Source organism: Sphingomonas sp. BL-S-30 (genome assembly GCF_055521475.1).
Genome location: NZ_CM145481.1, coordinates 1,699,385 through 1,755,397, shown reverse-complemented (window position 1 = coordinate 1,755,397; position 56,013 = coordinate 1,699,385). Strand labels below are relative to the sequence as shown.

54 protein-coding genes and 2 tRNA genes (2 of these 56 only partly in view) are annotated in these 56,013 nt (G+C 65.2%); 27 read left to right on the top strand and 29 right to left on the bottom strand.

Going from position 1 to position 56,013, the window contains the following annotated elements; genetic code table 11:
* Positions 1-339: the 5' portion of an SDR family NAD(P)-dependent oxidoreductase gene (locus ACZ1I5_RS08075; RefSeq protein WP_465173181.1), read on the bottom strand. It extends 396 nt beyond the left edge of the window; only the first 339 of its 735 coding nucleotides appear in the window; its start codon is at positions 337-339; its stop codon lies beyond the left edge, outside the window.
* Positions 340-518: 179 nt separating this feature from the next.
* On the opposite strand from ACZ1I5_RS08075, the gene ACZ1I5_RS08070 reads away from it, so the two are divergent.
* Positions 519-1,415, top strand: coding sequence for a LysR family transcriptional regulator (locus ACZ1I5_RS08070; protein ID WP_465173180.1), 897 nt, complete (start codon positions 519-521; stop codon positions 1,413-1,415).
* Positions 1,416-1,552: 137 nt separating this feature from the next.
* On the top strand, positions 1,553-2,533 hold the full coding sequence (locus ACZ1I5_RS08065; RefSeq protein WP_465173179.1) for a DUF808 domain-containing protein: 981 nt from the start codon (positions 1,553-1,555) through the stop codon (positions 2,531-2,533).
* Here ACZ1I5_RS08065 and ACZ1I5_RS08060 read toward each other — a convergent pair.
* The 9 genes from ACZ1I5_RS08060 to ACZ1I5_RS08020 form a co-directional block, all read right to left on the bottom strand.
* A complete protein-coding gene (locus ACZ1I5_RS08060; RefSeq protein WP_465173178.1) occupies positions 2,515-3,129 on the bottom strand; it encodes a ParB-like protein in 615 nt (204 codons plus the stop codon). The two genes, ACZ1I5_RS08065 and ACZ1I5_RS08060, sit on opposite strands and share 19 nt — an antisense overlap.
* Positions 3,113-4,762 (bottom strand): SulP family inorganic anion transporter, encoded by a 1,650-nt coding sequence (locus tag ACZ1I5_RS08055; protein ID WP_465173177.1) that lies wholly within the window; start codon positions 4,760-4,762, stop codon positions 3,113-3,115. The genes ACZ1I5_RS08060 and ACZ1I5_RS08055 overlap by 17 nt, the downstream gene beginning before the upstream one ends.
* A gap of 53 nt (positions 4,763-4,815) precedes the next feature.
* Positions 4,816-4,892: transfer RNA gene (locus ACZ1I5_RS08050), tRNA-Pro, on the bottom strand.
* 49 nt (positions 4,893-4,941) lie between these two features.
* Positions 4,942-5,685 (bottom strand): SDR family oxidoreductase, encoded by a 744-nt coding sequence (locus tag ACZ1I5_RS08045; protein WP_465173176.1) that lies wholly within the window; start codon positions 5,683-5,685, stop codon positions 4,942-4,944.
* A gap of 287 nt (positions 5,686-5,972) precedes the next feature.
* Positions 5,973-7,118, bottom strand: coding sequence for a hypothetical protein (locus ACZ1I5_RS08040; RefSeq protein WP_465173175.1), 1,146 nt, complete (start codon positions 7,116-7,118; stop codon positions 5,973-5,975).
* The gene (locus ACZ1I5_RS08035) at positions 7,115-7,993 is read right to left on the bottom strand and encodes a DUF4437 domain-containing protein (RefSeq protein ID WP_465173174.1); all 879 of its coding nucleotides are present in this window, start codon (positions 7,991-7,993) and stop codon (positions 7,115-7,117) included. Before ACZ1I5_RS08035 ends, ACZ1I5_RS08040 begins: the two co-directional genes overlap by 4 nt.
* 106 nt (positions 7,994-8,099) lie before the next feature.
* Positions 8,100-9,161, bottom strand: a complete 1,062-nt coding sequence (locus ACZ1I5_RS08030) for a DUF4437 domain-containing protein (RefSeq protein WP_465173173.1) — start codon at positions 9,159-9,161, stop codon at positions 8,100-8,102.
* A gap of 47 nt (positions 9,162-9,208) precedes the next feature.
* A complete protein-coding gene (locus ACZ1I5_RS08025; RefSeq protein ID WP_465173923.1) occupies positions 9,209-11,449 on the bottom strand; it encodes a TonB-dependent receptor in 2,241 nt (746 codons plus the stop codon).
* 251 nt (positions 11,450-11,700) lie between these two features.
* Complete coding sequence (locus tag ACZ1I5_RS08020) at positions 11,701-13,017, bottom strand: MFS transporter (protein ID WP_465173172.1); 1,317 nt, start codon at positions 13,015-13,017, stop codon at positions 11,701-11,703.
* 216 nt (positions 13,018-13,233) lie between these two features.
* On the opposite strand from ACZ1I5_RS08020, the gene ACZ1I5_RS08015 reads away from it, so the two are divergent.
* A complete protein-coding gene (locus ACZ1I5_RS08015; protein ID WP_465173171.1) occupies positions 13,234-14,007 on the top strand; it encodes a GntR family transcriptional regulator in 774 nt (257 codons plus the stop codon).
* Positions 14,008-14,149: 142 nt separating this feature from the next.
* Here the strand turns inward: ACZ1I5_RS08015 and ACZ1I5_RS08010 are convergent.
* A tRNA-Ile gene (locus tag ACZ1I5_RS08010) sits at positions 14,150-14,226 on the bottom strand.
* 78 nt (positions 14,227-14,304) lie between these two features.
* Entirely contained in the window at positions 14,305-16,041 is a 1,737-nt protein-coding gene (locus ACZ1I5_RS08005) for an ATP-binding protein (protein WP_465173170.1), read from the bottom strand.
* Positions 16,042-16,265: 224 nt separating this feature from the next.
* On the opposite strand from ACZ1I5_RS08005, the gene ACZ1I5_RS08000 reads away from it, so the two are divergent.
* On the top strand, positions 16,266-16,733 hold the full coding sequence (locus ACZ1I5_RS08000) for an Lrp/AsnC family transcriptional regulator (RefSeq protein ID WP_372853614.1): 468 nt from the start codon (positions 16,266-16,268) through the stop codon (positions 16,731-16,733).
* A gap of 56 nt (positions 16,734-16,789) precedes the next feature.
* Here the strand turns inward: ACZ1I5_RS08000 and ACZ1I5_RS07995 are convergent, their stop codons facing one another.
* On the bottom strand, positions 16,790-18,082 hold the full coding sequence (locus ACZ1I5_RS07995; RefSeq protein WP_465173169.1) for a tetratricopeptide repeat protein: 1,293 nt from the start codon (positions 18,080-18,082) through the stop codon (positions 16,790-16,792).
* Positions 18,083-18,135: 53 nt separating this feature from the next.
* Positions 18,136-19,389, bottom strand: coding sequence for a tetratricopeptide repeat protein (locus ACZ1I5_RS07990; protein WP_465173168.1), 1,254 nt, complete (start codon positions 19,387-19,389; stop codon positions 18,136-18,138).
* A 193-nt stretch (positions 19,390-19,582) separates the two neighbouring features.
* Between ACZ1I5_RS07990 and yaaA the strand changes: the two genes are divergently transcribed.
* From yaaA to ACZ1I5_RS07955, 7 genes are all read left to right on the top strand, one after another.
* Positions 19,583-20,335, top strand: a complete 753-nt coding sequence (gene yaaA / locus ACZ1I5_RS07985) for a peroxide stress protein YaaA (RefSeq protein WP_465173167.1) — start codon at positions 19,583-19,585, stop codon at positions 20,333-20,335.
* Positions 20,332-21,018: an SDR family NAD(P)-dependent oxidoreductase gene (locus ACZ1I5_RS07980; protein WP_465173166.1), complete on the top strand. Its 687-nt coding sequence runs from the start codon at positions 20,332-20,334 to the stop codon at positions 21,016-21,018. Before yaaA ends, ACZ1I5_RS07980 begins: the two co-directional genes overlap by 4 nt.
* 109 nt (positions 21,019-21,127) lie before the next feature.
* Complete coding sequence (gene gyrA / locus ACZ1I5_RS07975) at positions 21,128-23,902, top strand: DNA gyrase subunit A (protein WP_465173165.1); 2,775 nt, start codon at positions 21,128-21,130, stop codon at positions 23,900-23,902.
* Positions 23,903-23,973: 71 nt separating this feature from the next.
* Positions 23,974-24,153 carry an antitoxin gene (locus ACZ1I5_RS07970; RefSeq protein ID WP_465173164.1) on the top strand — a complete coding sequence of 60 codons (180 nt, stop codon included), beginning with the start codon at positions 23,974-23,976 and terminating at the stop codon, positions 24,151-24,153.
* Positions 24,141-24,425 carry a type II toxin-antitoxin system RelE/ParE family toxin gene (locus tag ACZ1I5_RS07965; protein WP_465173163.1) on the top strand — a complete coding sequence of 95 codons (285 nt, stop codon included), beginning with the start codon at positions 24,141-24,143 and terminating at the stop codon, positions 24,423-24,425. Before ACZ1I5_RS07970 ends, ACZ1I5_RS07965 begins: the two co-directional genes overlap by 13 nt.
* A gap of 60 nt (positions 24,426-24,485) precedes the next feature.
* Entirely contained in the window at positions 24,486-24,830 is a 345-nt protein-coding gene (locus tag ACZ1I5_RS07960; protein ID WP_465173162.1) for a DUF952 domain-containing protein, read from the top strand.
* Between the two features lie 31 nt (positions 24,831-24,861).
* Positions 24,862-25,533: a GNAT family N-acetyltransferase gene (locus tag ACZ1I5_RS07955; protein ID WP_465173161.1), complete on the top strand. Its 672-nt coding sequence runs from the start codon at positions 24,862-24,864 to the stop codon at positions 25,531-25,533.
* 9 nt (positions 25,534-25,542) lie between these two features.
* Here ACZ1I5_RS07955 and ACZ1I5_RS07950 read toward each other — a convergent pair whose 3' ends face one another.
* Genes ACZ1I5_RS07950 through ACZ1I5_RS07940 form a run of 3 tightly spaced genes read right to left on the bottom strand, consistent with a single transcriptional unit; the run spans position 25,543 to position 27,019 of the window.
* A complete protein-coding gene (locus ACZ1I5_RS07950; RefSeq protein ID WP_465173160.1) occupies positions 25,543-25,929 on the bottom strand; it encodes a VOC family protein in 387 nt (128 codons plus the stop codon).
* Positions 25,930-25,947: 18 nt separating this feature from the next.
* A complete protein-coding gene (locus tag ACZ1I5_RS07945) occupies positions 25,948-26,379 on the bottom strand; it encodes a DUF488 domain-containing protein (protein ID WP_465173159.1) in 432 nt (143 codons plus the stop codon).
* Positions 26,354-27,019, bottom strand: coding sequence for a lysoplasmalogenase family protein (locus ACZ1I5_RS07940; RefSeq protein ID WP_465173158.1), 666 nt, complete (start codon positions 27,017-27,019; stop codon positions 26,354-26,356). Before ACZ1I5_RS07940 ends, ACZ1I5_RS07945 begins: the two co-directional genes overlap by 26 nt.
* Positions 27,020-27,669: 650 nt before the next feature.
* Here ACZ1I5_RS07940 and ACZ1I5_RS07935 point away from each other — a divergent pair.
* The 7 genes from ACZ1I5_RS07935 to trmFO all read left to right on the top strand — a co-directional run bounded on the left by ACZ1I5_RS07935 (position 27,670) and on the right by trmFO (position 33,467).
* On the top strand, positions 27,670-28,218 hold the full coding sequence (locus tag ACZ1I5_RS07935; protein WP_465173157.1) for a GbsR/MarR family transcriptional regulator: 549 nt from the start codon (positions 27,670-27,672) through the stop codon (positions 28,216-28,218).
* Between the two features lie 321 nt (positions 28,219-28,539).
* Entirely contained in the window at positions 28,540-28,920 is a 381-nt protein-coding gene (locus tag ACZ1I5_RS07930) for a hypothetical protein (protein ID WP_465173156.1), read from the top strand.
* Positions 28,917-29,438 (top strand): hypothetical protein, encoded by a 522-nt coding sequence (locus ACZ1I5_RS07925; RefSeq protein WP_465173155.1) that lies wholly within the window; start codon positions 28,917-28,919, stop codon positions 29,436-29,438. Before ACZ1I5_RS07930 ends, ACZ1I5_RS07925 begins: the two co-directional genes overlap by 4 nt.
* Before the next feature lie 2 nt (positions 29,439-29,440).
* Positions 29,441-30,277, top strand: coding sequence for a helix-turn-helix domain-containing protein (locus tag ACZ1I5_RS07920; protein WP_465173154.1), 837 nt, complete (start codon positions 29,441-29,443; stop codon positions 30,275-30,277).
* A 155-nt stretch (positions 30,278-30,432) separates the two neighbouring features.
* Positions 30,433-31,032: a 2OG-Fe(II) oxygenase family protein gene (locus ACZ1I5_RS07915; protein ID WP_465173153.1), complete on the top strand. Its 600-nt coding sequence runs from the start codon at positions 30,433-30,435 to the stop codon at positions 31,030-31,032.
* Between the two features lie 634 nt (positions 31,033-31,666).
* On the top strand, positions 31,667-32,161 hold the full coding sequence (locus ACZ1I5_RS07910; protein ID WP_465173152.1) for a hypothetical protein: 495 nt from the start codon (positions 31,667-31,669) through the stop codon (positions 32,159-32,161).
* Positions 32,151-33,467, top strand: coding sequence for a methylenetetrahydrofolate--tRNA-(uracil(54)-C(5))-methyltransferase (FADH(2)-oxidizing) TrmFO (trmFO, locus tag ACZ1I5_RS07905; RefSeq protein ID WP_465173151.1), 1,317 nt, complete (start codon positions 32,151-32,153; stop codon positions 33,465-33,467). Before ACZ1I5_RS07910 ends, trmFO begins: the two co-directional genes overlap by 11 nt.
* 289 nt (positions 33,468-33,756) lie before the next feature.
* Here the strand turns inward: trmFO and ACZ1I5_RS07900 are convergent, their stop codons facing one another.
* Both ACZ1I5_RS07900 and ACZ1I5_RS07895 read right to left on the bottom strand, forming a co-directional pair.
* Positions 33,757-34,221 (bottom strand): EF-hand domain-containing protein, encoded by a 465-nt coding sequence (locus ACZ1I5_RS07900; RefSeq protein ID WP_465173150.1) that lies wholly within the window; start codon positions 34,219-34,221, stop codon positions 33,757-33,759.
* Between the two features lie 41 nt (positions 34,222-34,262).
* Positions 34,263-34,940 carry a squalene/phytoene synthase family protein gene (locus tag ACZ1I5_RS07895; RefSeq protein ID WP_465173149.1) on the bottom strand — a complete coding sequence of 226 codons (678 nt, stop codon included), beginning with the start codon at positions 34,938-34,940 and terminating at the stop codon, positions 34,263-34,265.
* Positions 34,941-35,109: 169 nt separating this feature from the next.
* Here ACZ1I5_RS07895 and ACZ1I5_RS07890 point away from each other — a divergent pair, with 169 nt between their 5' ends.
* The 3 genes from ACZ1I5_RS07890 (at position 35,110) to ACZ1I5_RS07880 (ending at position 38,326) form a co-directional block, all read left to right on the top strand.
* Positions 35,110-35,781: a TadE/TadG family type IV pilus assembly protein gene (locus tag ACZ1I5_RS07890; protein ID WP_465173148.1), complete on the top strand. Its 672-nt coding sequence runs from the start codon at positions 35,110-35,112 to the stop codon at positions 35,779-35,781.
* A complete protein-coding gene (locus ACZ1I5_RS07885; protein WP_465173147.1) occupies positions 35,754-36,449 on the top strand; it encodes a TadE/TadG family type IV pilus assembly protein in 696 nt (231 codons plus the stop codon). The genes ACZ1I5_RS07890 and ACZ1I5_RS07885 overlap by 28 nt, the downstream gene beginning before the upstream one ends.
* A 95-nt stretch (positions 36,450-36,544) precedes the next feature.
* A complete protein-coding gene (locus ACZ1I5_RS07880) occupies positions 36,545-38,326 on the top strand; it encodes a pilus assembly protein TadG-related protein (RefSeq protein ID WP_465173146.1) in 1,782 nt (593 codons plus the stop codon).
* Positions 38,327-38,387: 61 nt separating this feature from the next.
* Here the strand turns inward: ACZ1I5_RS07880 and ACZ1I5_RS07875 are convergent, their stop codons facing one another.
* Positions 38,388-39,788: a pyruvate dehydrogenase complex E1 component subunit beta gene (locus ACZ1I5_RS07875; protein WP_465173145.1), complete on the bottom strand. Its 1,401-nt coding sequence runs from the start codon at positions 39,786-39,788 to the stop codon at positions 38,388-38,390.
* Positions 39,788-40,831: a pyruvate dehydrogenase (acetyl-transferring) E1 component subunit alpha gene (gene pdhA, locus ACZ1I5_RS07870; RefSeq protein ID WP_465173144.1), complete on the bottom strand. Its 1,044-nt coding sequence runs from the start codon at positions 40,829-40,831 to the stop codon at positions 39,788-39,790. The genes ACZ1I5_RS07875 and pdhA overlap by 1 nt, the downstream gene beginning before the upstream one ends.
* A 150-nt stretch (positions 40,832-40,981) precedes the next feature.
* Between pdhA and ACZ1I5_RS07865 the strand changes: the two genes are divergently transcribed.
* From ACZ1I5_RS07865 to ACZ1I5_RS07855, 3 genes are all read left to right on the top strand, one after another.
* A complete protein-coding gene (locus ACZ1I5_RS07865; RefSeq protein WP_465173143.1) occupies positions 40,982-42,265 on the top strand; it encodes an MFS transporter in 1,284 nt (427 codons plus the stop codon).
* A complete protein-coding gene (cysK, locus tag ACZ1I5_RS07860) occupies positions 42,262-43,182 on the top strand; it encodes a cysteine synthase A (protein ID WP_465173142.1) in 921 nt (306 codons plus the stop codon). The genes ACZ1I5_RS07865 and cysK overlap by 4 nt, the downstream gene beginning before the upstream one ends.
* A 240-nt stretch (positions 43,183-43,422) precedes the next feature.
* Positions 43,423-44,775 carry a cell wall hydrolase gene (locus ACZ1I5_RS07855; RefSeq protein ID WP_465173141.1) on the top strand — a complete coding sequence of 451 codons (1,353 nt, stop codon included), beginning with the start codon at positions 43,423-43,425 and terminating at the stop codon, positions 44,773-44,775.
* A gap of 144 nt (positions 44,776-44,919) precedes the next feature.
* On the opposite strand, the gene ACZ1I5_RS07850 is transcribed toward ACZ1I5_RS07855, so the two are convergent.
* From ACZ1I5_RS07850 to hisI, 4 genes are read right to left on the bottom strand one after another with little or no spacing between them, the layout of a single operon-like run.
* On the bottom strand, positions 44,920-46,722 hold the full coding sequence (locus tag ACZ1I5_RS07850) for an acyl-CoA dehydrogenase C-terminal domain-containing protein (RefSeq protein WP_465173140.1): 1,803 nt from the start codon (positions 46,720-46,722) through the stop codon (positions 44,920-44,922).
* 4 nt (positions 46,723-46,726) lie between these two features.
* On the bottom strand, positions 46,727-47,155 hold the full coding sequence (locus tag ACZ1I5_RS07845; protein WP_465173139.1) for a MerR family transcriptional regulator: 429 nt from the start codon (positions 47,153-47,155) through the stop codon (positions 46,727-46,729).
* 38 nt (positions 47,156-47,193) lie between these two features.
* Positions 47,194-47,706, bottom strand: a complete 513-nt coding sequence (locus ACZ1I5_RS07840; RefSeq protein WP_465173138.1) for a hypothetical protein — start codon at positions 47,704-47,706, stop codon at positions 47,194-47,196.
* Positions 47,703-48,065 (bottom strand): phosphoribosyl-AMP cyclohydrolase, encoded by a 363-nt coding sequence (gene hisI, locus ACZ1I5_RS07835; RefSeq protein WP_465173137.1) that lies wholly within the window; start codon positions 48,063-48,065, stop codon positions 47,703-47,705. Before hisI ends, ACZ1I5_RS07840 begins: the two co-directional genes overlap by 4 nt.
* Before the next feature lie 131 nt (positions 48,066-48,196).
* Between hisI and purF the strand changes: the two genes are divergently transcribed.
* Entirely contained in the window at positions 48,197-49,654 is a 1,458-nt protein-coding gene (purF, locus tag ACZ1I5_RS07830) for an amidophosphoribosyltransferase (protein WP_465173136.1), read from the top strand.
* Positions 49,655-49,757: 103 nt separating this feature from the next.
* Positions 49,758-50,468: an SDR family NAD(P)-dependent oxidoreductase gene (locus ACZ1I5_RS07825; protein WP_465173135.1), complete on the top strand. Its 711-nt coding sequence runs from the start codon at positions 49,758-49,760 to the stop codon at positions 50,466-50,468.
* A 95-nt stretch (positions 50,469-50,563) separates the two neighbouring features.
* On the opposite strand, the gene ACZ1I5_RS07820 is transcribed toward ACZ1I5_RS07825, so the two are convergent.
* The 4 genes from ACZ1I5_RS07820 to ACZ1I5_RS07805 all read right to left on the bottom strand — a co-directional run bounded on the left by ACZ1I5_RS07820 (position 50,564) and on the right by ACZ1I5_RS07805 (position 55,817).
* Positions 50,564-51,817 carry a dicarboxylate/amino acid:cation symporter gene (locus tag ACZ1I5_RS07820; protein ID WP_465173134.1) on the bottom strand — a complete coding sequence of 418 codons (1,254 nt, stop codon included), beginning with the start codon at positions 51,815-51,817 and terminating at the stop codon, positions 50,564-50,566.
* 149 nt (positions 51,818-51,966) lie between these two features.
* Positions 51,967-53,124: a serine hydrolase domain-containing protein gene (locus tag ACZ1I5_RS07815; RefSeq protein ID WP_465173133.1), complete on the bottom strand. Its 1,158-nt coding sequence runs from the start codon at positions 53,122-53,124 to the stop codon at positions 51,967-51,969.
* Between the two features lies 1 nt (position 53,125).
* Positions 53,126-54,397 carry a class I SAM-dependent methyltransferase gene (locus ACZ1I5_RS07810; RefSeq protein WP_465173132.1) on the bottom strand — a complete coding sequence of 424 codons (1,272 nt, stop codon included), beginning with the start codon at positions 54,395-54,397 and terminating at the stop codon, positions 53,126-53,128.
* A gap of 46 nt (positions 54,398-54,443) precedes the next feature.
* Positions 54,444-55,817 carry a cryptochrome/photolyase family protein gene (locus ACZ1I5_RS07805; RefSeq protein WP_465173131.1) on the bottom strand — a complete coding sequence of 458 codons (1,374 nt, stop codon included), beginning with the start codon at positions 55,815-55,817 and terminating at the stop codon, positions 54,444-54,446.
* A gap of 143 nt (positions 55,818-55,960) precedes the next feature.
* On the opposite strand from ACZ1I5_RS07805, the gene ACZ1I5_RS07800 reads away from it, so the two are divergent.
* On the top strand, positions 55,961-56,013 hold the beginning of the coding sequence (locus tag ACZ1I5_RS07800; RefSeq protein ID WP_465173130.1) for a cupin domain-containing protein. It continues 1,120 nt past the right edge of the window; 53 of the gene's 1,173 nt are visible here — the first part of the coding sequence; the start codon lies at positions 55,961-55,963; its stop codon lies off the right edge, out of view.

The window sequence follows — 56,013 nt, the reverse complement described above, 5'->3', positions numbered from 1 at the left end:
CTTCACATTGGTGTCGAAGGTTTCGTCGATGTGCTCGGCGGTGATCTTGCCGAGCGCAAGCTGGCTTCCCGCCCCGGCATTGGCAAAGACGATGTCGAGGGTTCCGCGCTCGGCCTTCACCGCCGCGTAAAGCCGGTCGAGGTCGGCCAGCTCGGAGACCGAGCCCTTCACCGCACGGGCATCGGGCCCGAGCGCGGCGATAGCGGCGTCGAGCGCTTCCCGCCGACGGCCGAAGATGAAGACGAAGGCGCCCTCCTCGATGAAGCGCTTTGCAGCGGCAAGGCCGATGCCGGTAGCGCCACCCGTGATCACGGCGGTCTTTCCATTCAGTCTGTTCATGTCGTGTATCCCTGGCTGGAGCGTTTGGGAACGCTCCCGAGAACCACCAGATGGGGCCGCCGGCGTCAGGCGTTCAGTGCAAAAACGCGCACATCGGTGGTGCGAAATTCATCCGGCTGGATGGGCTCTCGCCAACAACGACAGTTGATTGGGCGCACTCCGCGGTGCAGGATCGCACCATGATCGACTGGGATGACGTTCGCTACTTTCTCGCCGTCGCACGTGGGGGCTCGGTGCGGGCTGCCGCCGCGCGCCTGGGCGTGAACCACTCGACCGTGCTGCGACGCATCGCCCAGCTCGAGGAACGCCTCGGGGCACAGATGTTCGAAAAACTGCCTGCGGGCTATCGCCTGACCGCCGCGGGCGAGGAGGTTCTCGAGCTCGCGAACCAGATGGAAGCGTCGTCGCACCAGCTGGAGACGCGAATCTTCGGCCGCGACCAGAGCGTGCGCGGGCTTTTGCGGGTGACGCTGGCGCCGCCCCTCGCCACTCACCTGCTCATGCCGGACTTCTCCGATTTCGCGCGCCTGCACCCGGACATCGAGATGGAAATCCTGTCGTCCGGCGAGCTGGCAAATCTGACCAACCGCGAGGCCGACGTGGCGATCCGCGTCGTCTATGACCGCAAGACCCTGCCGCTCAATCTTCACGGCCTGAAGGGGCCGGAGCTGTTCGGCGCCGTCTATATCTCGCGCGATCGACTGGCCGCCTGGCGTGCGGGCGCGCCCGATTCCATGCGGTGGATCGTCATCAGCATGCACGGCATTCCGGACTGGGCCAGCGAGGGGGAGGTTCGCACCGCCGGGGTTCCGTTCAGGGTCACGGATGCCGAGGCGCAACTCGCCGCGGCGCGGCAGGGGCTCGGCATCACGACATTGCCGTGCTTCGTCGGAGATGCCGATCCGCTATTGGTGCGGGTACCAGGCACCGACCTGCACCAATATGGAGCGGTTTGGCTTCTCACGCAGGGGGAGACGCGCAAGACGAAGCGCGTGCGGCTCTTCACGGAGTTCGTATCCCGCAGGCTTGCCGCCTACGCGCCGCTTCTCGCCGGGCTGGCCATGTCGCGCGACTGACCCCCGGGCCGCGGCCGACCACGCCAGCCCGGCTCCTGCGAGGATCTGCCGAATTTCCACATCGCGGCGGCCCGATCCACTGGCGCTTCGCGTCGAATGCGATACCAACGGCCCGCACCATAGCTGAAAGAGATCGAATGCCCGGAGGCCTTGTAGCGCTGCTCGACGATATCGCGATGATCGCGAAGCTGGCCGCGGCCTCGGTGGACGATGTCGCCGGCGCGGCAGGCCGGGCGGGCGTGAAGGCAGCGGGCGTGGTGATCGACGATACCGCGGTCACGCCGCGTTATGTCGTCGGCCTGACGCCCGACCGCGAGTTGCCGATCATCGCCAAGATCGCGATCGGATCGCTGCGCAACAAGCTGTTGTTCCTGCTGCCAGCCGCCCTTCTGCTGAGCAGCTTCGCGCCCTGGGCGATCACGCCGCTGCTGATGATCGGCGGCGCCTATCTCTGCTTCGAGGCGACCGAGAAGATCTTCGAGATGATCGTCGGCGAACATCACGCCGACGAAGTCGCCGAGATCCACGATCCGGCCGAGCTGGAAAAGCGCCAGGTCGGCGGCGCGATCCGCACCGATTTCATCCTGTCGGCCGAGATCATGGTCATTGCCCTGTCCGACATCCCCGAACAGTCGGTGGTGATGCAAGGCGTGGTGCTGGCCGCCGTCGGCATCGCCATCACTGTCGGCGTCTATGGCGTGGTCGGACTGATCGTGAAGATGGACGATATCGGCCTGCACCTGGCCCAGCGCAGATCGGCCGGCGTCCGCGCCCTCGGCCGTGGGCTGGTCAAGGCGATGCCCTTGCTGCTTGAGGGCCTGTCGACGCTCGGCGTCGCGGCGATGGCCTGGGTCGGCGGCGGGTTCATCGTGCATGGGCTGGAGGAATTCGGCCTGGGCGTGATCTCGCACGGGCTGCACGATGCGGCTGAGGCAGTCGGCCACGCCTCGCCGGTGGCGCAGGGGCTGGTCGAATGGCTGGTCGGCGCGCTCGGATCGGCGGTGGTCGGCATGATCGTCGGCGGCGTCATCGTCGCGGTGCTTCACCTGATTCCGCGCAAGGGTGGCCACGCCCCAAAGGCCCATGGCGCCGCCGTCGATCAGAAGGTCCCGCAATAACCCGGCAGGTGCCTCGCCTCCTCGCCATGCGCGATCTCGAGGGCCTTGTTCACTGCCTTTTCGAACCTGTCCGCCACCCTTTTCGCCGAAATCCGTCCACGGAGAAAATCGGCCCAAAGGAATTCGGCATAGGGCGTGTCGGTCTTGGCATAGCCGCCGGCCTGCCGCACTGCCCCGGCCAGGGAGCGGTACGGGTCGTCGACGAGCTTGCCCAGCGAACGCGGCATGTCGGCGACGTCGCACCTTCGGCCCTTCGCGTCATAGGGGTGGAGCCAGTTGCGATTGTCCATGAAGGTGAGGAATTCCGCCTTGCGCAGATGGCCCAGCCTGGCGACCACGCTGACCAGCACATGCTCGACCCCTTCGTCGTGCAGCGCGCGCGCCAGGTGATGATGATCGATCAGCCATGGAACCTGCTTCGGCCCCAGCACCACCGGGATCATGTGACTTCCGAGGAAATCGGGGCCATCCGCGGCGACATGCCCCTGCCATTGCCGTCTTTTGCGGTCCACCTCGATCATGCCGACCGTCATCTGGGTCGGGCGCAGCGCGGCGAGCGGAACGGGCTGCAGCCGTGGCTCAAGCAGGTTGTACATCGTCGTTCCCTTTTCCCGCCTTCACCGCGCGCACCGCGTCCGCCACACTGAACGACGCACCCTTCGCCAGGCGATCGAACCCGGCCGCCACCAGCACGTCGCGAACGCGATCATGCGCCCGCGCAAGCTGCAGGGACAGGCCTTTCGCCGCCAGCAGCTTCTCGAACTCGGCGATCGCCTCCAGCGCGGTGCTGTCGAGATCGTCGCTCTCCTCCAGGCTCAGCACGACATGGGTGTCACCGCTTCTTGCCAGCGCCTTCGCCGCGATGGTGCCGAGCGACTGTTCGGCATTGGCGAAGAAAAGCGGCGCATTGGGTCGAAAGATCACCATGCCCTCCACGCCCCTGGCGTCGAGATGGCGCGCCCGGTCGACGAAATCGTGGCCGCCATCGAGATAGCCGAGTTCGCTCACCACGGGATGGGCGAGCCGGTTGAGCAGCGCCCCGATCGACAGGGCGACCGCGATCAGCATGCCGTCGAGCACCCCGAACAGGATCACGCCGCACGCCGCGGCAAGCGCGATCCATTGGTCGCGGTCGATCATGAACAACCGCGTGAGCGGCGCGGGCGACAGGGCGTGCGCCAGTGCCGCGACCACCACCGCCGCCAGCAACGGCTGCGGCAGGGCCTCGATCGTCGGGCCGGCCAGCCATGCCGCCGCCGCGAGGGCGATCAGCGCGGTGATCGCGGCGAGCCGGTTCGTCGCGCCGGCGGACTCGGTGGCCGACGCCGCGGAGAAGCCGGCCCCGACCGGCATGCCCTGGGCCAGCGCGGACAACAGGTTCGCGCCGGCCAGCGCACTGAATTCGCGATTGGCGGACAGCGTGTCGCCATGGCGCAGCGCGAGCGTTCGCACGGTGCCCCAGCTTTCGGCGAACAGGATCAGCGTCAGCGGGGCAGCGAGTTGCGCGAGGCGCGACCAGCGCGCAAAACTGAAATCCGGCATCGTCCAGGCAGACAGATGGAAATCGATCGGCCCGACCGATGCCACGCCCAGCGCCGGCAGGTCGATCATCCGCGACGCCGCGACGCCCAGCACCAGGGCGATCAGCGCGGCGGGAAGACGAGTGGTCGCGCGCAGGCCGAGCAGCAGTGCCAACGCGACCGCCCCGATCGTGAGGCTGGCGAGGTTCGTCCGGCCGAGATTCGCCGCGATGTCGGCCAGCAGGGCCAGCGTGGAGGACGAGGCGAGCTTCAGCCCGAGCAGATGCGGCACCTGGCGGATGATGATGTTGATCGCCAGGCCGAAGGCGAAACCGCGCAGCACCGGGCGGGCGATGAACGCCGACAGGCTGCCGAGACGAAACAGGGCGATCAGCGCGAACAATGCGCCGACGATCGCGGCCATCGCCATCGCCATCGCGCCGCGCTCGGCCGGACTGCCCGGCAACGTCGCCAGCGCGGCGGCGAGAATGGCCGCCGAGGAGGAGGTCGGCGCGACGATCGCGAAGCGGCTGCGGCCGAGCACCGCATAAGCCGCGCCGCCCGCGAGCGCGGCGAGGATGGCCCGCCCGGGCGTGAACCCCGCGATGCCCGCATAGGCGACGGCCTCGGGCAGCATCAGCCCGGCCACGGAAAGACCGGCCACGACATTCATGCCGGTCTGCGCAGGGATGCCGAGGATCGTCTTCACGCCGCCATCCTAACGGCGCGCGGAGCGACGCAGCAATCCATTCCGGGGAAGAATGGTCGGGGAGACAGGATTCGAACCTGCGACATCCTGCTCCCAAAGCAGGCGCGCTACCGGACTGCGCCACTCCCCGACGGACGGGTCGCTTAGGCTGGACCGGGGTGCGACGCAAGGCCGCTCGGTCATCCCCGGCCGAACAGGGGCATATTGGTCGCCATGATCGTCATGAAGGGAATGTTCGCGTCGAGCGGCAGCGCCGCCATATGGACGACCGCACGAGCGACATGGCCGACGTCCATCCTTGGCTCGGCACGGATGCTGCCATCGGGCTGCGGCACGCCCTGCCCCATCGCCGCGCTCATATCGGTCACCGCATTGCCGATATCGATCTGCCCGGCCGCGATGCCCCAGGCGCGGCCATCGAGCGCGATCGACTTGGTCAGGCCGGTCATGGCGTGCTTGCTCGCCGTATAGGGTGCGGAATGGGGTCGCGGCCGGTCGGCCGAGATCGATCCGTTGTTGATGATCCGCCCGCCCTGCGGCGTCTGGCGCTTCATCGCCCGCATCGCCGCACGGGCGCACAGGAAGCTGCCGAGGATGTTGACGTCGAGCAGCGACCGGATCGCCTCGACGTCCAGTTCGTCGAGCGGTACCGGCGGCGCCAAAATGCCGGCATTGTTGAACAACAGGTCGATCCGGCCGAATTCGGCAATCGCCGCGTCGAACAGCGCGTCCACCGACGCTGCATCGGCCACGTCGCACGGCACCGCGAGCATCGACCCGCCACCCAGCGCCGCGGTTTCGACAAGGGCCTCGTGCCGCCGCCCGGCGAGCACGACGCGCCACCCGGCCTCGCCCAGGGCAAGCGCCACGGCGCGGCCGATACCGCTTCCGGCGCCCGTCACGATCGCGACCCGATTGTCCATAGATACTCCCCGACTGGCTGAACGCCCTCGCGAGAAATCGGTGGGCCCGGCCCCTCCTAAAATAAAGAGCTATATTTTGACAAACGAAGGGAAATTTCCTTCGTTTTTCGGCGACACCTCAACCGATAGCTCCACGCTTTTGGGGCATCGGCGCAAGCGAGATCGCAGCAAGTCGCCAGCAGGGCGCGCCAAACGTCCTTGGGCATACCTCTGACGGCGCGCCACGGTCGCTGATCGCAAAAAAGGGCCGCCGAAGCGGCCCCTGAGGCTGGTCAAGAACCCGGAATCTAGTCGTGCGGCTCGTAGCGCGGCACGTCGTAATCATATTTCCGCCACGCGCCGCCCATATATTGAATGCCGGTCTTGTAGCTGCAATCGGTGACATAGGTCGCCCATAGCCGGGTGCCGGTGCGGACCAGCGTCCAGCCCCAATTCGCTTCGCCGTTACCGGCCTTCAGATTACCGTCGCCATCGCGTTCGCCGGGAGGCGCCTGGGCAACGGTGCCGTGCGCGACGCCAGCGGCGCGCCAGAAATAGCCCCGCGTGCCGTGCTTGTAGGACGAGATGCCGCCTTCCACGCACTCGCCGCCATAGACGGCGCGCGTCGGTCCACGCTCATCGGATGTGGCGACCCGCGTGCCCTCGGGAATGTAATATTCCTCGAAGCTGGGATGAATCTCGGCGCCGCCGCCGAAGATGCCGGGCTTGCTGCTGGGGGGAGCGGGAATGCTGTAGACGAAGGTCATCCACGTCATCTCGCCGGTGTCCGGGTCCTTGCGGATAAGACTGTGGAGATAACCGGGGAAGTTTCCACCGGTGCGATAGGCCGGGAACGGCTCATCGACATACCAGGCATTCTTGTAACGGTTCCAGTCGCGAACTCGTGCGTAGGTGCGTGCGCCCGCTTTGCCGGTGCTGGAGGCGACGAACTTCGGCGGCCCCTTGAACCATTGCAGCAGCACGGCGCCCTGGCGAGACTTGACTGGACCGCGCAGCATGCCCGCAGGCATGTAGCTATAGGAATATTTGCTGAGCTTCTCGATCGACGGCCCTTCGCCGATGCTGAGATCGCCATCGAGAACGATGATCTCGTTATCAACTTCGTCATAGCCCATGGGCTGGCTCCAGCCAGCGGGGACATAGGTGATCTGCGCGACCGCATCCATGCTCGGCGACTGACTCAGCAGCCGCCGCTGCAGGCCGGAGGGGAAACCCGGAGGCGCGAATGGCTCCCACTTCACGAACTCGATATTGGGCACGTTCTGCATCAGGCCAGGTCGGCCTTCGACCTCATAGCCCTTGTCGGGAACCGGGAAGGGCGGGCCCTGCTTGACGGTGGGCGGTCCGAATTGCTGGGCGAATGCGGGCGCGGCGAAGATCGCAAGGCCCAGCACCAGCGCCACCGGCAGGTGGACTTTGGCTTGCACGCTCATTGTGCACCTCCCTTGGCGGGCGCGGACGGCTCTGCGCACGTATTGCGATAGGTCTCCCAATGGCCGGGGCCGGTGCGGTACAGCCATACGGCAAAGGTGTCCGAATAGAGGCTGAGGCCGCCATGGGCGACGCCGGCAGGCCGGAAGAAATAGCCGTTCGGTGCGTAGGTGCCGGCCACCTGGCCCTGCGGCAGGCATTCCGCGACCGTCATGTCGCCCGCGAGCAAATACCCTTCCTGCCAGCTCTTGCTGGAGGACCAGAGCGGCAGCTTGCCTTCTCCGCTCATCACCGGATAGCCCCCCGGCGTCATCACGATCCAGGTCTTCTGCCCGGTTTTGGCATCGAGGTGCAACAGCCGCACCTGCACCGGCGAGTTTTCCATGACCGGCTCGTCGCGGAACTTGGGCAGGCTGCTCGGCTCCTTGATCGCCACGTCGTTATAGAGCAGCCCGTCAACGGCGCTGGCGGTGTCGGTGCCGGCGCGCGACTTGGCGCTGGCGACGTAATCGGGGGCACCGCTCCAGAACATCAGGACAGTCGCGCCTTCCGCGGTGCCGAAGCTATGGGCATAGCCCGCCGGGTAATAGGCATAGGCGTAGCGCCCCATCGGCTTGTCCGAAATGCTGATACCGCCTTCGACGACGAACATTTCGAGGTCCGCCGAATGATAGCCAGGCGGCTGCTTCCAGCCGGCCGGGAGCTTGGCGAGGATTGTCCGCGCGCCGGTCTTCTCGTCGAAGCTAAGCTGCTTGAACTCGGCGCCCGCAAGACCCGGAAAGGTGAGCGGACGCAGGTGCAAGGTGCTTGGCTGGACGAAACCGACGAACTCGCTCGAACGGTCGCGCGATTCCGGTATCCGGATGTCCTGTGCCAATGCTGTCGAATTCAGCAGCAACGCGCCACCCAGCGTAAGGCATGATAGGAGTCGATTGCTTATTGGCATTGGTAGCTCCCAAATTGTTGGATCATTTGACGCTAAGCTATTCGTGTACCTTGTACCGCGGCACGTTATAGTCGTACTTCTTCCAGCTGCCGTTCTTGTACTCGAGGCCGGTCTTGTACGTGCAGTCGGTCACATAGGTCGCCCATAGGGGCGTACCGGTCCGGACGATCGAGATGGTATAGCCCGGGGCATCGGCGCTGCGGCTCAGATGTCCGCCATGCGCCACGCCGCCGGGGCGCCACCAATAGGTATTGTTGCCGTAGACGGCCGGGGTTTCGCCCTGCGCCAGGCATTCGCCGATGACCGTGTCGTTGTCCTTCTCGAGGAAGAAATATTCCTCGAAACTGGGATGCACTTCATAACCGCCGCCGAAATTGCTGGGCTTGCCGCTGGGCGGGGCGGGAATGCTCGCGCCGAACGTTATCCACGTCATTTCACCGGTGTCAGGATCCTTGCGAAGCAGCTTGTGCAGCGCCCCCGGAAAATTGCCGCCGGTGCGATAGTCCGGAAACGGCTTGCCGATATGCCAGGCCGCGTCGAACTGATTCCAGTCGCGAATGCGGGCATAGGCGCGCGCGCCCTTCTTGCTGGTTCCTGACGCAACGAACCTCGGTGCGCCTTTCCACCATTGCAGAAGCACGGCGCCCTGCCGCGACGTGACCGGCCCATGCCCCACGCCTGCCGGCATATAGCTGTAAGAGTATCTCGTGAGCTTCTCGTCGCCGATGCTCAGATCGCCATCGAGCACGACAATCTCGTTATCGACGTCATCATAGCCCGCCGGCTGGGTCCATCCCGCGGGAACATAGGTGATCTGCGCCACTGCTCCCATGCTCGGCGACTTGCTCAGGAGCCGCCGTTGCAAGCCCGCCGGGATACCGGGGGCCGCGAACGGCTCCCAGGAAATCAGATTTGGGTCATAGTGCAGGACGAACCCGGAGCCGGGATCCCCCGGCCGCCCTTCCACGGCATATCCGTCATCAGGCACCGGAAACGGTGGCGCCTGCTCGACTGATGGCGGACCGAAGGATTGGGCAAAAGCCGGGGTCGCGAGACAAGTGGAGCAGGCCGAAAGGGCGGCTGCCAGATACAGCTTCATGCAACGCGAAAACGCTTCGCATGACCCGTCCGCTCGGCCCGCGTCCCTCATTTGAAGGAGAAGCCGAGGCGGAACATGATCTGGCGGGGTTCCGCGACATACCCCACGACAGAGGGCTTGACCGCATTGGAACTCAGCAGGCCGGCGCTCAAATAATGTTTGTTCGCCAGGTTGCGTCCCTCGACAGAGGCCGTCCAGACGCCATCGTCACTGCGCCAGCCGATCGACGCATTGAACAGATCCAGCGTCCGCGTCTGCACCAGTTCCGGCTGATTGGAGATATTGTTGTAGACCTTCGACGTGTGGTCCCAATTGCCGTTGAGCGACAGCGCTCCGGGCAAGCCGTCCAGCGTCGGCGTGAACCGAAAGCCCAGGCTTACCTTCGCCTTGGGCAGGCCCTTGATCTCGTTGTTCGTGCAGTCGGTATAGACGCCGAACTGGTTCGCGCAGGTGAAGGACTTGGTATATTTGCCGTCGTTGAAGGCCATGTTGCCATATAGGTTCAGGCTGTCGACCACCTGCCAGCTCGGCTCCAGCTCGAGACCCCAGACCCGTGCGGCACCGGCGTTGAGCGTTGCCAGGAACGTCGAGTTGGGAATGATCGTCGTCAGCTGGAGGTCGCTGTAATTGGCGAGATAGGCGGTCGCGTTGATCCGGAATCGGTACTCCGGCAGGTTGATCTTGACGCCGAGCTCATAGCTGTCGACCCACTCGGCACCATAAGGCGTCGGCACCAGCGCCGCGGTGATCGGATCGCGCGAGTTGAATCCGCCGCTTCGCGTACCCTTGGTCCAGGAAAGATAGGTGAACAGGTCGCTGTTGATCTCCCAGTTCAGGCCCAGCTTGGGCGTCAGCGAGGAGAAGGTCGACTTGCCAACCTGCGAACCGGCCACGGACCCGACCGTCAGCGCGAAGTAATCGGTGGTCTCGCGAGTATAACGGAGCCCACCGAGAACGCTGAACCCGCCGCCGAGAGTATAGGTCGCCTGCGCAAACACTGCTGGCGCCTCGACCTTGTTGGACGCGTCGTCGGTCTGGCTGCCGCTGCGCGCACCCTGCTGCGTGCCCTTTTCGGTGAAGTAATACAGCCCGGCGACAGCCTTGAGGCGCTCGCCCGTGTAGATCAGGTTCAGTTCCTGCGTAAACCAGGTGCTCTTGAGTTGCACCTGGTCCGAATTCGCGACAACCAGCTTCCCGCCATTTGCCGCAATTTTCGCCGCTGACAGCGAGGTGTCATTGCCCAGGCTTTCCTGCCTCAGCTCACCATAGCCGCTGATCGAACCCAGTTCGAGTTCGTCCGTGAGGGAATAGGTGGCGTTGAGCGTCGCGCCCTTCTGAAGAATCTTCTGATCAAAGTTCGCGACCAGTTCGTTGATCGTCAGATCGCGGTTGGGCACCGCATACGGGTCCACCACGCCGCTCGGCGTGATCAGCGGGATCGGGACAATGCTGTCGGAATGATCCTGCATGGCATAGGCCGAAAACTCGAATGTCAGCTTTTCCGTCGGCTCGAACAGGATTTTGAGGCGCTCAGCGCTGCGTTCCAGATCGCCGACGCGCTGACCGGTCGGCAGATTGTAAACGAACCCGTCGCGCTTGCGGTAAAGACCGCTCAGCGAGAAGGCGAGCTTGTCCTCGATGATCGGGCCGCTGATATAGGCCTTCCCTTCGAGCGCCTGATAATTGCCCGCGGCGACCTGTCCTGCGCCGGTCCAGTGATAGGTCGGGCGCTTGGTCACCAGCTTGATGGCGCCCCCCGAGGTGTTACGCCCGTAGAGCGTGCCCTGCGGACCGCGAAGGAACTCGACGCGCTCGATGTCGAAGAAATCGAAGAAGGCGCCGTTGGGACGCGGCTGGATGACGTTATCGATATAGACGCCGACGGTGCCGTTGGCACGGATGCCGCCGGTCTCGGTGCCCGCGCCGCGGACCACGATCTTCATCTGGGACGACCCGGCCGTCGCCTGCGAAAGCGTGATGCCTGGAACCTGGTTGGCGAGGTCGCGGACGTCGCGGGTCTGCCGCTCCGTCAGCAGTTCCGCACTGAGGGCAGTCACCGAAATCGGCGTGGTCCGCACCGTGCCCCCGTAACGCTCGGCGGTGACGACGATTTCGCCGTTGTTGTCGCCGTTGCTGTCGGGCGAAGCATCCTGGACCGCCGTTTCGTCCACCGGCTTTTCAGTGGTCGCAGGTGCCGTCTGCGCCCAGGCGGGCGTTGCCAGGATTGCGGAGCTCAACAAGGTGGCGAGAAAGATTTTACGCGATGTCAGTCTGTATGCGAGCGTCATGATCAACCCCCTTTTTCCGGCCCGAAGCGAGCCAGCCCGTCCTCCGCCGCGCTTTTTGAGCGCCTTGTCGAGGTCTGATCAGGCGTTGTGAAAAAGCCCGTTCCCCAGCCCCATTTGTTATGCATCCATATCAAATCACGAGTCGCCGGGGTCCGCAAGCGATTTGTTATACATATATGGTAATTGGGTGACTGAAAGTGTCACAACCGTCACGGCCCGAGCAAGATTCCGCCAGGCGGCGGATGAATCGGTCAGGCAAGATCCGCCCTGTGGCGGACGAACGCAGCCAGTATCCCCGACAGCGCGAGCGGGATCGCGAAGCACAGGAACACCACCCATAGCGGCAGTTGCTGGCCGAGCAGGAAACCGCCCATCAACGGGCCGATCACCGATCCGCCGCGGCCAATGCCGATCGCCCAGCCGATGCCCGAACTGCGCACCTCGGAGGGGTACATCTGCGCCGCCAGCGTATAGAAGCCGCTGAAGCCGCCCTGCACCGTCAGGCCCATGCCGATCGCCACGATCAAGACCAGCATGAGCGGCATCGGAATGCTGAAGATAACGAGCAACACAGCGCCGAACAGCATGTAGGTGCGGATCAGCCAGCTGATATCGCGCCTGGTCGCCAGCCAGCCGATGCTCGTCGTGCCGATGATCCCGCCGACATTGAAGACCGATCCGGCCCAAAGCGAATTGGCGGCGCTCAACCCGGCCTCGGTAGCCAGTTTGGGGATCCAGCTCGTCACGAAATACAGCACCAGAAAGCCGAGAAAGGTCGATAGCCACAGCGTGACCGTCGATTTCCACAGGCCATTGGCGAACAGATGGCCAAGCTTCGGCGCGGCGCTCCGGCTACGCGGCGGCGGCAGGCGGTCGAGCGGCATCAGGTCGAGACGACGACGCAACTTGTTGATCTCGGCAAGCGCGCCGGCCGGCTGGCGGTTCATCAAAAAGTCCAGCGATTCCGGCAGCAGGAAGAAGGCGACCGGCAGGATCAGCGCGCTTACCACGCCGGCGCCAAGCAAGGTCGGCTGCCACCCAAACTGCGGAATAGCCCAGATCGCCGCCAGCCCGGTGAACACCGCCCCGACGGGATACCCCGCCTGGAACGCACCGATCGCGATGCTCCGTCTGCCAGCTGGCGCATATTCGCTGGCCAGGGTCGCGACGCTGGCGAGCAGCGTGCCGATGCCGATGCCGGTCACCAGTCGGAAACCGACGAATGCAGGGACAGCGCTGACGAGGCCGGTCCCGAATGCGCCAATCGTGATCAGCACCAGCGCCCCAAGCACGATCGGGCGGCGGCCGATGCCATCGGCCAGCGGCGCAATCAGCACGCAGCCGATCATCATGCCGACCAGCCCGGCGCTGAAGATCATGCCGAGCGCCTCGAAGCTGACGCCCCAATCCTTGGCCATCGCCGGGGCGACATAGGAAATGATCAGCACGTCCATGCCGTCGAGCGCGTTGATCACGGTGCAAATCGCGACCACGATGATCTGCAACCTGGTCCAACCGACCAGACCGGTCGAGGGCGCGTCGAATTCGCCTGGTATGCCTGCCGCCATTGCCACCCCCTGAGTCCGTGGAACGATATTACGCAGGTGTGACAGAGCGGCAAGGTATTTGTTATAATGTTATAACTTTTAATCAAATCACCACCACTTATGTGCTATGCGCTTCCCTCGGGTGGAATTCTCAAGTTATACGGACGACCCCGGCCTTCGACCGGCGGGTCGGCCCGGTCGTCAGGACTGGAGCTGCATCGTGCGGAGAGGGATTGGATGATCGGCGTCAATCGGGAAATATCCAGCGTCGATCGCAAGACGGCCGTACCGCTTTATCATCAGATCTTCCTGCAACTGCGCGACGACATAGTTTCGGGCGCACGCGCCTTTGGCTCGTCGGTGCCGACCGAGCAGGAATTGTCGGAAAGCTTCGGTGTTTCCCGGATCACCGCGCGGCGCGCGCTGGACGAACTGGCGCTGCAGCACCTGGTCGAGCGCAAGCGCCGGGTGGGAACCCGCGTGATCTACAATCTGCCGGTCCGTCCGATCGTGGCCGATATCGGCAAGGCCGTCGATTCGCTGGTAACGTTCGGGCGCAAGACGAAGGTCACCGTTCTCGAAATTACGCGCGAGGAAGTGCATGACCCGGTCGCGTCGCTGCTCGGGGTAAAGCCGGGCACCCGTGTTGTCCGCGCCGTGCGTTTGCGCTGGCTCGACGGCGAACCACTAGGCTGCACGATCGCCCATGTCCCCGAGAATCTCGGCTTCATGATCACCGAGAAGAGCCTGAAGGAAATCCCTATCGTCAGCCTCGTCCAGCAATCCGGCCGTAAGTTCGGCGGCGCGGCGCAGACGATCGCCGCGGTGTCGGCCGATTCGGCGATGGCAGCTGCGCTCAAGATCGATTCGATGGCACCGCTGCTGCGCATCACCCGAGCCTTTCACGATGAGGATGGCGGCCCGATGCTGCTGACCCAGGCCTATTACCGCGCCGATCGGTACCAGATGCGCTTCGATCTCCAGTCGAGCACGATCCAGGCGGAGGTCTGACTCTTTCTTTTTGCCGGCCCGCCGCAAAAACCATCGCGCGGCACTTCGAGGGCGGCGCCGGATCGATGAACCCATGGCGGCCCCGGAATCGATTGAGCAAAATGGTTTTCCGACACCCTCTCGAAGAGATGAACGGTAGCTTTGGTGGGCCCGGCAGGACTTGAACCCGCAACCTACCCGTTATGAGCGGGCAGCTCTAACCAGTTGAGCTACAGGCCCCACCAAGCCGCTCGTTAGCGGAGGGCGTGCTTGGGTGGCAAGGCCGCCGCGCCGATGAAGGCGCGGATTGACTTGCGATCAGCTAGAAGAAACCCGTCCTGCGCGATCGCCGGGCGCCGCAGGCAGCCGCAACGTCAAAATCTTGTCGCCAATGGTCAGGGTGCCACGCAACTCGATCGCGAGATTGCAGGCCAGCCGCAGCGCAAAGCCAGTGCCGAGCAGCGGCGCGCCCTCGCGGTCGTTATCGATTTCCGCGTCGATCGTCAGCAGCTCGTCACCGGCATAGTCGGCAAGCGCCCCCGGCCGATCGAACACGACCGCGACCACCGCATCGGCATCGCGCATCGCAGCGATGCCGATCCGCTCGCCCTGCCCGCTCGACGCCACCAGCGTCGCGGCGAGCCGGGAGATCAGCCGCCCAACCGCGCGGTCATCGCCGGCAAGGGCGAGGTCGCTGTCGCCGAGATGGAGATCGATCGTCGTGCCGCGCAGCGCCGCCAGCGGCTGGAGTTCGCCCACGACGCGCTCGAGCAACGGCACCAGCGGCACCTCGCCCGGGCGCAGATCGAGCGCCCTGGCGTCGATCCGCGCGGCCATGTCGATATCGTCGATCGCGGTCAGTAGCCTGCTCGCAAGGGCCCTTATCTCGGCCGCATGCGCGCGATAGGCCTCGGATACGGGACCAAGTGTCTGCGATTCGATCATTTCCGCAAAGCCCGCGATGGCGCTGGTCGGCGTGCGCAATTCATGGACGAGCTGGCGCAGCGCATCGGAAGCGGGGTTGGGATCCGGATAGCGCTCGGCCGTCTCGTCGGGGCGCGGACGGCGCGCGGTGCAGCGATAGCCGGTAAAGCGTCCGCTTTCGTGGTCGAACACCGGGATGCCGGTGATCCGCCATGGCCCGGCAGCTTCCGAGTCGCCGCCGATGACGAGCCGCGCATCGGTAAAGCCCGTGCGCTGGCGGAATGCGCCCGCAGCGGCCCCGTCCACCTGCGATTGGCCCTGGATCGCCATCGGATTCAGCGACAGGCCGATCAGCGGCGCGCGGGCGGCGCCTTCGATCCAGCGGACCACGCCCGCCGCGTCGGTCTCGAACCGGAAACCCTGCGCGCGCACCGAGCCGGGCGCGAACAGGTCGGTCTCGACCGGCAGACGAATCGGCGTGACGGGCGTCTGCTCGCGCCGCTGTCGATAGGCGTCGATACGGGCAACCATCTCGGCGATCTGGAACGTGCCGCTCGCCGCTTCCTTGGGTGCCGGCAGATAGGCGAACTCGATCACATCGGCGCCAGGTTCCGGCGCATCCGCAGCGTCCTTCGCTTCAGCCTCGTCATGGGCAGGCACTTCGGTGACGACCGGCAGACCAGGCGCGATGCTGGCGAATGAAAGCGGCGATTCGCCAACGGGCTCGGCGACCGGCTGATGCGGAACGGCCTCCCATGCGGAATCGACGCTGCCGAAGCTCTCCAGCAGACCCGCCAAGGCCGGCGACAGGTCGCCGCGATAGCGCAGGACCGCGCGCGCGTCGGGCGCCATGGCCGGCAGCATCGCAATCCATTCGTCGTCGCGCAGCCTTGCGCTGCGGAGCAATGGCGCGGCAATGGTCGGCTCGTCTTCGACGAAGAGATGGACGAGCGCGGCGGGCGGGTCTGCACCCTCCGCGCCCCGTGCGCTCGCCGCGCGAACAGAGGGCGGCACGAGCGGGCGAATCGCCTTGAGTCGTTCGATCACGCCAGTCTCGGGCGCGATGCGGCGGCGGGCGATCAGATCGACCAGCTGCCGCCAGCCCGATTGCGCGCCGAGCGAGCTTGACATGTCCGCCGAAAGAACCGTTTCGAGGCTGTCGTCGAAGCGCAAAGATCGAATTCCCACCGGTCGCGAGGGCCGCGCCGCGGGACGTGCTTAGACGCCCGGCATGGCCGGCGAAACACCTGTTTTTGGCGCGTAGCAATGTGGGACAATTGCGTTCGCCCGCAATTATCTTATGCTGAACGCCGGCCGCTCGCCACAAAGACAGAGCCGGCGGGGAGCTTTGCGTAATGGCGTTTGATTCGATCGACCGGCGGATTCTGGGATTGCTGCAGGATGATGGCCGGATGACGAATGTCGATCTGGCGGAACGAGTCGGTTTGACCGCCCCACCCTGCCTGCGCCGGGTCCGCACGCTGGAGGAAGCCGGCGCGATTCGCGGCTATCATGCCGAGCTCGACGCGGCCACCCTGGGCTATCCGATCACCGTTTTCGCGATGGTCAGCCTGCGCAGCCAGGCCGAGCATGATCTCGCTGCGTTCGAGGACCATGTCGCACAGATTCCCGAGATCCGCGAATGCCATATGCTGAACGGCGAGATCGACTTCATCCTCAAGATCGTGGCGACTGACCTGAAGAGCTTTCAGGAGATCCTCACCACGCATCTGACGCCGGCGCCGAACGTGGCGAGCGTGAAGACCTCGCTGACGATCCGCACCGCCAAGGCGCTGCCCGGCATCCCGGTGCGGCAGGACTGACGCGAAAAGGGGCGGCCACGCCGCCCCTTCCCGACCGCACCATCCGCCGGCCACCGCTATACGGCGGGTGGAGTATCCAGCCAGATCTTCCACAGCGTCGCCGTGTCGCTGTCGGGCGCGGTGGCGACCGTCGCCAGATCAGCGCGCGCGCGCTCCTTGTCGCCGGCGAGCGCCAGCGCGATCCCGCGGTGAAGGCGCACATCGTCAGCATCCTTGACGCTCTTTGCCAGCGCGAGATCGTACATCTCGACCGCCTTGGCATAGGCGCCCCTGCCGATGCTCATATTGCCGAGCTGTGCCGCCAGCTCGCCATTTGCCGCCTTGCGCGCGGCGGCTTCGGTCGGGCCAGCCGCCGGCGCCGCCTTGCCCTTGGCGGGCACGGTGCCGAGCAGGCGGATGCTCTCCGGGTCCTTGGGCGGGATCGCGCCCGAGGCGAGCCCTTCCTGGATCACCGATTTCGCTTCGTCCTTCAGGCCGAGATTGTTCGCCCGCCGGGCATATTCCAGATATTCCTTCTGGCCGGCCAGGCTCTTGGTCGCGCGCATCAGGCGGAACAGGTCGACGAACCGGGTGTCGCGATCCTTGCGCTCGGCCGCGCTCAGCTTGGTCTCGTCCTCGTCCTTGAAGCCGTTGATCGCGATCGCGTCATGCCAGTTCGCCTTGGTGCCATAGGCAGCGAGCCATTTGCCGGTCCAGGCCGCCGTCTCCGGCGCCTTTTTCAGCCGGAGTCGCTGCGTCGTGAAGCGATACCAGCTTTCCGGCGGCTTCTTGCCTGCCGCGAGCTGGGCAGCGATCAGCGCATCGACTTCGGCCGCGCCAGCGGAAACCTGCCCGCCTTCCATGTTCGCGCGCACGATCTGCAGGTTCAGTTCGTCGTCGCGCAGGCCATTCTCGCGCGCCTGACGATAGAATTGCACCGCTTTGGCATAATCCTTCCGCGCATAGGCGAAATCGCCGAGCGTGTAGTTGTACCGCGCCGCGTCGTCCTTCGACGTGCGCGGATCGGCGATCAGTTCGGTCAGCGGCTTGACCATCGCCGTCTGGGTCTGGACCGTCACCGGCGATGCGCTGAGCAGCCTCACCCGGAGGGTCCGCCCGACAAAGCGCTCGCTGTCATTGCTCGCGCTCCGCTCGATCGTCGAGATCGCGCCTTCGGCACCCGCCAGGTCATTGGCCTTCAGCGCCAGCGTCGCCGCCGCCGCCGAATCCCGCACCTGCTTGGACAGGACGAAGCTCGCCGGACCGTCGGACGCCGGCTGTTCCTTCTTGCCCGCAGCGGTCGCCGCGAACGGGATTGCGGCACTCGCCGTCAGCAGCGCCGCCAGCGCCATCGTCGAAATCGTCTTCATTACTGATACTCTCCAAAACCGGCGCTGGCGGTCGCGCTCTTAGCTCCTGTGAATCACGCCAGCGGCGGCGAGTCCAGCCAGATCGTCCACAGATGCGCGATCTGGCTCAGCGGCGCGGTGGCGACCTTGGCGAAAGCGGCCTTGGCTTCGTCCTTGCGGCCGAGATTGGCGAGCGCCATGCCGAGATGCATGTTCACCGTGCTCGCATCGGCACCGGCCTGACCGGCGGCCGCCGTGTAGCTTTCCACGGCCTTCGCATAATCGCCCGCGGCATAATAAATGTCGCCGGCGACGCTCGGCTTGGATTTGCCCGCGGCGCTTGCCGCCGACACTTCGGACTTTATCGCTGTCTGAGCCGCCGTATAGACGCGCGCGATATCGGCATCGCCCGCCGGGATCTTGCCGGCCGCGCGGCCCTCATCGATCACCGCGGCCGATTCCCATGGCAGGCCCGAATCCAGCGCTGCCTGCACATAGCCATAATAATCGTTCGGATCGCTCAACACCTTGGTGCTGCGCATCGTGCGGTACAGGTCGAGCTTCTGCGCCTTGGTGAACTTGGTGTTGGTCGGATCGGTCACCTTGCGGAAATTGCCGACCGCGGTGCGCCAGGTGGCGACCTTCGGATAGGCCTTGAGCTGACGCACGAGCCAGTCTTCGGCGGTCGGAACGTCGCGCGCGGCATAGCTGTTGCTCACGGCATAGGCGTACCAGGATTCAGGCGCCGTCCGGCCAGCCGCCGTCTCGGCGGCGACGGCCTTGTCGAGCTCCGCGATCGCGTCCTTTGTCCGGTTGGTCGAGCCGTAAGCCTGGGCCAGCGATACCGAGAGGTCCGACTTGGCATAGCCGAGTTCGCGCGCCTTCAGCAGGAAGGGAATGGCCTGCTCGTTCTGCTTCGCGTCGATCGCGATCGTGCCGCGCACGAAATTATAGGCGGGAAGATCGGCCGGCGGAGTCTTCGGGTTCACGATCAGCGCATCGAGCGCGGTGGCCAGCGTGGCGTTATCCTTCTTCTCGCTTGCGATGTTCAGCCGGAAGATATTGGCGAAATACCGGTCGTCGTCCGTCGTCGCGAGCGGATCGGCGATGGCGAGCTTGGCTTCGGCGGTGGCATAATCCTTGGCATCGAGCGCCTTCTTGACCTCCTGCGCGGCCTTGCCGAAGGCCGGGCTCGCGGACAGCTTGGGCACGCCCGCCTCCGCCTTGTCGTCCTTCTTGTTCTTCTGCGCGGTTGCGGGCGCGGCAACCATGGCGGTGGCACCAAGCGACAGCATCAGGGCCAGGGCGACGTTCGGAAGCAACTTCATCAAGAAAAACTCCTAAGCGGATGGACGTCCGGTCAATTCGCAGACGCCTCTAATGTGGGGGGCACCATGGTTCAAGCGCACGGATTACCCGTTTGGTTCGCATTCAGGCGCTGAACGCTGCTTTAACGCACCGGATCCCCTGGGCGACACGGCACCTTTGACTCGCGCGCGCCGCACCGACTAGGCGCAGCGGGTGATCGCCCTGCTCTCCCCCGCCAAGACTCTCGACTATGAACGGCCCTTGCCGCCGGTCGAGGCCACCGTGCCGCGTTTCGCCGCCGAGGCGAGCTCCCTCGCCGCATCGGCCGCCCATCTCAGCCAGAAGCGCCTGGCCGAGCTGATGCAAATCTCGAAGAAGCTCGCCAAGCTCAACGCCGACCGCTTCGCCGGATTCGACGCCCAGCCGGAGCGCCCGGCGCTCTACGCCTTTGCCGGCGACGTCTATCTCGGCTTCGAGGCGCGCACGCTCGACGAATCGGGCGTCGCCTTCGCGCAGGATCATGTGCGTATGCTGTCTGGTCTCTACGGCCTGCTCCGTCCGCTCGATGCGATGCGGCCCTATCGACTCGAAATGGGCACGCACTGGGCGCCGCGCCGCAAGAGCCTCTATGCCTGGTGGGGCGATCGCATCGCCCAGGCCTTGCGCGACGATGTCGCGGCGGAAGGGTCGGGCGTGGTGCTCAACCTCGCCAGCCAGGAATATTTCCACGCCGTCGCCGACAAGCTCGCCGGCCTGCGCGTCGTCCATGTCGATTTCCGCGAACCCGGCCCCGATGGTCCGCGCTTCGTCAGTTTCCACGCGAAAAAGGCGCGCGGGATGATGGCGCGCTGGCTGTGCGAGCACCGCATCACCGACATCGACTCGATGAAGGGCTTCGACAGCGCCGGCTATCGCTTCGATGCCGCCGCGAGCGCGCCCGACAGCTGGCGCTTCGTCCGCGCATGAGCAGCGCGGTCGTGTTCGGCGCGTCGGGCGGCATCGGCGGCGCACTCCGCGACGCGATCGAGGACGAAGGCGCCTTCGATACCGTCCACGCCTTTTCCCGCAGCGCGACCGGCACCGACCTGACCGACGAAGCGAGCATCGCCGCCGCGGCCGCCATCGTCGCCAAAGGCCCCGCCCCGACTCTCGTCATCGTCGCGACCGGCCTGTTGCACGAAAAGGGACAAGGCCCGGAAAAGGCCATGCAGGAACTCGATCCGGCCTGGCTCGCCCGCAACTTCGCGGTGAACGCGATCGGCCCGACGTTGGTCGCCAAGCATGTCCTGCCGCTGATGCCGCGCACCGGCCGCACCGTCTTCGCGGTCCTGTCGGCGCGGATCGGCAGCATCGCCGACAACAGGCTCGGCGGCTGGTACGGCTATCGCGCATCGAAAGCGGCGCTCAACATGATGGTCCGCACCCTCGCCATCGAGGAGAAGCGCCGCAACGACCGCTCGATCGTCGTCGCGCTGCATCCGGGCACCGTCGACACCGATCTGTCGCGCCCGTTCCGCGGCAATGCCGCGCCCGGCACCCTGTTCGATCCGGCCCGGGCCGCGATGCAGTTGCTGGATGTGATCGACGGCCTGAAGGCACCCGACAGCGGAAAGCATCTGGCCTGGGATGGCGCGGAAATCGCGCCGTAGCGTCCCTCGCGTACGCGCGCACGCGTGACGCACGCGCGTGACAAAGGCGGCAGGCTGGGCTAGACCGTCATCGAACAGACATACACACCATTTCCGAAAGCCTTGAAACTTGACCGACGAGACACTCCTCGCCGACCCTTCCGATATTTCACCGATCTCGATCGTCGACGAGATGCGTTCGAGCTATCTCGATTACGCGATGAGCGTGATCGTCAGCCGCGCGCTGCCGGATGTGCGCGACGGGCTGAAACCGGTGCATCGCCGCATCCTCTTCGCCAGCCAGGAAGGCGGCTTCGTCCCGGGCCGGCCGTATCGCAAATGCGCCAAGATCGTCGGCGACGTGATGGGCAATTACCATCCGCACGGCGACAGCTCGATCTACATGGCGCTCGCCCGCCTCGCCCAGGATTGGGCGATGCGCGTGATGCTGATGGACGGCCAGGGCAATTTCGGATCGATGGATCCGGATATGCCCGCGTCGATGCGCTACACCGAGGCGCGGCTGACCAAGGCGGCGATGGCCCTGCTCGAGGATATCGAGAAGGACACCGTCGATTTCGCGCCCAACTATGACGGCTCGCGCGAGGAGCCGACCGTGCTCCCGGCGCGCTTCCCCAACATCCTGGTCAACGGCGCCGGCGGCATCGCCGTCGGCATGGCGACCAACATCCCGCCGCACAATCTCGGCGAAGTGGTCGATGCCTGCCTTGCCTATATCGAGCGCTCGCTCGACGGCGGCGACGCGATCACGATCGACGAGCTGATGGAGATCGTGCCCGGTCCGGATTTCCCGACTGGCGGCATCATCCTCGGCCGCGCCGGCTGCAAGGGCGCCTATCATGAGGGCCGCGGCTCGATCATGGTGCGCTCGCGCCACGTCGTGGAGGAAGGCCGCAACGACAAGCGCTCGATCGTGCTCACCGAAATCCCGTACCAGACCGGCAAGAACGCTCTGGTCGAAAAGATCGCCGAGGCCGCCAAGGACAAGCGGATCGAAGGCATCAGCGACATCCGCGACGAATCCAATCGTCACGGCGTGCGCATCGTCATCGACCTGAAGCGCGACGCGACGGCCGAGGTCGTGCTCAACCAGCTCTGGCGCCACACGCCCGCCCAGTCGAGCTTCCCGGCCAACATGCTCGCGATCCGCGGCGGCCGGCCCGAAACGCTCAACCTGCGCGACATCATCGAGGCTTTCGTCAAGTTCCGCGAGGAGGTCATCACCCGCCGCTCGAAGTTCGAGCTGGCCAAGGCGCGCGAGCGCGCGCACATCTTGCTAGGCCTGGTCGTCGCGACGACCAATCTCGACGAGATGGTCAAGATCATCCGCGGTTCGTCCAGCCCGCCGGTCGCGCGCGCCGCATTGATGGCGCGCGAATGGCCGATCGCCGAGATTCTGCCCTATATCAAGCTGGTCGAAGCGGTCGAAAAAGAGGTCGAGGGCGACACCTATCGCCTGTCCGACATCCAGGTCCGCGCGATCCTCGACCTGCGCCTGCACCGCCTCACCGCGCTCGGCCGCGACGAGATCGGCGAGGAGCTGAAGACGCTCGCCGAATCGATCACCGAACTGCTCGCGATCCTGGGCGACCGGGTGAAGCTCTACGGCGTGATGAAGGACGAACTCGCCGCCGTGCGCCTCGCCTTCGCCACCCCGCGCAAGACCGAGATCGCCGCCGCCGCCGACGGCATCGACGACGAGGACCTGATCGAGCGCGAGGACATGGTCGTCACCGTGACCATGCAGGGCTATATCAAGCGCACCACGCTCGACACCTTCCGTGCCCAGCGCCGCGGCGGCAAGGGCCGTGCCGGCATGGCGACCAAGGACGAGGATATCGTCACCGAGCTGTTCGTCACCTCGACGCACACGCCGGTGCTGTTCTTCTCCACGCTCGGCAAGGTGTACCGCATGAAGGTCTGGCGCCTGCCCGAGGGCGGCGCCGCCACCCGCGGCCGCCCCATGATCAACCTGTTGCCCCTCGCCGAGGGCGAGACGATCTCGACCGTGCTGGCGCTGCCGGAAGACGAGGCGGAGTGGGGCAAGCTCCACGTCATGTTCGCCACCGCCAAGGGCAATGTGCGCCGCAACTCGATGGACGCGTTCACCAACGTGCCGTCGAACGGCAAGATCGCGATGAAGTTCGAAGGCGAGGACGAGGACGACCGGCTGATCGGCGTCGCGCTGCTGGACGAAGCCGATGATGTCCTGATGGCCACGCGCCAGGGCAAGGCGATCCGCTTTGCGGGCGACGAGGTGCGCGAGTTCCAGAGCCGCAACTCGACGGGTGTACGCGGCATCAGGCTGGCCGCGGGCGACGAGGTCATGTCGCTCTCGATCCTGCACAAGGTGGGTGTCCGCGATCAGGACGAACGTGACGATTATCTCCGCCACGCCCCCTGGAAGAATACCGAGGTTGCCGACCGCGCGCCGCGCCTGATGGACGACGCCCGCTTCGAAGAGCTGATGAGCCGCGAGCAATTCATCCTCACTGTCTGCTCGAACGGATACGGCAAGCTGTCGAGCGCCTTCGAATATCGCCGCACCGGTCGCGGCGGCCAGGGCATCACGAACATCGACAACATCGCCCGCAACGGCCCCGTCGTGGCAAGCTTCCCCGCCTCCAAGGGCCATCAGCTGATGCTGGTGACCGATCAGGCCAAGCTGATCCGCATGTCGCTCGGCGACCTGCGCGTCATCGGCCGCGGCTCGGCCGGCGTGAAGCTGTTCGATGTCGGCAAGGACGAACATGTCGTCTCCGCCGCCCGCATCGAGGAAACCGAGGAAGAGGCCGAGGTCGATCTGTCCGACGGCCCGGTCGCCGGCGCGCCGACGCCCGACGGTGACACGAGCGAGGATCTGGCCGACGGCGGCGAGGCCTGATGGGGTGACGTCCGCCGCGCATTGCGGCGGGCCGCCTCGCAAGACCGGTCTGGTCATGCTATATTTGGCCTATGAAGGCTGAACGCGCGATATTCGAGCAGACGGATCCTGATGCCGAGGCGGCAGCCGACGCGCGGGCGGACGCCGATATCAAGGTGGGGCGTACCGTCGATCACGCGGAGGTGGTCGCATGGTTGGCCAAATGGGGCACCCCTGAAGAGACGCCCGCGCCGCCCGAATGGCTCGCATAGTCTGGACGCGGGAAGCGCTCGCCAACCTCGAGCTGATCCGCTCCTACATTCACCAATTCGATCCACAGGCAGCGCGACGCATGGCGCGTCGCCTGATCGAGGCGGGCGACAGCCTGCAGACCTATCCGCATCGCGGTCGCCCGGCGTCGGGAGGAAGGCGGGAACTGGTCACGATCCAGCCCTATGTCATTCGGTATCTGGTTGACGGCGACCGGGTCTTTATCGTGGGAATTCGCCACAGCGCGCAGCTTCAAGACGACCAGGAAGCTTGACCGTTGTATGCGCGGTCCCTCGGGTGACTCACAATCCGTTAGTTTTGGAGAGGGAATCGCATGACGTCGTTAACCGCCTACAAGGTCCTGACCGCCGATCAGATGGCCGTGCTCGAAACCGGCAGCTTCGCCGGCGCGCCGATCGACCTGGCCGATGGTTATATCCACCTCTCCACCGCCCGGCAGCTCGACGAGACGGTCGACAAACATTTCGCCGGTCAGGCCGATCTCCACATCGCCGCGGTCGATCTCGAGGCGCAGGGCGAGACGCTGAAATGGGAGCCATCACGCGGCGGCCAGCTGTTTCCGCACATCTATGGCCCGCTGCTGCTGGAAACGGTGATCGCCTATGGCCCGATGGAACGGGACGACCAGGGCAAGGTCAGGCTGCCCGTCGCCGGCTGAACGCGACGGTTGCGATGTTCCTTTCGGCATCATGGCGCTCGTGCACGAGATGAAGGACCATTCGGCACTTTCCCCGGTCGATCCGTTGCTGGTGAAGGCCTGGCTGACGGCGCGATCGCTGGCGCGCGGCCTGCCCCCGCCGGTCGAGGATCATGGCGGCTGGCGGGTCGACACCAACCTCCCGGCCGAAACACAGCGCTTCGTCTTTGCGCAGGCCGGCGAGCCGATGCGGGCGCTGGCGGAATCGATCGTCGCGCCCCTGATTTTCCTCAAGCTCTGCGGACCGGCCGCGGCAATGCGCCCGCTGCTGCCCGCGCGGTGGCATATCCAGGGCGGCGGCTATCTGATGACCTGCGAGAAGCAGCCGAATGCGCCGGCACGGCCCGGACCGGGATATCGCGTGGACGTGTCCTGCACCGGCGCCGTGACTGCCGTGCGGATCGTTACCGATGACGGCGCGCTGGCAGCGAGCGGCTTTGCCGCGGAGGCAGGCGGCCTGTTCGTCTATGACCGCATCGCGACTGAACCGGCGCACCGCCGTCGGGGGCTTGGCAGCGCGGTGATGACGACCCTGGGCGCGGCACGGCGCCAAACCGGGTCGAAACAGGTGCTGGTCGCCACTGAAGACGGCAAGGCACTTTATTCCATGCTCGGTTGGGCCGTCCGCTCGCCCTATACGAGCGCGTTCATTCCGGCCCCCTGACGCCGCCGCCTATTCCGGCCGGTGGCAGACCGCCTCGACATTGATGCCGTCGGGGTCGAACACGAACGCACCGTAATAATTGGGGTGATAATGCGCTCGGATGCCCGGCGCGCCATTGTCCCGTCCGCCACTCGCCATCGCCGCTTCGTAGAAGGCGTCCACCTCGGCACGACTGTCAGCGGTGAAGGCGACATGCATACCCGCGCCCCGCGGCCCGCCATTGCCGACCCAGAAAGACGGCTTGCCCTGCTTGCCCAGCCCGAGCCCGTGATAGCCGCCGCTCTCCTCGGGCGTCACCTCCATCATCAGCCCGATCCCGAGCGGCGCGAGCGCTGCCTCGTAGAAGCGGCGGGAAGCATCGAAGTCCGACGCGGCGATGCCCATATGATCGATCATCGATTGTCCTTTCAGGGTTCAGGCGAACAAGTCCACGATTTCGGCGTCTCCGCCCACCGCGTCGAGCAGCAAGGTGCGGTGGCATACACAGGGATCACGCTCGAAACACAACAGGGCGCTCGGCTTCTCCGCGGCCAGATCCAGCATCTGCGCCGCCTGGGCCTGCGCTTCGGGCAGTTCGAGCTGCCCGGCATAGACTTCTTCCAGCGTCGCCCGGTCGCCCTTCTTCGCGGCATCCCGGCCCCGCTTCGGCGTGCCGAGTTGCTTGAGATGGACATAGCCGATCCCCGCTTCCAGCAGCGAGGCCGCGAGCGACGATTTGGAGAAACCCGGCCGCCGCGACAGCGGCAGCGCACGCACGTCGATCACCCGCTCCACCCCCGCCCCTTTCAGCGTAGCGAGGAAGTCGGCCATGGTCGTGCCTTCATAGCCGATGGTGAAGATCTTCATTCCGCTTCCTCGCTTCGAGGGTCCTGAGCACGCCGTACGCAATCAACGTCTGGCCGCCCAGATAGAGCGGCCAGATCGTCAGGACCGGCAGGATCGAGTCCTTCAACGGCCCGAGCTCAGCGAAGATCAGCAGGTCCGACGCAGCGAACATCAGGGCGCCGGCCGCGACCAGCGTCCGCGGGAAACGGCTGTACCAGGCAGCACCCGCCATCCCGCCCAGCCCGGTCGCATAGACCGTCGCGCCGGCATCGCGGGTAATGGCGAAGGCAGCGGCCGGTACCGCCACGGCAATCGCGATGGCCACCGCGCCGCCCTCCTTCCGACGGTTGGAGAGATAGAGCAGGATCGAGACGAGATGCCCCGCCAGAAAGGCCGCCCCGCCGACCACGATGCCGGAGGTTTCCAGCACCACATCGCCCAGCGTTCCCAGCGCCAGCAGCGCGGTGAGCAGCCAGCCATTGCGCTCGCGCGCGGCGAGACCGGCGCACAGCGTCAGCAGCCCGACACACACGCCCTTCCAGGCCACGAACAGCGCGCCGGACAGCCCCATATGGCTCGCCGCCCAGAAGGTCGCGCCCGCAAGGATCGCGGCCGGGAAGAGCCAGAAGTTCGGGAAGGGCGGTGTTCTGGTCTCGGTCATCGCAACGGTATCGCGCTCCGCGAGGGATCGCGCAATCCGTCCTCATGCGGGCAGATGGCAGACTGCCTCGACATTGATCCCGTCGGGATCGAACACGAACGCCGCATAATAATGCGGATGATAGTGCGCCCTGATGCCCGGCGCGCCCGGCACCGGGCCCGGTTGAGGCCCCTCAAACCCGCCTTGTGTGTCAGGCCGTGCAGGAATGGTCGCGCGGAGGCGCTGAGGGCATTGGCATGGTGGTCGCGTCATCATCGCGCATTCACAGGGCTCGCGATTTTGCGATGACGGTGCGACCGACCGGACACTCTCCGCGCCTCAGCGCCTCCGCGCGAACACCCCTTTTCTCGCCCCAGCGACCGGCCGGCAGCTGATTGCACGATCCGTTCGCCCAACTCTCCAGGAAGATTTTTCACGCGAAGACGCGAAGGCGCGAAGAGAGCGGCTCCACCATCTGTGCCAGCTTCCCCTTCTTCTCCTTCGCGTCTTCGCGTGAAACAATCGCCCATTCCCGCACGACGCCGCCCCGCATTCTCCACCGTACATCGATCCGCACCACAACGAAACCCACCGTTCGGAGACATGGTGGACACCCCCTTGACGCCCTCCTCGATATCTAATATTTCTGTCTTTACAGAAAAGAGAAATACATGACCCTCACCGATTATCCCGACGTCAAGGCCTTCATCCTCCATTGGGGGGAGATGGGCACGCAATGGGGCGTCAACCGGTCGGTCGCGCAGATCCATGCCCTGCTCTATCTGTCCGACAGGCCGATCGATGCCGAGGCAATCGTCGAGGCGCTTGGCCTCGCCCGGTCCAACGTCTCGACCGGCCTCAAGGAACTCCAGGGCTATGGCATCGTCCGCCGCGTCCATGTCGAGGGCGACCGGCGCGACCATTTCGTCGCGGAAACCGATCTGTGGGAAATGCTGATGCGCATCACCGCCGAGCGCAAGCGCCGCGAGATCGACCCCACGCTGGCCCTGCTCGCCGAGCTGTCCGAGCGCATGAAGAACGACAAGGCCGCGCCCGCTCATGTCCGCGAGCGGGTCACGCGGATGCATGAATTCATCTCGACCCTGGGCGGCTGGTACGACCAGGTCCGCACCCTGCCGAAACCGACCTTGGTCACCTTGATGAAACTCGGCAGCAAGGTCGCCCGCTTCATCCCTGGGGCGAAGGCCAAAGCGGATTAGGTCGATGGGCGGTCGGCACGTCACCCGCCCCGTCAGAAGAATTTTTCACGCGAAGCCGCGAAGACGCGGAGGAAATAGGCGAATGGCAGCGCGATTCAAACCTGCGAGACGTGCTCCTCGGCCCGAAGCCGGATTGCTCCCGCCCGACACGATTTCTCTTCGCGTCTCCGCGGCTTCGCGTGAATCAAATCGTCCACCAGCCCCGTTTGAAACCTCGCTTTCGATCACCTCCAACACCCGCCACTGAGGACTAAAAATCGTCGCAGAAGGGCAATTTCACGCCACTCTATTTCTCAAATTACAGAAAGAAAGGAAATAACCATGGTCGAGACCGTCTACATCCTATATCTCGCGATCACGCTGGCGATCACCATCTGGGTCGCGCGGACTCTGTCCGGCAACGGCGTCGTGTTCCTCATCCAGTGCTTCGGCCAGAACGAGACGCTGGCGCGTTCGACCAACCATCTGCTCGTGGTCGGCTTCTACCTCGTCAATATCGGCTTCATCACCCTCACCCTCAGCCTCGGCCAGGAACCGACCACCATCACCGGCGCAATGCGCTTCCTCAGCGGAAAGGTCGGCCTCGCGGTGATCGTGCTGGGCGCCATGCACTTCTTCAACATGGGCGCGATCGCGCAGTTCGGCCGCAAGGTGAATGGCTGGCTCGATGATCGCGACCACCGCCGGACGGTCGTCGCATGACCCGCGCGCAGGAAGAGCGGGCGGCATACGCACCGATCGACTGGTCGAGCATCACGCTGGCCTCGGTGGCTGCCGGACCGCTCTTCCTGCTGGGCATCGGCATCGGCCTGTTGGCTGATGATCCCGGGGCGGCGCGCACCATCGACCTGACCGGATCGATGATCCTCGGAGTACCCGTAATCATGCCGCTGACGGCAGTGTTCGGCGCGATCGTCGCGCTGCCGCTCAATCTCCTCGGTGCCTCGCTCATGACCTGGCTGGGCAATCGTAACGAGGCGGCGCAACTGCCGATGATGTGGGGATTGACCGGTGCCCTCGCCTGCGCTTTTTCCGTCGCGGCCGCCGGTGCCGAACCAGTCGGTGGGCACGCGGCCGTTCTTGTCGCCTTCACGTTCACCGGCGCCTGCTGCGCGCTGATCTGCCGCCGCCGGATCAAATGGGACGCTGAGCCGCAGCGGCACGAAACTATGTCGCACCGTCCGAACCCGGCTATCGTGCGCCAAAAGCGGGAGGACTAGCCTTGGCCACGCACGCGACAGACGCCTACCCGCCCGTCGGCATGCTGCTGCGCGAATGGCGCGCGGCGCGGCGGATGAGCCAGCTCGACCTCTCGCTGGAGGCGGGCATCTCGACCCGGCACCTGAGCTGCATCGAGACCGGCAAGGCCAAGGCCAGCCGCGAGACGATCTCGCGGCTCGCCGACACGCTCGCCATGCCGCTGCGCGAACGCAATGTCCTGCTCCGCGCGGCGGGCTATGCGGCGATGCACCCCGAACGCGATCTCGCCGCGCCCGCGCTCGACCGGGTCCGCCAGGCCGTCGAGCTGATCATCGCGCACCAGGAACCCTACCCCGCCTTCGTGATCAGCCGGCACTGGGACGTGCTGATGACCAACGCGGCGGCAGTCCGCCTCAACAATCTGCTCACCGGCGGACGCCAGAGTCCCCACGCCAATCTGCTCCACCAGCTGTTCGACCCCGCCGATTTCCGCTCGGTCATCGTCAACTGGCCCGAAGTGGCCGGCCGCTTCATCCGCCACCTGCACGACGATCTCGCCGTCAACCCGACCGATCGCCGGACCCGGCAGCTGCTCGACGAAATCTTCCACTATCCCGGCGTGCCGCAACGCTGGCGGCTGCGCGACCTCGGCGAGGAGCCCGCGCCGATCATCACCTTCACCTTCGCCAGCCCACGCGGCGAGCTCCGATTCTTCGAAACCTTCACGACCTTCGCCGCACCCCACGACGTGACGCTCGACGAAATCCGGATCGACTGCACCTTCCCCGCCGACGAGCATACTGCCCGGGTCTGTGCCGAGCTTGCGGAGGAGGAGAAGGCGACCGCGCCTGGAACGTGAGTTCATGATCGGGAATGGTCTTCGTCAAACGGATGCGACTGCAAGGCATCCTGGGGGCCGCTTCCTGCTCGCGAGACGTTCTGTCGATGCGCGCTTGTCAAGCAGCCGCTCAAGCTCGGGTTGCGCACGGACAAGGTCGGTCGCAAGACCTTCCCATGAATTGGCCGCCCCATTTTATATTGGATCTCAACAACCAGAATGCGCTGCCGCAAGATTGGGCGGCGCAGGTTCATGCCGCGACTGAGGCGCCCGAGCGCCTGATTGTCCGATCCGGCGCCGACATTGCCCCAGGCGACGAGAAATTCTCGATCCTCGGAGGCGCGGACGTGCGTGCGCGGTTCGATTGGCTCTGGCGTCTGTATCTCGGCCCAATCCGCACTTTCGTCGCTGATCGTTTCGGCCGCCCGGTTTATCCTGCCAACCGCATCAGTTCGGCGATTACCCTGAATATATTGGAGGGCGTTGGCGCGGAGAGCGATTGGCATACCGACGCGAACGCAGTGACCGGCGTGTTCTATGCCGCCGTGCCTGTGGGCGCCGGGGGCGAACTGGAGTTTCGCCACCCGGGGTGTCCGATCGCGCAAATCCACCCCTGCGCAGGTACGTTCATCTGCTTCCCTGGCTCGATCGAGCACCGCGTCGTGCCGCTTCGCTCTCCAGAACCGAGACTCGCGTTCGCGATGTTATTTTACGACAATGCCATAGACCAGCCATTCGCCAGCCTCGACGACCGCCACGAATTGAGCGTCGCATAAGGATTCGGCAGGGTGGCGACGTGCTCAATTGGTGGCGATAGCTTGACTGGAGCGGAACCGGGAATTGCCTATGATGCGTCTCTCTCGCACGGGAACAGTCGCCATCGCAGCGGCATTCTTTATCGCAGGTATCGCAATCGGGTTTGTAATCCCGCGCCCTGCTCCGGTTGCTCCGCTTAGTGCCGCCGGGCAGGACCGCCTCGGTCATGCCACCTCCCCACCAATCGCGAGAAACGTCTATTCTCCGGATATCCGACACGATGAATATGTTCTCGGGGAGCAACGCAAGGTTGTGGAAATGCTTGAGCGGCAATGTCGGGCGACCAGGAAAAACTGCGAGCTAGCCGGAGCTGCTCGCCAAGCGCTGACCAGAAATTTGAGATAGAGGCTCCATTCGCTGCCTGATCGAGGACGCCCCCGTCGGGGTTATCCGCGGCCGTACTGAGCCGCCTATTACGGCGCGAAACCGCCGTCGCTCGCCAGCTGGATCAACGGCCGGGAACGCAGAGGCTGCGCCTGAAAACCAGATCCCGCCTGCCGACCCTTCCGGATTTCCGATGAACCTTTCGTAGATTTACGGTGCAGATCGCCCCGAACTATCGGCCCTCCATGAAGCGCATGGTAGCGACACCGCATGCGCAGCACGTCCTCGATCCTCGCCGGCACCGTCGCGGCTTCGTTGCTGGCCGGTCCACTGTTCCTGTTATCCTGCATCGCCTCCCTCATGGCCCAGTATCCGGCAGAAATACCTACTCTTGACGCGTGCGATGTCGGCTTGATTATTCTCCTGTTGGCGGCATCGATCCCGATAGGTTTCTTCCTTGCCGGCCTGCCCATCTTCTTCGGCGCGACGGTGATGTCCTGGCTGGGGTGGCGCGCACCGGAGTCGCGCTCGCACGCGGTGTGGGCCGCCGCCGGCGCCGCGTTCGCCACGGTGCTTTCGATCCCCTTCATTGCCTGGCTGGCCGGGGGCTCAAGGGGAGACACGCTCGGTTGGATCCTGTCTTTCACGACCCCTGGGATTATCTGTGCTCTTGTCTGCCGGCACCTGACGGCCTGGCCGGACGAAAATTGGGGCCGCTGGCCCATCGCCGGACACGCTGCTATCTGCCCGCGCCATGACTCATGACATCCATATCATCGGCGGCGGCCTCGCCGGTTCCGAAGCTGCGTGGCAGCTTGCCGAGGCCGGCTTCAAGGTGAAGCTCTCCGAAATGCGCGGTTCGGGCGAGATGACGCCTGCCCACCACACCGACGGCCTGGCGGAGCTGGTCTGCTCGAACAGCTTCCGCTCCGACGACGCGGTCAGCAATGCGGTCGGCCTGCTTCACGCGGAGATGCGCGCGCTCGGCTCGCTGATCATGCGCGAAGGCGATATCCACAAGGTGCCCGCGGGCTCCGCGCTCGCCGTAGACCGCGACGGATTCTCGGCGGGCGTGACCGCTGCCATCACCACGCACCCCAACATCACCGTGGTGCGCGAACGGGTCGACGCCCTGCCCGATGACGGCCTCGCCATCATCGCAACCGGCCCCCTCACCGCTGCCGGCCTCGCCTCCAGCATCGGCACCGCGACCGGTGCCGATGCGCTCGCCTTTTTCGACGCCATCGCGCCGATCGTCCATTTCGACTCGATCGACATGGAGACCGCGTGGTTCCAGTCGCGCTGGAACAAGGGCGAGGGCAAGGACTACATCAACTGCGCGATGGACAAGGACCAGTACGCCGCCTTCCACGCCGGGCTGATCGCGGGCGAAAAGACCGACTTCAAGGAATGGGAGAAGGACACGCCCTATTTCGAGGGCTGCATGCCGATCGAAGTGATGGCGGAGCGCGGCTTCGATACCTTGCGTTTCGGTCCGATGAAGCCGGTCGGCCTCGACGATCCGCGCACCGGGCGCTGGCCGCATGCCGTGGTCCAGCTCCGCCAGGACAATGCCCAGGGCAGCTTGTGGAACATCGTCGGCTTCCAGACCAAGCTGAAGCATGCCGAGCAGGTCAGCCTGTTCCGCACCATCCCGGGCCTCGAGAATGCCGAGTTCGCGCGATTGGGCGGTCTTCACCGCAACACCTTCATCCGCTCGCCCGAGCTGCTCGACCCGACATTGCGGCTGAAGAACAAGCCCAATATCCGTTTCGCCGGCCAGATCACCGGCTGCGAGGGCTATATCGAGAGCGCCGCGATCGGCCTGCTCGCCGGCCGTTTCGCCGCGGCCGAGCTGGGCGGGCAGGCGCTCACCCCGCCGCCGGTCGAGACGGCGTTCGGAGCGCTGCTCCACCACATCACCGGCGCGGCGGTCGCCGAGACCTATCAGCCGATGAACGTCAATTTCGGCCTGATGCCGCCCATCCCCGGCCGCACGAAGAAAGCGGACCGCAAGAAGATGTATACCGATCGCGCGCGGGCGGCATTCGAGGGATGGATCGCGGCCTGATCGTCACCATCGATTCAATGGCCGATGGGATCGTGGCAGCACAAGCGCGTCGACGTCGCTTGCTTCATCGTCATGTCGGACTTGTTTATTGTGTCCCCGCGAAGGAGTGTCGGGTCGCCCCTGCCCCGCAGGGGGCAAGGATCGTCCGGGGGACGATCCGGCCCGACACTGACCCAGTCTGCGCTCCCGCCTTCGCGGGAGCACAAGGAGACTTTCAGCAATATCGCGTACCTGGCTAAAGGGGGACAATCACCGAACAAGGTCCGGGATCACGGCAGGATTCGACCTTTCAGGTCTCCTCGTCCTCGCGCGGCGCCTGAGCCGGCGGACAATTGGGCTGCCGTTTGACGGTGCGTTTCGGCGCCGTGGTCGCGAACTCGACCGGAGTCATCGCGCCCGATTTGTCCTTGTCGGCCTCCGCGAACTTGGTCGTCGTCTTCACCGCCCATTCGTCGAACGACAGCTGGCCGTCATGATTGGCGTCGAGCTTCGCATAGGCCTTGCGGCGCTGTGCGAGATATTCCTCGCGCGTCACCTGCGCGTTGCGGTCCTTGTCGTAGCGGTCGAATCGCTTCTGCTCGCGCGTGCGTTCGCTCGCCTCGGGCACGCCGGCGGGAAGCGGACCGTCCTGCGCGGCCGCCGCGACAGGTGCCGCCGCCAGCGGCGATGGCGGGCGGGCCTTGCCGGTCGACAGCATGATCCCTGCGGTTACCAGCAGCAGCGCCGACCCGGCGCCCGCGACATAACGCCACATCCCCACTCTCCTCCCGATCCGTGTTGGAAAGCTATCGTCTTCTAGCGGCCGGTCAATCGGTGGAGCAGCAAGCGCGCCACGCGCCGGGGAGCGCCCGTCGGTATCGGCTGATCGAACGGGATGTCGAGGTTGAGACGCGCGATGTGCGCCAGCGCACCAAGCGGCCTCGCCTGCCGGCTCCAATTCCGGCGAGTCGCCTGGGTCAGCGGCGCAGCGGCGCGCGCCAGGACATGATCGGCGGTGGGCCGGTCGCTCAGATGCCGCGCGAGATCGGCCAGTGCCCACCCCTCGCCCGCCGCGACCAGCGGATCGGTCTCCGCCGCGTCGAGCAGCAGCCCGGCCATCTCGAACAGCTTGCCGCCGCGCCGCGCGACGTGGCGGGCGATTGCGTCGTCATCCAGTTCCGGCTCGAGCAGTTCCTCCCAGCCCTCGATCATCCAGGCCAGCCGGGCGCCCGAGACGCCATTGGGCACGACATGCAGCGCCAGCGCCTGCAGCACCGGCTCGGCCGGTGGCGGCGCGGTGTCGAGGCGGGTCAGCGCCTCATGCCACCAGGTCAGCCGCATCTGCCCGACCATCGGTTCGCGGGTCGTGCGCAGGATCTGGGCAAGGCTCGAATCGAGCGCGAACAACGCCTCCAGCGCGGGCAACGCGGCACGCGGCGCATAAAGCAGGGCGAGCCGCAGTTCCGGGTCGCGCATCGGGCCGTCCGCACTCATGCCGCGCAAATACCGCGCAAAAAGCCGAAGATGCTGGCGATGACGCTCTGTTTCATGCGCCGGATGTACATCACTGGGATACCGCTGCAACGCCCCAGCCGCCCGGCGTTACGGGCCGTTTACGAAATCTGAACGTCGTTCCCGGAGAAGGGACTCAAGGAGGCCATGCGTGGCGATTTTGCGCAGTATCATTCGTGTACGTAGCCCGGGGCACCGATTCCGCACGAATCTGTGGAAAAACCAGGAGGGCATGGCCGTCCTGGAGTTCGCCATCGTCGGGCCGGCCTTTATCGCGCTGCTGCTCGCGGTCTTGTACACGATGCACATCTACCTCGCGCAACAGATGCTGGAAACGGCGGCCGAGAGCGCGGGACGCCTGCTGCTGACCGGCTCGGCTCAGACGGTGCAGCTGGCCAACGGCCATGTCGGCATGTCGGCGAGCGACTTCAAGAATGCCATCTGCAACGGCGTGTCCGGCACCGGCTCCAATGGCCAGGCCATCACCATTCGCCCGCTACTGCCCCCGACGCTCTCCTGCTCCCGACTTACGGTCAACGTTACCACCGCAAATGCCTATAATATCGCCAGCACCGCTTCACCGACATTCACCTATAACAGCAATGGCGTGCTGACCTCGACCGGCACCGGCTACAATTACCAGTCGAACGGCCAGGGCAAGAACCGCATCGTCGTCCTGCAGCTGATCTATCTGTGGCCAACGGGAAAAGGGCCGCTCGGTCTGAACCTGATCGATGAGCCCAATGCCAATCACAAGCTTGTGGCGACGTCGGTGTTCACGACGGAGGACTATTCATGCAGCGCGTCGCAGACTTCGTGCTGAAGCGCTTCGCCCGGGATTCGCGCGGCGCGGTGATCGTGGAATTCGCGTTCTGCGTGCCCGTGCTCCTGCTCATGTACACGGGCGGATGCTGTTTGTCGGACATGCTCTCCTGCAGTCGCAAGGTGACCGTCGCGACCCGGTCGCTGGTCGACCTCACCAGCCGGGCCATGTCCCCCGCGATCATCTATAACGACCCGCTGGGCGCCAGTGCGAGGTCCTATCTCAGCGCCAGCGCGGTCGTCCTGGCGCCCTACAAGCTCAATAACGCGACCGAGCAGATTTCGTTGATCAGGGTCTGCGACGCCACCCATGCCTATGTCGTCTGGACTCAGGCCCAGACGCAGAACGCCAATGGCAGCGTCGTCACGCCCACCACCTCGGGCCACATAGCGGGCACGCTGCCGACGAATGCGGCGCAGTCGGCCAACAACATCATCTCCATCCCGAGCGACATGATCACTTCCACGATGGTGCCGGCATCGCCCGACGGCTCGAACATATGTGGCAATCTTGCTCCCGGCACCAGCACGAAGACTCAGGTCGGCACGGCCGGGGGTTGGCTGTTCATGGGCAAGATTACCTACAATTTCACGCCGGTGGTCGGCTTTGTCGCCATCGAACCCACGGCACTGACTCACACCATCTATATGGTCCCTCGCCTTTACTAGGTGCTGACATGATGAAGAAACGCCTCTCCTTCAGGCCTTCGGCCCTATTGGCCGGACTTTTCGCTCGGCTGAAGGCCGATCGGAAAGGCGGGGTCATGATGATAACCGGCTTCGCGATCATCCCGGTGACCTTCGCGCTGGGTTTCGGCCTGGATTATTCTCGCGCCATGAGTCTGCAGACTCACCTGAACGCCGCCGCCGACGCTGCCGCGCTGGCGGCTGTCGGGCCCGCGATGATCCTCCAGCCGAACAGCACGTCGACCGACGCGGCAAGGCACATGTTCGACGCGCAAGCCGGCCTGCTGACCGGTTACGAGAATCTGGTGGTAACGCCCGTGGTGGTCGACGGCACCTCCGGGAGTAGCGGCGCGCTGGGCTACCTTCGAAAGGCTACCGTCAGCTACACGGCTGAGTCGATCAACGTGTTCGGTGGGATTCTTGGGGCCCACACGCTGACGATAAGGGGAACCTCAACGGCAAGCGCCGCTCAGCCGCCCAATGTCGATTTCTACCTGGCAATGGACAATTCACCCTCGATGCTGCTGCCCGCGACCTCCGATGGGATCAGCAAGATCATCGCGGCGACCAAAATATCCCAGAAGCCGGACGGCTGCGCCTTTGCATGTCATGCGCAAATGCCGAAAAGCGACAACATCTACATCAGGGATACGCAATCCCGCCATATATTGCTGTCGTTGGGCTATTATACCTCCGGCTCATCGACGCAGAATGTCTATTATCGGTGGAATTCGACGGCCAACCAGGTCTATGACAGCGCCGGCAATCTCATGACTTCCTCCTCGACATCGGTGTCGGGACCGACCAGGACGACGTCCGGAACCGGAACCACCAAGAAGAACATCGACACGACCGTGACCACCGTCGCGGTCACTACCTATACGGTCACCGACAGCACCACCGGTCCCGCGACCGTTTACAAGAAGGTGACGTCGACGCCGACCACGACAGTCGTGACCACCCCTGCCAGTGGCGGCACCTCGACCACCACCACGACCACGGGCAACGCCACCACGACCAATACCGTCTATGACACCGGCTACTGGGCCGACGGATATTGGCTGACCCACAATTACGGGCAGATCTACGGCACCCCTGCAAGCATCGTCCTGCGCAAGGACGAGGTCGTTTCGGCCGCGTCGCAGCTGATTCCCTTCGCTGCCAACCAGGCCTCGCAATATCATGTCACCTACCAGGCGCAGATGTTTTCCTTCGACTGGACGCGATCCGGCGGCTCTTCGCCCGTCAAGACGCTCAATACGCTGACCGATGTCGCGTCCTACGGCAGCGGCTTTTCGGCAGCCTCCCTGTTCCCGGTCGACGATTATTGGTGGAAGAATTCCCAGCCCACCAACGGCACCAGCAACGACGACCGGTCCACCGAAGTGACCAATATGCTCACCAAGATGAAAGACACGATCCCCAATGCCGGGACCGGCGCTCCCGGCGCCACGCCGCAAAAGGTGCTGTTCATCATCACTGACGGCATGCTGGACCAGCCGGATGGGGGCGGTCGCTATTTCGGGCCGATGCGGACGGCCGACCTGACTCAATGCACCGCCATCAAGGCCAAGGGCATCAAGATCGCCATCCTCTACACGCAATATCTGCCGGAATCACTCGCCGGCGACAGCTGGTCGCAGACGAACATCGCGCCGTTTCTGCCGGCTCCCCCTTCGCCCTATCCGGCAGGGAATGCGGGGACCTCCGATCGGGTCGTCACCGCGCTGCAGAGCTGCGCGTCGCCCGGCACCAACGGCTCGCCGCTGGTCCAGACGGTGACGGCAAACGAGAACATCACCACTGCCCTCCAGCAGCTGTTCTCCACGGTCCTCCAGTCAGCGCGACTGGTTCAGTAACAGGGAACGGTGGTCACCGAGTGACCGGGAGGCGAGGTACCGACCTCGCCTCCGTCATGGGTCAACCGCGATAGGTGACCTTCTTCACCGCCGCGACGATCTTGTCGGCGTTGATCAGCGCCAGCTTTTCGAGATTGGCGGCGTAGGGGAGCGGCACGTCCTCGTTGGTGACGCGCAGCACCGGCGCGTCGAGGTCGTCAAAGCCCTCTTCCATCGCGATCGCGACGATCTCCGAGCTGATCGAGCAGGTCGCCCAGCCCTCTTCGACCACCACCATGCGGTTGGTCTTTTTGAGGCTCTTGAGCACCGCTTCCTTGTCGAGCGGACGCAAGGTGCGCAGGTCGATCACTTCGGCCTCGATGCCTTCAGCCGCGAGTGCCTCGGCCGCGTCGAGCGACAGCCCGACACCGATCGAATAGCTGACGATGGTGACGTCCTTGCCCTCGCGCATGACCCGCGCCTTGCCGATCGGCAGGACGTAATCGTCAAGCGCCGGCACCTCGAACGTGCGCCCGTAAAGCAGTTCGTTCTCGAGGAACACGACTGGATCCTCGCTGCGGATCGCTGCCTTGAGCAGCCCCTTGGCATCGGCCGCGTCATAGGGCGCGATCACGATCAGGCCCGGCACGCTGGCATACCAGGGACCATAATTCTGCGAATGCTGCGCACCCACGCGGCTCGCCGCGCCGTTGGGACCACGGAACACGATCGGGCAGCGCATCTGGCCGCCCGACATGTAATTGGTCTTCGCGGCCGAGTTGATGATGTGGTCGATCGCCTGCATCGCGAAGTTGAAGGTCATGAACTCGACGATCGGGCGAAGCCCGCCCATCGCGGCGCCCGTGCCGACCCCGGCAAAACCATATTCGGTGATCGGCGTGTCGATCACGCGCTTGTCGCCGAACTCGTCGAGCAGCCCCTGGGTGACCTTGTAGGCACCCTGATATTGCGCGACTTCCTCGCCCATCACGAAGACGCGGTCGTCCTTGCGCATCTCCTCGGCCATCGCATCGCGCAGCGCTTCGCGCAGCGTGATCTTCACCAGCTCGGTACCTGCGGGCACTTCGGGCTCGGGCGTGCTGGTCTTGATCTCGAGCGGCTCGGGCGTCGCCGCGCCGTCTTCCTCTCCGTCGGAAGCGGCAGGCGCGGCTGCGGGTGCCGCCGGTGCCGGGGCCTCGGCGGCCTTGGCCGGCGCGGGAGCAGCAGGCGCCGCCTCTTCACCCTCGACGTTCAGCGTCGCGATGACGGTACCGACCTTCACGTTATCGGTACCCTCGGCGACGAGGATCTTGCCGATCGTGCCTTCGTCGACGGCTTCAAACTCCATCGTCGCCTTGTCGGTCTCGATCTCGGCCATGATGTCGCCGGACTTGACCATGTCGCCTTCCTTGACGAGCCATTTGGCGAGCGTGCCTTCCTCCATCGTCGGGGACAGCGCCGGCATCTTGATCTCGATCGCCATCAGTATTTCTCCACCAGCACGTCGGTGTAGAGCTCGGCTGGCTCCGGTTCAGGCGTCTGTTCGGCGAAATCGGCGGCTTCGTTCACGACCTTGCGGATCTCCTGATCGACCTTCTTGAACTCGTCTTCCTTCGCGCCGAGCTCCTCGAGCAGCTTCTTCACATGCTCGATCGGGTCGGACTTGTCGCGAACGGCCTGCACCTCCTCGCGGCTGCGATACTTTGCCGGGTCGGACATCGAATGCCCGCGATAGCGATAGGTCTTCATCTCGAGGATGATCGGGCCCTTGCCCGCGCGGACCCAGGCCAAAGCCTCTTCGGCCGCGCCGCGGCACGCCAGCACGTCCATGCCGTCGACCTGGATGCCGGGGATACGGAAGCTCTCACCGCGGCGATAGAGCTGGTCCTCGGACGAGGAGCGGTTGACGCTCGTGCCCATGGCGTACTGGTTGTTCTCGATGACGTAGATGACCGGCAGCTTCCACAGCTCGGCCATGTTGAAGCTCTCGTACACCTGGCCCTGATTCGAGGCGCCGTCGCCGAAATAGGCGAGGCACACGCCACCATCGCCCTTGTATTTATGGCTGAAGCCAAGCCCGGTGCCGAGCGAGACCTGCGCGCCGACGATGCCGTGGCCGCCATAGAATTTATGCTCGACGCTGAACATGTGCATCGAGCCGCCCTTGCCCTTCGAGATGCCGGCCTGGCGCCCCGTCAGCTCGGCCATCACGTCCTGCGGCGGGATCCCGCACAACAGCATATGACCATGGTCGCGATAACCGGTGATCACGCTGTCCTTGTCGGTCAGCGCCGATTGCAGGCCGACCGCGACGGCTTCCTGCCCGATATAGAGATGGCAGAAGCCGCCGATCAGGCCGAGGCCATAGAGCTGCCCCGCCTTCTCCTCGAAGCGGCGGATGAGCAGCATCTGCTTGTAGAAATCGAGCAGTTCTTCCTTGGACGCCTTGTAGGGCTTGGGTTCGTCGGGACGCTCGCGATTGGGCGTCAGGGGCTCGGCTTTCCGAGCAGCAGGGGCTTTGGCCACGTGAGGGAAACCTCGTTTCCGTAGGGGAGGACGGCGAGCCTATAGGCCCGTTTCCTCTCGGACATCAATCGTCTGAGCACAACAGAAGTTTCACCTACCAAAGCAATCGGAGATTGCCCCCTCAAGGATCGCGCGCCTAAAGCCGGCGCAATGGATTCGCCTCCTCACCCGTTCCGCATCGCCAACTTCCGCGCCTATTGGGCCGCCCGCTTCTGCATGACGCTTGCGCAGAACGGCATGATCATCGTGATCGGCTGGCAGACCTACACCATCGCGCGCGAGACCATGTCGCCCGCCGGCGCCGCGGCTCAGCTCGGGCTTATCGGCCTGTTGCAGTTCGTGCCGCTGTTCCTGTCGACTCCGGTCACGGGCTGGGTGGCGGATCGTTTCGACCGGCGCTGGATCACGCGCGTAACCGTCGCGCTGCAGATTCTCTGCGCCTTCATCCTCGCCATGGCGACCTATGAAGGCTGGATGTCGCTTCCCGTGCTGTTCTCGGTCGCGGTGCTGCTCGGCATCGGTCGCGCTTTTGCCGGCCCCGCCTTCTCTGCCCTCGCGCCGAATCTCGTGCCGCGCGAAGTGCTGCCGACCGCGATCGCGCTGAGCTCGATCTCGTGGCAGGTCGGCACGATCATCGGGCCGGCGATCGGCGGCTTCGCCTATTCACTCGCGCCGTCCGCCGCCTATTTCCTGGCGACCGCGCTGTTCAGCGGCGCGCTGATCTGCCTGCTGGCGATCGGTCCGGTCGCGCGCACCATCGCCGTCAGCACCGCGCACCCGCTGAAGCAGATCGCTGACGGACTCGCCTATGTCTGGCAGAACAAGATGATCCTGGGCACGATCACGCTCGATCTGTTCGCCGTGTTCCTCGCCGGCACGAGCGCTCTGCTGCCGATCTATGCCCATGATATCCTGAAAGTCGGGCCGCAGGGCCTGAGCGCCCTCGCCGCCGCGCCGGCAGTCGGCGCATCGCTGACCGCCTTGTTCTTCTCCTTCCGGCCCTTGAAGACCAATGTCGGGCCGAAGATGCTCGGCGCCGTGCTGGTCTATGGTTCCGCCACCGTGATATTCGGCCTGTCGACATCGATGCTGCTCAGCCTCATCGCCCTGTCCGTCGCCGGCGCAGCCGACATGTTCTCGGTCTATATCCGCCAGTCGCTGATTCAGCTCCACACACCCGACGACAAGCGCGGCCGGGTCGGCGCTGTCTCGCAGCTGACCATTTCCGCGTCCAATGAGTTGGGCGAGGCCGAATCCGGCTTCCTCGCATCGGCGCTCGGGCCGGTCGGGGCGGTGCTGGTGGGTGGCGGCGGCGCGATTGTCGTGACCATCCTGTGGACCTGGCTCTTCCCGAGCATCCGCAACGCCCGTACATTCGACCCACCCGCGACGCCCCAGGACGCCGCAGATATTGAGATGGAGGCCGCACGATGAAAGCCAACACGATCCTCGACACAATCGGCAACACCCCGCACATCCGCGTGCAGAAGCTGTTCCCCGGCGCCGAGGTATGGATCAAGTCCGAGCGCTCCAATCCTGGCGGCTCGATCAAGGACCGCATCGCGCTCAGCATGATCGAGGCGGCGGAGAAGTCGGGCGATCTCAAGCCCGGCGGCACGATCATCGAGCCGACCAGCGGCAATACCGGCGTCGGCCTGGCGATGGTCGCCGCGGTGAAGGGCTACAAGCTGGTCCTCGTCATGCCCGAGAGCATGTCGCTCGAACGCCGCCGCCTGATGCTCGCTTATGGCGCGACCTTCGATCTCACCCCGCGCGAAAAGGGCATGAAGGGCGCGATCGAGCGCGCGCTCGAGCTCGTGTCGCAGACGCCTGACAGCTGGATGCCGCAACAGTTCGAGAATCCCGCCAATATCGACGTGCATGTGCGCACCACCGCGCAGGAAATCCTCAATGATTTCCGCGATTCGCCGATCGACGTGATCATCACCGGCGTCGGCACCGGCGGCCACATCACCGGCGTCGCCGAGACGTTGAAGAAGGAATGGCCGCACCTCAAGGTCTATGCGGTCGAGCCCGAGGCGTCGCCCGTCATCTCGGGCGGCCAGCCTGGGCCGCACCCGATCCAGGGCATTGGCGCCGGTTTCGTGCCCGCCAATCTTCATACCCAGGCGATCGACGGCGCGATCAAGGTCGATGCGGCCGTCGCCAAGGACATGGCGCGCCGCGCCGCCCGCGAGGAAGGCATGTTGGTCGGCATCAGCTCGGGCGCGACCCTGGCCGCGATCCTGCAGAAGCTGCCCGATCTGCCCGACGGCGTCCGGGTGCTCGGCTTCAATTACGACACCGGCGAGCGCTACCTGTCCGTGCCGGACTTCCTGCCGGAAAGCTGATCTCGCGCGCACAGCCGGCCTCGACCATATTTCACTGGTCGGGGCAGGCGGGGCAATGCTCGGGAATGTCGTCGAGCGTCGCGGCTCGGGCGCAGCGTCCCACCGCGCCGCGTTCGCCTTGGGCCGCGAACCATTTCGTATCCGAAGCGTTCTGGGCTAAAGGCCCCTGCTTGTCGTCGCCAGGAGCCGCTCTTGCCCCCCTTTCGCGTCGCTCCCTTCATCGCTGAAACCCCTTCGCCCATGCCCCAGCCCTCCGCCCCGCCGGGCAATCCCGGTCCCGGCCTGAACCTCCTGCTGTCGCTGGTCGCGGTCATCGCGATCGCGGCTCCGGCGCTCATCGTCCGCAATGCGCCGCCGGTCGTGCCGCACCATGTGGTCAAGCGCCTGCCGCAACGCGTGGTGCCGAAGGCGGAATTGCCGCCGGTCGAGCCGGTCGCGTTCCAGAATCTGGACCCGGACGACGCCCGCGCCTTCAACGCCTCGGTCCCCTTCTCGACCGGCCCCAATCCCGCGGCCCGGCCCTTCAAATTCGTCGGCACCGACGAGCAGCGCGCCCGGGCGATCGACTGCATGGCCGCCGGCGTGCTCTACGAGGCCGGCGACGATACGCTGGGCCAGCGCTCGGTGGCACAGGTCGTGATCAACCGGGCGCGCCATCCTGCCTTCCCCAAGACGATCTGCGGCGTAGTGTTCCAGGGGTCCGAACGCGTGACCGGGTGCCAGTTCACCTTCACCTGCGATGGCGCGCTGGTGCGGCACCGCTGGTCCGACGCCGCCTGGGTGCGCGCGCGGGAAACCGCCACGCTCGCGCTGAACGGCGCGGTCTACAAGCCCGTCGGCTATGCGACTCATTACCATACCGACTGGGTCGTACCCTATTGGCAGTCCAGCCTCGACAAGATCGCCCGGGTCGAGACTCACCTGTTCTTTCGCTGGACCGGCTGGTGGGGCACCCCGCCCGCGTTCAACCGGCACGTCTCGTCCGACGAACCGGTCATCGCCCAGCTCGCGCTCTATTCCGATGCGCACAAGACAGGCGCCGCGCTGGTCGACGCCACCGCCGCGACCGTCGAGGCCGCCGCAGCGGGTGCGGCGCTGCCGCCCGCGCTGACGACCGACACCAACAGTTTCCTGCTGACGCTCGACCCGCGCATGCCAGCCGACGCCTTTGCCTTGCTGGCGGCGCGTACGTGCGGCGACCGTCCCTATTGCAAGGTCATGGGCTGGACCAGCAAGGCCAAGACGCCAGGTGCGCTACCGCTTCAGCCGACCCAGATCGCGGCGATGTCGTTCAGCTATCTGCGCGACAAGAGCCGCAACTACGACAAGGCGCTGTGGAACTGCACCGAGTTCAAGCGCGCCGATTTCAGCCAATGCATGAAGCTGCAGGTATTGGTGCCGGTTGCGCGCCAGGTCGACAATTTCAAGCTGGAGAGTCTGTCTGGCACCACGAAGGTCGCGCCGCCGCCGGTGACGACGACGATCAAGCCGGTACCGGAGCTGTCGGGCGTGCGGCGCAAAGCGGAGACCCCGTCACCGGCCAGGCCTGTCGCTGCACCGCAAGTGCCAGCAACACAACCGCCGGTGCGTTAGGGAGCGATCCCATCATCCAACGTCACCCCGGACTTGTTCCGGGGTCCATCGCGCCGCGTACGACACGCTTCGGTCCCTGTCGCGCGATGGATGCCGGAACAATTCCGGCATGACGGAATTGGCTAGCAACTACGACTATCGAACTCAGGCCGCGACGAACATCTCCGGCGGCAGCGTCATTAGCGCTTCCGCCCCGCCCTCGATCTTGCGGCGCAGCGCGCCCGCGTCCGGCATGATCCGCTCGGCGAAATAGCGCGCGGTCACCAGCTTGGCGTCGAGGAAGGCGGCATCACCCTCGCCCGCCGCCTTCAGTTTCGCGGCAGCAGTGGCCATGCGCAGCCACATCAGGCCGACTGCGACGATGCCCATCAGATGCAGATAGGGCTGCGCGCCCGCGCCGACATTGTCGGGGTTCTGCATGCCGTTCTGGAGGAACCACAGGGTCGCCTGCTGCAATTCGCCATTGGCCTTTTCGAGGCGCGCGGCGAAATCGGCGGTGGCCGGATCGGCCTTGCCGGCCGCGACGTCCTCGCCGACGACCTTGAAGAAGGCTTGCACCGCCCGGCCGCCGTTCATGGCGAGCTTGCGGCCGACCAGGTCCATCGCCTGGATGCCGTTGGTGCCTTCATAGATCATCGAGATGCGGGCATCGCGGACATATTGCTCCATGCCCCATTCGGCGATGTAGCCATGGCCGCCATAGACCTGCTGCGCGTTGGTCGCGATCTCATAGCCCTTGTCGGTGCCATACCCCTTGATCACCGGGGTGAGCAGGCCGACCAGATCCTCGGCGAGCTGACGCTCCTCCTCGCTTCCCGCGGCATGCTCGAGATCGACCTGGAGCGCACCCCAGAGGCACAGGGCGCGCAGACCCTCGGTCAGCGCCTTGGCATCCATCAGCATGCGACGGATGTCCGGATGCACGAACAGCGGATCGGCCTTTTCCTGCGGCTCCTTGGCGCCGGTCAGCGACCGGCCCTGGCGGCGGTCATGCGCATACTGCACGGCATTCTGATACGCCGTCTCCGCCACGCCGAGACCCTGGAGGCCGACGCCGAGGCGGGCGGCGTTCATCATGATGAACATCGCGGCGAGGCCCTTCATCTCCTCGCCGACCAGCCAGCCGGTCGCGCCGTCATAGTTCATCACGCAGGTCGAATTGGCGTGGATGCCCATCTTGTGTTCGATCGAGCCGCACGACACCGCGTTGCGCGCACCGAGCGATCCGTCGTCATTGACCATGAACTTCGGCACCACGAACAGCGAGATGCCCTTGGAGCTTTCCGGCGCACCCGGGGTCTTGGCCAGGACGAGGTGGATGATGTTCTCGGTCAGGTCATGCTCGCCCGACGAGATGAAGATCTTGGTGCCGGTGATCGTATAGGAGCCGTCGGCCTGCGGCTCGGCACGGGTACGGATCAAGCCGAGATCGGTGCCGCATTGCGGCTCGGTCAGATTCATCGTCCCGCCCCATTTGCCCGAGACCATATGGGGGACGTATTTCACTTTCTGCTCGTCGGTGCCCTTGACCAGCAGCGCGGCGATCGCGCCGTGAGTCAGGCCCGGATACATGGCGAACGCCATGTTCGCGGAGATCATATATTCCTGGAACGCGGTCGAGACGACGTGCGGCATCTCCTGTCCGCCGAACTCGGCTGGCGCCGACAGAGTGCCCCAACCCGATTCGACGAACTTGTCATAAGCTTCCTTGAAGCCCTTGGGCGTCGAAACCGAGCCATCCTCGTGTCGCGTGCAGCCCTCGAGGTCGCCCGACTGGTTGAGCGGGAACAGTATTTCGGCGACGAACTTGCCGCCCTCGTCGAGCACCGCGTCGACCACATCGGGGGTGGCGTTGGCGAAGCCGGGCAGGTTCGCATAGCGATCGAGGCCGACCACATGCTCCAGGATAAAGCGCGTGTCGCGGACGGGCGGGGTATATTGCGGCATGATATCAGTCCTTCAGGCGGCCTTGTGCGCCGTGCGTTTCGAGCAGGGTGATGAAGTCGTTGAGTTCGTCGATCGCGGCATCGATATCCTGCTTCTGTGACGTCAGCAGCGACACGCGCTCGCGACAGCGATCGATCGTGACGGCGCGCTGCACCTGACGGCCATCGCCGATATCGTAAAGGTCGATCATCTCGCGTATCTCGGCGAGGCTGAAGCCGACGCGCTTGCCGCGCAGGATCCAGGCGAGCCGCGCGCGGTCGCGCTGCGAATAGATGCGGGCGGTGCCGCGCCGTTCGGGCGCGATCAGTCCCTCGTCCTCATAGAATCGAAGCGCCCGTGCGGTCACGCCGAACTCGGCTGACAGGTCGGAGATCGAGAAGTGATCGCGATCGGGGTGGCGCTCGATCGCGGCATAGGCGGCGACTGTGGACATGACCCGAAAGCTAGATGCCGTTTACGTGAACGTCAAGCTCATCCACCGCTGCCGCAGAGCAGTTTGCCCTTGCCGTCGCGCAAGGTCGAGGCCTCTGACACCGACTCGCTCAACTGAGTCACGTCGAGCCCCGCCATCGACGCCCGCTGTGTGCAAAGCTTCTGGCAGGCACTGGGCAAGGTGCCCGGAAACTGGATCCTGTCTCCATCGAATTGCGCATCGAATCCGCACCCTTTTGCCCCGTCGAATGCGAGATGGAGCTTCTCTCCCGTCCGGGTGACGGTGCCCGCGCCACCGCAATTCATCTTGTCGCCATAGTCGACAAACACGCCGATCCGGAAGCCAGTGGCGCCGGGCACGATGCAGACTCGATCGGTATCATGTGCGTAGAGGCCGCTGATGTCGGTATTGTCGGGGTCGGGAATGACCCCCGCCTCGATCGCGGCGGCCTCGAGGCCCGTCGCCGCAACGGCATTGCTGGCGGCCTTCTGCTCATCGCCCCGGCAGCCGGTGACGAACAGCATCAATACCAGCGACAGCCCGAGTCTCATTCAACCGGCGCGAGTCGGTCGCCATCGATCCGGCGGTAGAAGCAGCTGCGCTCGCCCGTGTGACAGGCCGGGCCAGCGGCATCGACGATCAGCCACACCGCATCCTGATCGCAATCGATCCTGATATCGGCGACTCGCAGAACATGGCCCGAGGACTCGCCCTTCTTCCAGAGCCGCCCGCGGCTGCGCGACCAGAAATGGGCCTCCCGCGTCGCGACGGTGGCCGCCAGCGCCTCCGCATTCATGTGCGCGAGCATCAGCACCTCGCCCGTGGTGCGGTCAGTCGCCACGGCGGTAATGAGGCCGGTGGCGTCAAATTTCGGGTCGAGCACAAGGCCGGTATCGCGGGAATCGGGCATGGCGAGCACTTAGCGCGACGCACGCAAAACCGCCAATGCGACGGGTGGCGATTAATCCTTGTTACAAAAGCGCGACAAAGCCGAAAGCCGCCCCTATATGGCGGGCGACGCTACTCCCCCCGAAGGGCGCCATGCTTACTACGAATCCATTTGATGACGACAAGCTGCGCGAAGAGTGCGGCATTTTCGGCGTATCCGGCAGCGACGGCGCCGCGGCGCTGGTTGCGCTCGGCCTGCACGCGCTGCAGCACCGCGGCCAGGAGGCGGCCGGCATCACCAGCTTCGACGGTGCCGAGTTCCACACCCACCGCGCGATGGGCCATGTCGCCGGCAATTTCGACCGCGACGACATCATCGGCGCCCTGCGCGGCACCGTTGCCTGCGGCCATGTCCGCTATTCGACGACCGGCGAGACGGCGCTGCGCAACGTGCAGCCGCTCTACGCCGATCTCGCCTCGGGCGGCTTCGCCATCGCGCATAACGGCAATATCTCCAATGCGATGCGCCTGCGCCGCGATCTCGTCCAGCGCGGGTCGATCTTCCAGTCGACCTCGGATACCGAGACGATCATCCATCTCGTCGCGACCTCCAGCTATCGCACCTTCGTCGACAAGTTCATCGACGCGCTGAAGCGAGTCGAGGGCGCCTATTCGCTGATCGTGATGACGCCGGAGGGCATGATCGCCTGCCGCGATCCGCTCGGCATCCGCCCGCTGGTGATGGGCACGCTCGACGGCGCGGTGATCTTCGCCTCGGAGACGGTGGCGCTCGACGTGGTCGGCGCCGAGTTCGTCCGCTCGATCGAACCCGGCGAGCTGGTAATCGTGCGCGGGACGGAGATCAGCTCGCACCGCCCCTTCCCGCCGGCCTCGGCACGGCCGTGCATCTTCGAATATGTCTATTTCTCGCGGCCCGATTCGATCTCGGAGGACCGCAGCGTCTATACCGTGCGCAAGGAAATCGGCGCCCAGCTCGCGATCGAGAGCCCGGTCGATGCTGACATCGTCATCCCGGTGCCCGATTCGGGCACGCCCGCGGCGCTCGGCTATGCCCAGCAGTCCGGCATTCCGTTCGAACTCGGCATCATCCGCTCGCATTATGTCGGCCGCACCTTCATCCAGCCGGGCGACAAGGTCCGCCATCTCGGCGTGAAGCTGAAGCACAATGCCAATCGCGCGCTGATCAAGGGCAAGAAGATCGTGCTGATCGACGATTCGATCGTGCGCGGCACCACCAGCCTGAAGATCGTTCAGATGATGCGCGAAGCCGGCGCGGCCGAAGTGCATATGCGCATCGCCAGCCCGCCAACGCGGCACAGCTGCTTCTACGGCGTCGATACCCCGGAACGTGCCAAGCTGCTCGCGGCGACCAAGAATATCGAGGAAATGAACACCTATATCCAGGCCGACAGCCTGGCGTTCGTTTCGATCGACGGCCTGTACAAGGCGCTCGGCCAGCCGCGCCGCGCCGATATCCGGCCGAGCCATTGCGACGCCTGCTTCACCGGGGATTATCCGACGACCCTGACCGACCAGGACGAAGTCGCCTCGGTCGACCAGTTCGCGCTTCTGGCGGAACGGGTCATATAAATTTCCGTTCGTGCTGAACTTGTCGAAGCACCGTTCTTTCCTTTCCCACGGCGCGCGATAGAAGAGCGGCCCTTCGACAAGCTCAGGGCGAACGGAATTTATTGTGACTGACCTCCCCCTCGCCAACCAGATCGCCCTCGTGACCGGCGCCAGCCGCGGCATCGGCGCCGCGACTGCCAAGGCCCTGGCCGCGGCCGGGGCGCATGTCGTCATCACCGCGCGCACCGCCAAGGATCTGGAACAGGTCGAGAGCGATATCTTCGACGCCGGCGGCAGCGCGACCATCGCCCCGCTCGACCTGACCGAGACCGACAGCATCGCCCGCCTCGGCGCCGCGATCGGCGAGCGTTGGCCGCAGCTCGACATCATGGTGATGAATGCGGCAACTCTGGGCAGCCTCGCTGCCGTCCCCGCGATCGATCATAAGGAGCTGGCGACCGTCCTGACCCTCAATGTCAGCGCCCAGGCCGCGCTGATCACGGCGTTCGACCCGATGCTGCGCAAGTCGAAGCGCGCCCGGGTGATCGGCATCACCTCGAGCGTCGGCCGCACGCCCCGCGCCTATTGGGGCCTGTACGGCGCCTCCAAGGCAGCGTTCGAGACGCTGGTCGGCGCCTATGGCGACGAGATGGAGCATATCAGCAGCATCCGCACCGCCATCGTCGATCCCGGCGCGACGCGGACCAAGATGCGCGAGCGGGCTTATCCGGGCGAGGATCCGGCTTCGGTGAAGGCGCCGGAAGTGGTTGCGGACCGGCTCGTGGCGCTGATCGCCGGCGATTTTGAGAACGGCCATTTCGAGCGGATCGACTGACCCGTCTTGTCCCTTTTCCAGCCGGTCAGGCCCGAGTCGGTTCAAAGCTGACAAGCACGCCGGGTCATACGACGGAGCCACCGAGCGTGAGCTCGTCAGGCAGCGTCCAGGTCGAGCCGTGACGGGTCTTCGTGTTTGCGCTCGAGCTTCGCAACTGTCGCGGTGACTGTCAGATTGCCGCTGGCGCTGGCGACGGTGCGCGTCATATCCAGAAGACGGTCGAACGGCAGGATGAAGCCAACAACCAACGCGGTCTGCGCGCTGTCGACGCCGATCGTCGAAAGCACCGCGGCGAGCATGAACAGCGAGGCGGACGGTACCGGGGCCGTGCCGAACGCCGCCAGGCTGCCGGCGACCAGGATCACCATAAGGTTGGCCGCGGTCGGCTCGATCCCCAGCGCCTGAAGACTGAAGATGCTGATCAGGCCGACATAGGCGGCGGTGCCATCCTTGCCGACGCTGGCACCGAGCGGAAGGATGGTCGACGCGACTGGCCGCGGGACGTCGAGATTCTCGACGGCGCAACGCAGCGCGACCGGCATTGTCGCGGTTGATGACGCGGTGGAGAAGGCGATCGTCAGCGCCTCAGCGATACCGCCGTAGAATTTGACAACGGATCGCCGCGCGATCAGCGCGAGGACGGTCGCATGGACAATGACAATCTGCAGGATCACGCAGAGCACCGTACCGAGCGCCAGCCACTGGACATTCGCGATCACGGCGACGCCATTCGCCGCAACGGCATTCGCGACCAAGGCGAAAACGCCGAACGGCGTGAGTTCCATGACTAGCGAAACGACCTTGAGAAGCGCCGCCGAAGCCGATTGAAGGAACGCGGCAAGCGGCTTGCCGGCATCACCCGAAAGCAAGGCACCAACCCCGATCAGACCGGAAAACAGAATCAGCGCCAGCATATTGCCCGCTGCCATTGCCTCGAAGATGTTGGGTGGCACGATGTCGAGCGCCTGTTGCGCCAGGCTCTTGGCGACCCCGAGGTCGTGCGGGGGCAGATGATGGCCCAGCGGATTATTGGCGCCGGGCCGCAACAGCAGGCCGACGACCATGCCATTTGCCATTCCGATCACCATCAGCGCGGCGAAAAGGCCGATGGCGCGTCCGCCGACCGTGCCCAGTCGCCTGGGATCGCCTAACTCGGTGACACCGGCAGCGATCACGACTAGCAGCACCGGCAAGACCAGCAGCCGGATCAGTCGCAAGAACAGCTCGCCGATGAGCGATATCCACGGCGCGGCGGCGGGAAAAAAAGCCCCGAGCAGGATGCCGAGCACGAGCCCGGCGAGCACGCGCTGCCACAGGGGGAGAACGCTCCAGGCGCGAAAAATGGTCATCGGCTTCCCCCGCTGGCTAACGCGACGATGATCACATGTGGCGCGGGGTATCAAGAACGGGCTCCGGCGGGAGGCACGTGCCTACGCGGCTAAGCGCATGATGTTCACCATCATTCCCCGCCCGTTACCGGGAAGGAATAGACACCCGACTACTTCGCCGCCGCCATCAGCTTCTCGAAAAACGCCAGCCGCGCGAGCGTCAGCGACCGCTCGCTTGCCTTAGGCGCAGCGCTGACCATCGCGATCACCAGCTTCGACTTGGGATCGATCGTGATCATCTGCCCGAAAATCCCCTGCGCGCCATATCGGCCGCCCGGATAAGTCCACCATTGATAGCCATAGCCGAACCCGCCCGGCGCCACCTCGGCATGCGCCCTGGTCGCTTCGGCAAACCAGCCCGGCGCGACCACGCCCTTGCCGCCCTCCAGCGCGAACTGCCCGAACCGTGCATAATCGCGCAGCGACACCGACAGGCAGCAGCCGCTGACCTCCGCCCCGGTCTGGTCCTTCATCCAGAAGCCGTCGCGTTCCATGCCGGCGGGTTTCCAGATCTTCTCCTCGGCATAGGCCGCCAGCGTCTTGCCCGTCGCCCGGCGCACCAGCACGCCGATAAGATTGGTCTCGCCGGTCTTGTAGACCCATTTGGTGCCCGGCGCGGTCTCGCGCGGCAGCTTGCGCATGAAATAGACCGTGGGATCGACGCCCGCCGGCACCGGCTCCAGGAACATCCGCGCCACGTCGGATTTGGGATCGGTATAATCCTCGTTCCATTTGACGCCCGAGGTCATCGTCATCAGCTGCGCCACGGTCACATCGTCATAGCCGCTGCCAGCCAGATCGGGGATGTAACGCGTCACCGGATCGTCGAGCGATTTGATGAAGCCGTCCTTGATCGCCGCGCCGACCAGGGTCGAGGTGAAGGACTTGGCGACCGAGAAGCTTGTCCAGCGGCCTTCCGCGGAGAAGCCGCGCGCATAGCGTTCCAGCCGCACCTTTCCGTCCTGCAGCACGATCAGCCCCGCGACGTTCATCGACGTGATAAAGGCATCCACATCCGCCGCTGCCATCGGGAGCGGCTTGCCCGCGGGCAGCTTGCGTGCCTTCGCAGGATCGGCCTTGATGACATTGCCCGGGAAGATCTTCTCCATCGCCGGGAAGTTCGAATCGCGCTGCGCCTGCGACCAGAACAGCACTTCCGCGCCGACCTGACGCTGAGTCGCCTCGGCCGGCTGCGCCTGACCGAAGCCCTGCGCCGGAATCATCGCGGCGCCCGCCAGCGCGAGCGCACCCAACACCTGCCTCTTCATCTCATCCCCCCTTTATGAGCGTGACCTGCGCGACATGTATCCCGCCGCCTCTGAATCCGCCCTCGCAATACATCAGATAATATCGCCACAGATCGACGAAATGGCGATCGAATTCGGCGGGCAGCCTTCCCGCCGCCACAGCAAGGTCGAACGCCTTACGCCAGCGCTTCAGCGTCTCGGCATAATGAAGGCCGAAATCATGCTGGTCGTGCCAGCTCAGGCCATTTGCTTCGGCAATCGCACGGAATCGGCTTTCCGACAGCAGCATGCCGCCCGGAAAAACGAAGCGCTGGATGAAATCGACATTCGCGGCATAAGCCTCGAAGATCGCGTCATCGATCGCGATATACTGGATCGCGGCGCGCCCGCCCGGCTTCAGCGCCCGCGCGACCGCCTGCAGATAGGCCGGCCAATATTCCTCGCCGACCGCTTCGACCATCTCGATGCTGGCGACCGCGTCATACTGCCCCGCCACGTCGCGATAATCGGTCAGCGAGACCGTGACCCCGTCCAGCCCCGCCTCCGCCATGCGCGCCTCGACGGCGCGCTTCTGCTCGGCGGACAGGGTTATGCCATGCACCTTCACCCCCGCTCGCGCCGCGACCTCGGCGAAAGAGCCCCAGCCGCAGCCGATCTCCAGGATGGCATCACCGAGCTTTGTCGCGGTGCGATCGAGCACCGCGCGAAGCTTGGTCGCCTGCGCCTCCTCCAGCGATTGCGCCGCTGCAATCGGCTCCTCGAACAGCGCGCTCGAATAGGTCATGCCCGGGTCGAGCCACAGGCTGTAGAAGTCGTTGCCCAGATCGTAATGGAATTCGATGTTCCGCCGCGCCCCGCTGCGATGATTGCGGCGCAGCAGGTGCCAGAGCCGTCGCACTGCCCGCATCGGCCCGCGCGATCGCCCCGCCTCGCCCAGCGGGCGGCGGTTGCGCATGAACAGGTCGAACAAGGGCACCGGATCGGGGCTGCGCCATTCGCCGCGCGACCAGGCGACAAACCACCCGGCCGATCCACCCATCGCCAGCCGGATCAGCGCGCGCCAGCTCCTGATCTCGACGATCGCGACCGGCCCCTCGCCCCGCCCGCCAAGCACGCGATCAGTCCCGTCGGGCAGCGATGCCTCGATCGCGCCGGCCTCGAGGCCCCGGTCGATCCGGTCGAGCAGGCGGTGGAACATGCCGGCAAAAGGGGCCAGCAGCCGGTCGACGCGACCAGTCGCCGGTCTTGCGCGCGTGCCGAAGCGACGGCCCCTGTTCGGCGCTGGAACGTTCATCAGGCGGCTCTCATGCACCCGGAGCGAGTGCGGGAAAAGCGATTCGTCACCGCGCCCTTGCCGCCGCGGCGAGCGCTCGCTCGCGTGCCTCACGGTGCCCAATGATCTTCGCCGGATAGGCCTCGGGACGACTCCCTGCCGCATCCGGATCATGGATCGCCGCATCCGGGAGATGCGCGAGCTCCGGCACCCAATGCCGGATATAGTCGGCCGCATCGAATTTCTCGGACTGAGTCAGCGGCGCCATGATCCGCACGAACATGTTGGAATCGATCCCCGTCCCGGCGGTCCATTGCCAGTTGACGCTGTTGTTGCCGTAATCGGCATCGACCAGCGTGTCCCAGAACCACGCCTCGCCTTCGCGCCAGTCGACCAACAGATGCTTGATCAGGAAACTCGCCGCGATCATCCGCACCCGGTTGTGCATCCATCCGCTCGCCCAGAGCTGCCGCATGCCGGCATCGACGATCGGATACCCGGTCCGCCCCTCCTGCCAGGCACGCAGATCGGCGCGCGCTTCCTTGCCGCTACGCCAGGCCAGACGGTCGAGTGCCTCGCGCCCGTTCCTCGATCCATAATCCGGGAATTGCAGGATCACATTCTGCGCATAATCCCGCCAGGCAACCTCCTTGAGGAAAATCGTCGTGTCGCCTCGCGCCTTCTCGACATGGTGCCAGACCGTCGCCGGCGAGATCTCCCCGAAATGCAGATGCGGCGACAGGCGCGAGCTGCCTTCGTCCGACGGCAGGTTGCGATCCACATCATAGGCGGCCGCCTTGGGCAGGAAATCCTCCAGCCGCTCCGTCGCGCCCTGCTCGCCGGGCGTCCATTCGACGCGAAAGCCGCCGGCCCAATCGGGCTTCACCGACAACAGACCCCAATCTTCCAGCCGATCGCTCTCCGGCCAATGCGCGGGAACAGAGATGCTGTGCGGAACCCGCGCGGGGACAGGCGGTGGCATATGCTCGCGCAGCGCGCGCCAGAACGGCGTGTAGATTTTGTAGGGCTGCCCCGCCCCGGTAGTGACCGACCCGGGCGGCGCGAGGTAATTGCCGTCATGGCATATCAGATCGAGCATCTTCGCCACCGCCCGCTCGGCATTGCGCCACCACGGCTCGTAATGCCGCAGGCAATGCACCCGCCCTGCCTTCGTCGCCTCCGCCAGCTTCGCCAGTTCGACCGCCGCATTGCCCCGCCGCAGGATCAGCCGGGATCCCTTGTCGCGCAAATGCCGGTCGAGCGCCTGGAGGCTGTGATGCAGCCACCATCGCGACGCAGCCCCCATGCGCCGGTGCTTCGGCGTCTCGTCGTCGAGCACATAGACCGGGATCACCGGCCCCTCATCTGCCGCGGCAATCAGCGCGGCCTGGTCCGACAGCCGCAAGTCACGGCGAAACCAGAGAAGCGTCGGCGCGGTCAACGCCGCCGCCGGGTTGGAAAGCTGGACATGCCCCCGACATGCCCGCCGCCCGCCATACCCGCAAGCGCCGCGGGCGAAGCGCTTCCCAACGCGCCCGATACTGGTCTAGTCACGGACCACAGCAGCGGGAGTGGCCCCAGGACATGATAACCGACCTGCGCAGCCTGGTTGCGCCGCACCCGCTCGCCACGCTCAC

Coding starts and splice junctions, on each gene's coding strand:
- ACZ1I5_RS07895 (WP_465173149.1), bottom strand. CDS start 34,940: ATGAGTGCGGACGGCCCGATGCGCGACCCGGAACTGCGGCTCGCCCTG.
- ACZ1I5_RS07915 (WP_465173153.1), top strand. CDS start 30,433: ATGAATTGGCCGCCCCATTTTATATTGGATCTCAACAACCAGAATGCG.
- ACZ1I5_RS07965 (WP_465173163.1), top strand. CDS start 24,141: ATGGCTCGCATAGTCTGGACGCGGGAAGCGCTCGCCAACCTCGAGCTG.
- ACZ1I5_RS08020 (WP_465173172.1), bottom strand. CDS start 13,017: ATGGCGGCAGGCATACCAGGCGAATTCGACGCGCCCTCGACCGGTCTG.
- ACZ1I5_RS08015 (WP_465173171.1), top strand. CDS start 13,234: ATGATCGGCGTCAATCGGGAAATATCCAGCGTCGATCGCAAGACGGCC.
- ACZ1I5_RS07850 (WP_465173140.1), bottom strand. CDS start 46,722: ATGCCGCAATATACCCCGCCCGTCCGCGACACGCGCTTTATCCTGGAG.
- ACZ1I5_RS07845 (WP_465173139.1), bottom strand. CDS start 47,155: ATGTCCACAGTCGCCGCCTATGCCGCGATCGAGCGCCACCCCGATCGC.
- ACZ1I5_RS07865 (WP_465173143.1), top strand. CDS start 40,982: ATGGATTCGCCTCCTCACCCGTTCCGCATCGCCAACTTCCGCGCCTAT.
- ACZ1I5_RS08040 (WP_465173175.1), bottom strand. CDS start 7,118: ATGAGCGTGCAAGCCAAAGTCCACCTGCCGGTGGCGCTGGTGCTGGGC.
- ACZ1I5_RS07980 (WP_465173166.1), top strand. CDS start 20,332: ATGAGCAGCGCGGTCGTGTTCGGCGCGTCGGGCGGCATCGGCGGCGCA.
- ACZ1I5_RS07955 (WP_465173161.1), top strand. CDS start 24,862: ATGGCGCTCGTGCACGAGATGAAGGACCATTCGGCACTTTCCCCGGTC.
- ACZ1I5_RS07945 (WP_465173159.1), bottom strand. CDS start 26,379: ATGAAGATCTTCACCATCGGCTATGAAGGCACGACCATGGCCGACTTC.
- purF (WP_465173136.1), top strand. CDS start 48,197: ATGCTTACTACGAATCCATTTGATGACGACAAGCTGCGCGAAGAGTGC.
- ACZ1I5_RS07910 (WP_465173152.1), top strand. CDS start 31,667: ATGCGCAGCACGTCCTCGATCCTCGCCGGCACCGTCGCGGCTTCGTTG.
- ACZ1I5_RS07820 (WP_465173134.1), bottom strand. CDS start 51,817: ATGACCATTTTTCGCGCCTGGAGCGTTCTCCCCCTGTGGCAGCGCGTG.
- ACZ1I5_RS07855 (WP_465173141.1), top strand. CDS start 43,423: ATGCCCCAGCCCTCCGCCCCGCCGGGCAATCCCGGTCCCGGCCTGAAC.
- ACZ1I5_RS08005 (WP_465173170.1), bottom strand. CDS start 16,041: ATGTCAAGCTCGCTCGGCGCGCAATCGGGCTGGCGGCAGCTGGTCGAT.
- ACZ1I5_RS07940 (WP_465173158.1), bottom strand. CDS start 27,019: ATGACCGAGACCAGAACACCGCCCTTCCCGAACTTCTGGCTCTTCCCG.
- ACZ1I5_RS07885 (WP_465173147.1), top strand. CDS start 35,754: ATGCAGCGCGTCGCAGACTTCGTGCTGAAGCGCTTCGCCCGGGATTCG.
- ACZ1I5_RS07815 (WP_465173133.1), bottom strand. CDS start 53,124: ATGAAGAGGCAGGTGTTGGGTGCGCTCGCGCTGGCGGGCGCCGCGATG.
- ACZ1I5_RS07930 (WP_465173156.1), top strand. CDS start 28,540: ATGGTCGAGACCGTCTACATCCTATATCTCGCGATCACGCTGGCGATC.
- ACZ1I5_RS07840 (WP_465173138.1), bottom strand. CDS start 47,706: ATGAGACTCGGGCTGTCGCTGGTATTGATGCTGTTCGTCACCGGCTGC.
- ACZ1I5_RS07925 (WP_465173155.1), top strand. CDS start 28,917: ATGACCCGCGCGCAGGAAGAGCGGGCGGCATACGCACCGATCGACTGG.
- ACZ1I5_RS07900 (WP_465173150.1), bottom strand. CDS start 34,221: ATGTGGCGTTATGTCGCGGGCGCCGGGTCGGCGCTGCTGCTGGTAACC.
- ACZ1I5_RS07970 (WP_465173164.1), top strand. CDS start 23,974: ATGAAGGCTGAACGCGCGATATTCGAGCAGACGGATCCTGATGCCGAG.
- ACZ1I5_RS07990 (WP_465173168.1), bottom strand. CDS start 19,389: ATGAAGTTGCTTCCGAACGTCGCCCTGGCCCTGATGCTGTCGCTTGGT.
- ACZ1I5_RS07995 (WP_465173169.1), bottom strand. CDS start 18,082: ATGAAGACGATTTCGACGATGGCGCTGGCGGCGCTGCTGACGGCGAGT.
- ACZ1I5_RS08065 (WP_465173179.1), top strand. CDS start 1,553: ATGCCCGGAGGCCTTGTAGCGCTGCTCGACGATATCGCGATGATCGCG.
- ACZ1I5_RS07880 (WP_465173146.1), top strand. CDS start 36,545: ATGATGATAACCGGCTTCGCGATCATCCCGGTGACCTTCGCGCTGGGT.
- ACZ1I5_RS07950 (WP_465173160.1), bottom strand. CDS start 25,929: ATGATCGATCATATGGGCATCGCCGCGTCGGACTTCGATGCTTCCCGC.
- ACZ1I5_RS08060 (WP_465173178.1), bottom strand. CDS start 3,129: ATGTACAACCTGCTTGAGCCACGGCTGCAGCCCGTTCCGCTCGCCGCG.
- ACZ1I5_RS07875 (WP_465173145.1), bottom strand. CDS start 39,788: ATGGCGATCGAGATCAAGATGCCGGCGCTGTCCCCGACGATGGAGGAA.
- hisI (WP_465173137.1), bottom strand. CDS start 48,065: ATGCCCGATTCCCGCGATACCGGCCTTGTGCTCGACCCGAAATTTGAC.
- ACZ1I5_RS08045 (WP_465173176.1), bottom strand. CDS start 5,685: ATGGACAATCGGGTCGCGATCGTGACGGGCGCCGGAAGCGGTATCGGC.
- ACZ1I5_RS08025 (WP_465173923.1), bottom strand. CDS start 11,449: ATGACGCTCGCATACAGACTGACATCGCGTAAAATCTTTCTCGCCACC.
- trmFO (WP_465173151.1), top strand. CDS start 32,151: ATGACTCATGACATCCATATCATCGGCGGCGGCCTCGCCGGTTCCGAA.
- ACZ1I5_RS08030 (WP_465173173.1), bottom strand. CDS start 9,161: ATGAAGCTGTATCTGGCAGCCGCCCTTTCGGCCTGCTCCACTTGTCTC.
- ACZ1I5_RS07810 (WP_465173132.1), bottom strand. CDS start 54,397: ATGAACGTTCCAGCGCCGAACAGGGGCCGTCGCTTCGGCACGCGCGCA.
- ACZ1I5_RS07935 (WP_465173157.1), top strand. CDS start 27,670: ATGACCCTCACCGATTATCCCGACGTCAAGGCCTTCATCCTCCATTGG.
- cysK (WP_465173142.1), top strand. CDS start 42,262: ATGAAAGCCAACACGATCCTCGACACAATCGGCAACACCCCGCACATC.
- ACZ1I5_RS07960 (WP_465173162.1), top strand. CDS start 24,486: ATGACGTCGTTAACCGCCTACAAGGTCCTGACCGCCGATCAGATGGCC.
- ACZ1I5_RS08000 (WP_372853614.1), top strand. CDS start 16,266: ATGGCGTTTGATTCGATCGACCGGCGGATTCTGGGATTGCTGCAGGAT.
- ACZ1I5_RS08070 (WP_465173180.1), top strand. CDS start 519: ATGATCGACTGGGATGACGTTCGCTACTTTCTCGCCGTCGCACGTGGG.